Origin of the sequence: Flavobacterium sp., from assembly GCF_004295795.1 — a bacterium.
In the GTDB taxonomy this organism is placed as follows: domain Bacteria; phylum Bacteroidota; class Bacteroidia; order Flavobacteriales; family Flavobacteriaceae; genus Flavobacterium.
The window spans coordinates 57,672-115,342 of the sequence record NZ_SEBR01000008.1; the positions used below are offsets into that span (position 1 = coordinate 57,672).

Here is a 57,671-nt window from a genome sequence, read left to right on the forward strand (position 1 = left end):
GCGCTTGCATGTTCCGCTACGCTCAGCGACAACAATAGCAGTGCCGCCCTACGCAATGAAAAGTTTTTCATACTTTGGTAAGGTTAAATGAAACGTTTGTTTTGTTTTTCGCTTGGCTCTCTATCTGTTTTGGACGACGTGGTAGAGGGCTTTTTTTTCACTCACGCGCAATGATTTTTGGTCACGAAATCGATTGCGAACAGTAAATAGTTTTTAGTTTTTGGTCATAGGCATTTCCAGTTTAATTGGGTTAGTGCAATTAAATGAGCCTACGCGGTGTGGTATTAAAAAGGCGTGGGACTCAGCTTATCGCATCAGTGGCACTGGTATACCCGCACGCAAATAAGTGAGCCCACGCCCGGGTCGTGAGCAGGTCACTTATCCTCTTGCGTGCATAAAAATTACCAGTTTTCTGATGCAAGATTCAAAGCGAATGCTTCAATTTTTAGTATGAAGAATCGCAAAAATATTTAATTCGGTGCAAAGTCAACGACCTAACGCATTCGAATTGTGCGAATATAGCAAATCAAATTGTTTTGTTATAAGTTCTTATAACATTTTTTTCTTCAATTTTTACGCTTTTTGTTTTATGGTCAAACCAAAAGACATAAGGCTAATTCAATTTGGTGCTCACGTCAGAAGCATCCGAAAAGGTTTGAATTTAAGTCAAGATGAGGTTGCTGCCAGAACTAACTTAACAAAGAGCAATTTGAGTGAAATTGAACGGGGGAATAGAAATCTTGCGTTTACGACGCTTTTGGAAATTGCAAAAGGTTTAGATGTAGAACCGAAAAAGTTGTTAGATTTTAAAATCGATCTAGGAATGGATTAGTAAGATGCTGAGAGGCATCTTTTTTGTTTTATAAAACTTTTATAACGCTCATATTTTTGGGGTTATGGTTTCCCGTAATTGTTCATGTCTTTTTATAATAAATTTGAATCGTTACATATTAATAATAAATATCATGGCACTTAAACCAGGACCTAAAAGAATCGCAGACTCATCCGGTAAACCAGACAGAAGGCAACGATAACAAGTCAACACCAGGCAATACTCCCCCCTAGAAGCCGCCTGTACGTATGAAAAAATGAAATATTAAAAAAAAGATGTTGAAAGGCATCTTTTCATTTAGAAAATTATTGTTTCAGTCAAATCAAATTGCCTTTTAAAATTTGAATGCCAAATTGACAGTTCCTAAATATTACAAATGTTTTATTAAAAAATGTTAGGAAATTATGGCAGTTTCATTTTAAAGGCACAGATTATGTCATTATCGCAAACGTTAGCTTAAATTTCTGTGCATTTCTCGAAGGCGACAATTATAAAACTATTTTTTTTAGCAAACATAACAATATATGGAAAGTAAATTACTTCAGCCATTCCTTCAAGCTGGTCTGTTGGATATTGGTGACAATGACGAGAGACTGGAACATATTACCAAATCGATCGAGAATTTGCGTGCAAAATTGATTGCAGACAAAAAAGTTCTTATTTCGTATACCTTAGTCGCCCTGGATCCGCAAATTACAGATACCGAACAAGTTTTGGTCGACACAGAAACAGTGGTATCAAACCATTGGAAAGCGCTCCGCTCAAAATTTACCGAGAGACCTATACCGTTGCTCCGCGCAGTCATTCTCAACGCTCTTTATGATATTGCTGCAGAAGACCCCAAAATTGCAAGGATTATTTATTTAACAGCCACGAACTTTTATCCGTTTGCCAAATTGGGAAGGGAGAAAGCAATCGTCGAGCAAATTTTGTATGAACTTGGAGAAACTGCTGAAAAAGATGCCGTCAAAGAGTGGTCGCTTGAATCGGCACAACCTGAATTGAAAATACCTACCCTGAAGGTTAGCGGTTTGAAATTTGAAAAAACTAAAGTAGATTCCAAAAGGTTGACATCAGCCCTTTTAGTTGCTGCGCAAAATGACCCATCTGGTCATGGGCCAGAACACGGAGGAAGATCGAGTTGGTCTCAACACTTTTCAGAAAAGGCAAGTGAGGCCATACGAATTGCTGTAGAACATTCATTTGATGAATTTAGCAAATCGCTTACGCCAATTTCTCTTGAAACGCCTATAAATAAGTTTTTTACAGATTTTAAGGCTTCGCTTGATAATACACTTAAAGCATCCTTTACATCTATTGAAGCCGTCGAGCGGAGAAGCAAATTATTGTGGTGGAAGGAAACTATGTATTCGACATCTCTGGGAAATAGCTACCGAACCACTAATAAATTCATCCAGCCATTTGTTATGGCTCATGATTTATATCAGCAATTACCAGCCATTGTGCCGGTAAGTGTTGATTTTTTGCTCCGAGACACATTCTTGGCCGTGGAAAAATCAGCGGATGAAAAGATGACTTTTAAGGAACTTTTAAAGTCCTTGGATATAAAAGACAACAAATCCCAGTTGGCTCACCATCTTGATGATGCCGAGCCTTCCGAAAACCGCATTTCAATTACCAATTATTTGCGTTTAGTTGTTCACGGCAAGGCAACTACCAAGATGTTAAAACAGTATACGGGTATTGATGAATCCGAAACAATTTCTCTGAACGACATCGCCGTTATGTTGCTACATGATTTAATGGCAGAGTACTTAACAACACGATAAGATGGCTGGAAATTGTAGCAGGGAAGATTGCTATCCCGAAGAAACGGGATGTAACCACGAAGGATGCGATATTCTTTCAGAGTGTAAATTTTATAAAAAGACGGGCGAGGCCAATTCTGATCAAACCCAAAGCGAAACAGATGCTGAATCGTACTTGCGAGTACCTTGGACTGGCAACTCAGTTGGATTACAGGATTTGAACTTTTTGTCGGCAACATCTAAAATTACTATCATAGGTATAACAGGTGTCGCCAGCGCAGGAAAGACAACTTATTTGGCCACACTCTATTGCTTGTTGCGAAACGGGCGTACGATCGGCGACTACCATTTTGCGGGGTCCCTTACATTGAGTGGCTGGGAAAATCTATCTTGGTATCTGAGCTGGAAAGAGAAAAATAGCATTCAATTCCCACCACACACAAGTAGTAATTCTGGTCGAATCCCAGGGCTATTGCATCTATCGTTGCGAAATGGTGCAGGAGAAAAAAAGGAATTGATATTTACGGATGCTCCCGGCGAATGGTTCGACAGTTGGGCCTTTAACCAGAATGATCCAAATGCCGCTGGAGCTGTATGGATCCATAAAAATGCCGATGGTTTCCTTTTATTTTCTGACTGCGAATTACTCTCTGGTGAAGAATTGGGAAAATCGCGAAAGCAAATTAAAATGGTAGCCGATAGAATTAAGCAAAATTTGAGCGAACGCCCGTTTGGATTAATTTGGTCAAAATCTGACATTCCCCTCGACGACGAGATAGTCGAACAGATTTCAGGATATATACGCAATTCTCCAATTTCGAACTACCTGGAATTTAAGACGAGTGTCCGCGAAGGTGACGACTCCATTTTCCATAATAATATTCTTAAAAGCATTTCATGGATTTTAGAAGTGCTTTCGAAGGAATCTAACATTATGCCACCAGTTGGCCACCACAACCCATCGGATATGTTCCTTTCAAAGCGATAAATATGTCAGAAAATAAAAATAATATTTTGATTATTGGAGGTCCAAATGTGGGTAAAACGCATTTTGGAGGTCAGCTTTACGGCAGATTACAAGCCCGGTCAGACTTTTACAAAATTGTGTCACCTCCTGAAAACTTAAGTATCTTCAAGGAGGTTTTGGAAGCCTTAAACGACGGAAGGGCTGCAGATCACACCAACGTAAATTTAAATGAAATTCTTGAATTAGAGGTCGAAGATACAACTGGGGAAAAAATCTCTTTCAACTTCCCGGATTACGGGGGTGAACAAATTAAGGCCATGGTGAGTGATCGCCGTGTTGGCAAGTCATGGAAAGACCAGATTGAAAAGAGTGACTCGTGGATGCTCTTTATTCGGTTAGATGAGATTGTCCCCTTAGAAGACATAATAAATCGTGGGATTCCCGACGTGAAAGTGCTCGCTGAAAGAAATAAAACCGCAACTGCAATCCTTGAACTTTCCGACGCTGCTCACTATGCCGAACTGATGCAAATTCTGTTGTATGCAAAAAAAGTGCCTACCCGCCAGAAAATTGTAGTTCCTAAATTAACGGTTGTCTTGTCTTGCTATGATTTAATGGAGGAGCAGGCAAAAGGAAAGTTGCCAAAACAATTGCTTGAAGAAAAACTGCCATTATTTTGGAACTATTTATCACATGTTTGGCAACCTGATGCATTAGCCGTGATTGGTTTATCAGCAACCGAAAAAACGCTTGACAAAAAAAATATAGATAAAGATTTTGTTAAACGTGGGCCCGAAAAATTTGGTTATATCATAACGAACGACGGCAAAAAAGAATCCGATTTAACGCTTGCCATAGCATCATTCCTTCAATAATATGCAGATACGTGTTGAGCAAGCCTTTTATGGCGACGTAGGAAAATCGCATGCTTGCATAGTCTCGACGATCAGTGAGCCTTCTTTAAACTCATTTTTAACAGCCTTTACGGACCGACCTGGTGCACTGTCGGCAGGAATTGTACTCGAACCATATTTATCGGCTGCAGCATCACACGGAAAATATATTCTAACCAAAACGTATCCCGATTTGAATGCCGCCCGCGGCGGCATGGTTTTCACACATGCGCTGATTATCGATTTAGATGACTTGGTTAACATTAAAAACTTAACAGACTTGTTGAGTTTTCTGGCTCCCGAGATTTCGAATAGCCGGAAGCTGGAGGCATTGTTACTTGAGCCTTCTGCAACCTCAAAAAAGGATATCGATACAAGCTTTCCTCGTTATGCCCAAGATACATTACAGAAAATATTAGAAGGTGAGCATCCAGTCATCTTCGCCGGAAATCTCTCTTCATTCGAAGATATGCTAACAACAATTTGGGCCGGATTGCCGACAGGCCTAAAAAAGAACTTTTCTTTTACTACTGGGTTTTCCACAACGGCTATAGATAGATCAAAGACAATCATTTACTTCCAGGAAAATTTAAGATCCTTACTTAAAAATGTGGATCACGTCGACGACCAAAACAAAGAAAAAATTCAAATTATCTCAGAAATTGAGCGATTCATTCTGTTTAAGAATGACGAAAATGCTTTTGAAGAATTTGTCAAAGAGCTAAACGTGGATTTTAAGGATTGGTCAATCGTTGCACCTACTGTAAAAGCCTTCCAACTTTATCAAAGTATTGATTCAGGTTTACAACAAGATGAATTGAGATTGCTGCTGCGAAATGTGGCAAAAATATCTCCGAAAAGCGATACTGGTATTCGCATAAAAAAGGCAATTCTTGATAATCTCGCCGGATCAATCTCAAATAATGATAAAAGTAACATCAAAAGTCTCAAAAACCTACCGCTTGAATCCTTCACAAATGGCTCGGTAACCTTAGATTCTGCAATTCAAAAGTATCTTGCGACAAACTTTAATAGCGAAGTGAATTTTGACGCAGGATCGGCAGCAGATCTAGTCGTCCTTAGTAAAGGCGATACCGGTACTTGGTGGACAACCTCGGTAAAAAGTGGACTTTCGACGGTACTTAAAACAATGACTTCGGGTTGCTCAAACAATGTATGGCAGCTCCTAGAGAACTTCGATATTTGCAGGATTGAATTGCTTTCTTATATACCTTCAACAAGAAATAACGAACAAATCCTATTCGATGCGATACCGAGTACGATTAATATTGCTGCAGCAGAAAAGGTGGCAAATGGCATTAAAGGAAAAAAGTGGTATTCGCTTTACGCCAGGTTGTTATTAAGGTATTTGCCAATCGAACAAGCTTTAAAAAAGCAATTGGCATATGAACGAAGCACCGGTGAAAATTGCTTCGAAGGGACTTTGTCGGTATGTGAGAAATTCGATGATACGAAACTACTAACAGCGGCATTGGAAGATCAAGGCGACTTGTTGTGCGGCGTCTATGCAGACCGTTCGGTCAAAAAACCATCGTTATTAAATTCCTTGGATACCACCAATCCGATTTGGCTTAATATATGGTCACTGAGCTTGAAGCAAACTTCAAATCTACCGCACGGAATAGACAATCTTAAATCTGCAGTCGAAGACGTTATCGGTTTCATTGCCAAAGGACAAGCAATTCCACAAAATATTTTATCCCTGATCTCAGACAGCCAATTTTCGGATTTATCCGATTTTCCAAATCGCGGAAATCTCTGGAAAAACATGCCTGATTTATACATCGAAAAATTTATGCGGTCAACGGTCAATGGCTGCATGGACAAGATGCTTTTAGGCAATTTAGCTGTATCTAATTTAGAAATCGAAATTCTGGAAGTATTAAGAAGCGAACTATACGTTACCGAATTTTTAAGTAATAATAGATCAAATATAGGCGCTGTTCTTACTTTGTATTCCAACATAAACGGTTTAAAAGACTCGTTTCTATCGGATTTTATCAACTATTATGGTGGTGAGATAAGTGATTTACAGTCGTCCGCACTGGGCGATCTTATACTTACTAGACAATTTAAAAGCGCAGCATGGCAGGTTTTTGAAAAGGCAAAGCGCTATTCTTCGTTTAAAATTGCCTTGAACAAATGCAAATCCATAGTAAGGTTAGACTTTTATGATACTTTAATGCACGGACATCTTATAGGCGAAAAAGTGTCAGTGGAGTCGTTATATTCAGAAATGCTGTCTAAAGCATTATCCCTATATCCTGAAGGACCTGACCACAGTGATATTTGGAAACGAGCCGGAGGTGATTCTGGGAAGTTCACCAATCATAAATCTCGAGAAGATAATTGGCGTTTTGGAATAACGCTTCTTAAAAATGGCGGCGGCGGTGACGTAACCGTTGGGTCATTATTAGAAGTGATGATCGCTGATTATCCACAAAATACGGAACTTAATGAACTAAAAAAATACATCAAATGACAAAAATATTGATTATGACGGCATTGAGTCTAGAATTCGATGCCGTAAAAAAATATCTTATAGACCTGGAGCCAGTCGTTCACCCTTCGACTGGATCAATGTACAATTCCGGGTATTATATATTTGATAATGAGTCATATCCCATCTTGCTGGTAGAGGCAGGAGCTGGAAACGTCCGTGCAGCGGATGAAACTGGTAGGGCGATTGAGTACTTTAAACCTGACTATACTTTTTTTGTAGGGGTAGCAGGGGGAATCAAGGATGTCAAGCTTGGGGACGTGGTCGCGTCATCAAAAGTAATTGGGTTTGAATTCGGAAAAGATGATATCGAATTTAAACCTCGATTCGATACGGTGCCGTCTTCTTACGTTTTAGAACAAATTTCAAAGCATGTAAAGCGGGAAAATGTTTGGACGCAAAATATAGACGGAGAATCAAAACCCAATGCCTTTGTTCAGCCAATCGCCGCTGGTGAGAAAGTTGTTTCATCAATACGGGCTACATCGTTCACGAATATAAAAAAATACTGTAGCGAGGCTGTTGCAGTAGATATGGAAGGAAATGGCTTTTTGATAGCCGCAAGACCATACACAGCTCAAGGAATCGAAATTCGCGGAATTTCTGATTTAATTGAAAATAAAGAAGAATCTGATGCAAATGGCTCACAGCCCGCGGCGGCGGCAAATGCTGCGGCATTCACATTCGAAATGATTAATACTCTTAAATTACATAGGTCACTTGAAACAGAGACAGAATCTGAGAGTTTTAAGAAGAAGCTAGTGGATGAGTTAGTCAAATTTTACCCACAAGGTCCTGAACAAGATAACGTATGGTCTAGAGCAGGAGGCGATGTCTCGATTTTCGTTAATTCTTCTAATAGAAGATCCCAATGGTATACTGGAGTCGAAAAGCTTACTTTAGGCGGAGGGGGAAGATTCATTACTTTAACTTCTCTAATAAATGAAGTTAAAAGCGACTACCCAAATGTAATTGATGATATCTTTAGTTGAAAGTTGTCGAACGCGGAAACTGGCTTATTTGTAAGAGGTAACTCGTCGAACATTTACTCTAGCAGCATAATCTTTATGTACAATCAAACTCTATTTTCAAAATTTGATAGACTTTTGTCCAATTTTTTTTCGGCATGGTATACAATAAGCAAACTTTTGATCTCTCTGGAGGTCGAGTGTACGTACAAAGAAGAACATTATTCAGTTCGTGACAACGGCTCAGTATTCAGATATCAGCGAGGATCTAGATTTCGACCATTAGATAATCAATAGACTTTCGGAAAATTTAATGAGAAATCAAGCTACCTAGAAATTGCTTCTGTACCTGTACATAGAATTGTAACATCAGCATATCACGGTGGGGCGCCTACGAGGGAACATGTCGTAGACCATATAGATACAATAGACAAAATAACAGGCCTTCCAATCTTAGATGGCTTGAGTGGAGTGGCGGGGATTCAATTGACGATTATTGCTAATCGACACATGGTCCTTTTTTTGAAAAGAAACAATTTTGAACAATGAACAAAGCTCAAATCAAAAGGAAGAAAATTTTCGATGCATATTCAGGGCAGTTACACAATCTTGTGGAAGCAGGATTGTACAATGTTAAGTTGATTTATGATCAAACTTATATTTGCCCAATTTGTTTTAATCAATTTTCGGAGAAAGGTTTAGATACATCTGAGAAAATATTTCTGACGCTCGAAGATGCACCTCCAAAATCTCTTGGGGGCAAATCGAACACATTAACTTGCAGCAAATGTAATAATGAGGCCGGTCACGCGATAGATTTTCACTTGGTTGAACGACTGAGCGATATGGACGTCACATCCTTTTTGCCAAATACAGGATCACGAGCTACAGTGACACATAAAGGCATTACAGTAAATGGGATAGTAAATGTAGGCGACAATGGGATAATCACAATAACTCATTTAGAGACTACTAACAATCCAGTTAATTTAAAAGACTACATCAATACTACAGGGAAAGATGATCTTCCATATTTGGAGTTCCCTACTTCACGAGTCGATTTTCGTAAGTTTGAGATTGCGCTACTCAAAACAGCATACATACTTGCGTTCGAAAAATTTGGCTATTCCTTGATACTAAGCAACGCTTTTGACATTGTAAGAGAACAAATACAGAATCCGTCTGAGCAAATTTATCCGGAAGGATTTTGGACTAGGCAATCAATATTTAACCGCTCAAACGAAGGAGTTTACTTCATTACGACTAAGGAATTTGAAGGCTTTCAAGCAATTTTTATATTAGATACAGGAGTTCAGGAATCAGGGTATGGCGTTTATCTACCGGTATCATTAAAAACAACTCTGGAGGTCATTGAAAAATTGAAAATCCAAGAACCGGGATTTGCGCTGAGCCTTGTATCATATAATCACTTAGATTATTTAACCGACGAGAAAAGCCAAAAACAATGTGCGGACTTTATGAAAATGAAAAATAGTTACAATACTACTTTATAACTTTCTAAGTTTTTAAAAAGTCAATGACTTTATTATGGGTTTTTAGAAGCGTTCGTTTACTATTATGCTCAATGCGATATTGCTCCTCATCATAGAAGTTGTAAAGTTCTGCTTGAGTTGGAAAAAGAATAAAGGCAGCCCATTCGCCTAGACATTTGATAATGAATTATTTCCTAAGACATATATTCACTCGTGTTCCTTACCTTAGCAAAATGGATGATTTTTCGAAAGCAATTACCGAGAAGCAGTTAGCGCTTATCAGGGAACAAATGCGCCTTGGCGTCGCCTCCATGTACATTTGGACAGATCCAGAAACCCGACAGACAAGATATGTCACCGGATATTATCATGAGATAACCAAACACTTCGACGACCTTTCTTTTTATTGGCTGGCACTTGGTGCCAAGTATAGAGGCGTAAGCTACCAAAAGGATGTCACGCTTGCTCCATCGCTACATGTACCCGAACTTTGTTTTTTCAAGTTTGTTTTATCTCCCGAACATCTATTTGATGGTTTGACGGTCGAGGCTGATCCTGTTGCAACCTTCTTCGACTATTCTCTTGACGTTAGTTCTGAGTTGCTTGTGGTTTGTGTTCATTTTACTGATGAGCATAACTGGCCGGGGAGTTTTAGGAATTAAAATGTATTTTAGAGTGTTGGAGCTTGGATGTTGGTAATAGCATTATAATTGCAGAATACTTTGCTTACATTTAAGTTACCTGCGATGCTTAAAAAAACACACCCTATAAAAGAAACATTATGAGCCTGAAAATTTTATTAGAAGATCAAATCCAAAAGTTGTTTAAAGATAATCCTGAACTTAATCTTGTAAAGAAAAATCAATTTGAGGTTGCTGTTTCCTCTTTCGTAAATGTACGGCACTTGCACGGTCTGGAATACGATGATTTAATTGATGGAATAATGGGTGAAGGCGGTGACGAAGGGATTGATTTATGCTACGTATTTTGCAATGGAAGTCTTGTCAAAGACGAAGAGCATCCAATTAACAAGGAAAGCATTGTGAAAGTTAAATTTTTTCAAGTGAAAAAAGAAGACGGCTTTTCCACTGACGGTTTCAGGAAATTTAAAGAAGGAATAGAAGAAATTTTCAATTTGGATATTGAATTAGAAAAACTTCAAAAAATCGGTGCGAATCAAGACATCGTCGATATGGCGGAGTTGATTAGAAAAGTGTTTAGAAAAGCGAGAACGGAACGAGCGAAATTTTCATGCGAAGTATTTTATATAACCGTTTCGACTGATTCAAACGTTTCTGAGAAAATAAAGCATTTGGAAGATGAATTGTCTAAAAATAGTCTTGCAATCCCTTTTGAATTTAATTATTGGGGCGCGCAAAAACTATTAGATTTAAATAATCAAACTGACGAATTAATTGAAATCAAATTTGATTCTCAACCACTTAATATCTCTGAAAAAGATGTTGACACTGCTGGATTTGCTGGATTTGTAAATGGTAACGATTTACTCGCGACGTTAATTGATAAAGAAGATAATTTCAAAACTCATCTAACCGACGGTAATGTTAGGTTTTTTCTTGGAGAAGATAAAAAAATTAATTCATCCATTATCGATACAGCTTTGGATGAAAGCAAATCTTCGACGTTTTGGGCAATGAACAATGGTTTAACAATTATTGGAGACTCAATTTCTCCACTAGAATCCAAAAGCTATAGTGTAAAAAATCCACAAATCGTCAATGGTTGTCAGACTGTTCACTGTCTTTATTACGCTTTTTCAAAAGATGGTAAAAATTTACTACCAGCTTCTTTGAAAGTTTTTGTAAAATTGGTGAAGACAGAAAATCCAGATATTCAATCAGATATTATCAGTGCTACTAATTCACAAAATCCCGTAAAAGCGGCGAGTTTAAAGGCTAATGATAACATCCAGCGTAATATTGAAAAACATCTTATAGAGGCCGGAATTTATTACGAGCGTCGCGATAATTTTTATAAGCGTCAGGGCATAACGGGAAACAAAGTAATCGGGCTTCTAAAAATGGCTCAGATTACTCATACTGTCGTTAATAAGGAATCTGTAGTTGCTGTTAATGATACTACAACGTTATTTGACACCGAAACAAAATACAATTCCATTTTTAACGACAAGGCAGATTATGATCTGTATAAATTTTCTACAATTCTCTATCAAAAAATTTGGTCTATAAAAAATTCAGATATGAGGGTAAATGATTATCCCAACGAAACAAAAGACTTAATTTCAAAAGGAGGATTTGTATTTTTACATTTGATGAGCTCAATTCTATTGAGTGAGGCTGTATATAAAGATAACGCAGGAGAAAAAGCTTCAACTCTCGTTAAGCCATTTGTAATTGAAACACCGGCAAGAAAAAATGAATTCACTAAAAGGAAAACTTCTCTTTTCAAGGATTTAGTAGACGACAGTGTATTGGAGGAGTACTATAAATTAGCCAAAGAAATATTCTTCCTCTCAGCAGAAGAATACGCAAAAAATAGTGGGAAAACTAAAAATAGCTTGTTTAAATTCAGAAATTTTGACAAAGACTACCTTCGCCCGCAAATCGAAAAGTATTATTCATCCAAACGTGAAGTAAAGGTATAACACTGCAGGTAACCGCCGCTAACCGCCCTTGCTGGGTTTCAGGTAAAATGAAACGCTTTCTTGTAAAGCAATAAACTAAGAATTTTCTGCTTTTTCAAGCCGGAAATATTAATTATTTTACTTTCGTCCGCATCCGGCAGAGATTACTTTCTTCTAATACCAGCAACGCTCGGTTAGCGGCCAAACGTTATTTGCAATTCCTAAAAAGAATTGAGTTCAAGAATTTATTACATTTACAAAAAAACACTCCGCAATGTTACAACAACTTGGCTTAGAATTTACTGACGAAAATATCCAAAAACTGTTTGGTTTTGAAGACGCTGAAAGCGAATCCATAGAACGTCTACGAGAATACTATTTCAAAAATGAAACTTTTAAAAGAGTTGCAGCGGACTTGCCTATTAGAGTGTTAGTTGGACACAAAGGAATCGGAAAATCTGCCTTGTTTAAAGTCTCAATGGCAGAAGATTCTGAAAAGGGCAACCTTCCAATTTTGATAAAACCAGATGATATTGCTGAAATTGGAATAAAAGATGAAAATTTTCTTTTGAGAATTAGACAATGGAAATACGGTCTAACCAAAATTATTGGTTCGAAAGTTTTTGCAGAGTTTGGGATTACTGATAATAAAGTTATAAACAAGCTCTCGAATTTCAGTCTTAAGCTTATAAATTATGTCACTGAATCAGTTACCGTTGCTAATGAGAATGTAAACTTATCGCCCACACAAAAGTTATTGATGGAGAACTATCTCAAATCCAAAAAAATCATAGTTTATATTGATGACTTAGATCGAGGCTGGGAAGGTAAGAAGGACGATATAAGCAGACTCTCGGCTCTATTGAATTCAGTCCGAGATCTTGCAAGCGATAATCCCGGTTTAAGCTTTAAAATTTCTCTACGCTCCGATGTTTATTTTTTGGTTAGAACATCGGACGAGTCGACCGATAAAATCGAAGGAAATGTTGTATGGTATAGTTGGGATAACCATGAAATTTTGATAATGCTGATTATCAGAATACTCACATTTTTTAACAAACCATATTCAGAGGCTAATCTTAGACAAACTCCACAATATCATCTTGGCTTTTTGCTGGATGATATTATGGAAGCAAAATTTCAGGGATATGGAAAATGGGAAAACAAACCGATGTATAAAATTTTAATGTCTTTGATTAGAAAGCGACCGCGAGATCTAGTCAAGTTGTGTACATTAGCAGCTCGGGAAGCTTTTAAATCAAATTCAAATTTTATAAAAACTGAACATTTTCAAAGTATTTTTGAAGAGTATTCGCAGGGCCGTATTCAAGATACTATTAATGAATACAGAACTGAACTTCCATTGATTGAAAAGCTAATTTTTGGAATGAAGCCAACAAAAAAAGCTAACAGTACGTTTTCTGACAGTTTTATTTTTACAACTTCAGAGTTACGCCAAAAACTTACAAATATCATTCAGCAAAATCGGTTCATTTTCGCTAATGGCAAGGTCGCGACAGCACCTGATTTGGCACATTTTTTATATAAAATCAATTTTCTTACGGCGCGAAAGGTATTAGAAGAAGGTGAAATTGATAGAAAATATTTTGAAGAAAACAGGTATTTATCTAGCGCTACAGCAGATTTCGGCTATGACTGGGAGATTCACCCTGCTTACCGTTGGGCGCTACAACCCGATACAATCGAAGATATTTTTAATAGACTTTCATTGAGTTCGGATAAATAGAACAGCACATAACCGCAGTTGATCGCCATTACTGGGTTTTGGGAGAAATCAATTGCTTCTAACCCAAGCCGCAAAACTATGAATTTTTCAAACTTTCCAAGTTACAAAAATTTAAAAGTTTTGTTACCCTCGCAGTAACGGCGAGCACAATCTTCGTAAGCTAGTAGCGATCGGTTAGCAGCCCTACGCTCTAACTACATTGACATGCTAAACACAAAACTCAGTGATTGCGATGCGATCAAAAATTAACCGCTATATCGTCTTCTATACCTTTTTTGTATATTTTCTGGTAATCATTCTTCTACCAATTAAATATAACGGCATTCCATTTGGTGCCCATCCGATCATCGCATTATCGATTTACGGCTTGATAATCCTGCTACCAATTTCTTTACTACTAATAGTTGCATCAGACATAATCGACAAGCGTTATAAAATACTAGCAAAAAACGTAGTGATCGTCTTTCTACTATTTTTATTGGCGCTCGGGATAAAAAAATATTTTCTTGATCCCTACGTTTATGCAAAATCGGAAACGTCGAAAGAAACCGAAGCTGCACGCCCGCGGGAAACCCAAAACTAAAAATCTTACAGCCTACCACAGCGCATCTTCAGCTATCGCGGGTTACTTTGCTAATACTCGGCATAGCGTATCATCTCCGAAAAGCCGTAACAGACATAATGCGCGAAGCGTTACAAAAACGCACAAAAGTAAATCTCGTACGAAAATCATCTTTTTGATCCTGGCAACATATAGTCGTTTTATGCGTTTAAATCGGTCTTAAAGCCAACAGGGACTCAGCCGACATAAAATCTTTTTATGAACATCAAGTAATAAACACCGATGAAAAAATTCCTAATAACCCTGATTATTTTAGCAACGGTTTCCACCTTTGGACAAACAGATCCTGCATTAACCGGGAAGTGGAAAACCATTGAAGCAAGCGACAGTACTTTCCATGTCCGGAATGACACCATCACGTTTCCCAAGTCTTACAAACCTTACAGCGGCGCAGCTTTACAAGACAAGCGTGCCGGCATCCTTATGGATTATGCCAAAAACATTTTTGTTTTCACACCCGACAACGGATTTCAACTTTTCTTAACGGAAGACCCACGAACGCTAAATATTAATGGCAAATACAAGATCTCCGAAAAAGGAAAACTGCTCTTGAAGGTGACCTATAATCCAAAAATGGAAATAGAGAAACGCGCAGAATATTTTTTCAAAGATGGCAAATTGCACTTGAAAATGCATGCCGAGCGACAGGAAGGAGTCGATTATGTGCTGGAGAAGATTTAATGAGGAAATGCGACAATTTAGGTAATGTGCGAACATCGTTTAGCGCTGTTCGTATTAACGAGAAACTAGAACTTAAATCGATAACGGATCGATGCAGGCGATTTTTTACTGCCTTTGAAAAATCTTATTCGAAAACCGCAATGTCCAACTCATCGACAGTAGCCAATAGTAGTACTAAAATGAAAACGGACTATAACCTGGCATTGAATTGACATATCTATTCGATGTAAAACGGATCCCATATTTTCCCGATGAAATCAAAATACGGCAAAATATAGTCATTTTCGTAAAGGCTGGCCGTTTTGTTTGTACAAACGACAGTCACAGGCTTGTCATTTTTTAGCGCTGCAAACTCATAATAATTCTGTTTTGAGATGTAGGTGTTTTCTATGGTTCGGATGTCCTTATATCCATGCTTGACCAATCGCGCCACGAGTTTTGCCTCGTCCTTTCCTTGCTTGCTTTTGTCGTACTTGGGGTTGTTGTATTCCGAAAAGGCGATATGCCAGCCTGCATACCGTTCATACAACTCGCGAAACGTCAATTTCTTGAAGTCGATTGCGAGAAAGCACCACGTGATCGGGCCTGTAAACCCAATATAGTAGTCGTCCCCAAAAGTAAACTCGACGAGATAACACGTCTCGATATGTTGCGTGATCCAGAACAACTCCTTTTGGTCGAGTAATCTAACCGTGTCCGGAGCGCGCCCAAATTCCAGCGGATGACTGACCCAGTCGACCATTTGCTGCACTGCATCCATATTAGCCCTGCAATATTTTTTCTGCTTTTTTCTTGTATCGCCCGTTTGGATATAATTTGAGGTAACCTTCGATCGCGGCAATATCCTTGTTTTGGTTATACTGCGCTTCAGAGGCTTCCCAGATATTGTCGTCCATCATTCCGGCCGTGTCGCCGTCCATCGCCATAGTGTAGCATTTGATCGCCTCGCCGTAATTGCCCAGGAAAAACCAACCGGCACCGGCCTGGCCCAGATAGAGACTTTTTTTGGCCGGATAGTCATCGGCCAAAGATTGATACATTTTGATCGATTCCGCATAGTTTTGGCTCGTCAACGCTTTCGATGCATCGCGCATGCGCTGGTTCTCATTGTCTTTCGCAGTGCTGCCCGCGATGACCTTGTCGTTGACGGCATCTGCATCGGCCAACGTCATTTTTTTCTTTCCGAAGAGTCCAAATAATCCCATTTCTTCTAAAATTTAAGTTGTTTTTTCTGTTTGGTGTCCGCCGCTAATATACATTTTCTTATGAAAGAAAATCATCTGCAAAATCCAGAACAAGGGATTCGGGAAAATCAAGTTGCCACTTGCAAATCAAAACTTTTTGTAATTTGACCCCCGAAGATAATACGATCTACGACGAGTTGATCCAGCCGATTATCGAGCAAACCAGTAGTAGAGGAAGCGCATGGAATAAACCCAAGATGCTGCCAGAAAAAAGTTGAGCTCTTACAAACTGAAACAAACATGATACACGAAAGTTTTATACAACGATTGGGAAGCCCGGAAACAGTCCGCAAGATAGATACCGCTGTTTTAAAAGAAAGATACGCCGCGCTCTTAGACTACTTTGAAGACAGTGATGTGCTTTTGGAATATTTAGACCACTATGGTGAAGCTGTTTTTAAAGACGGATTGTTATCGCTAACAAATCCCGAGGACTATGAGGCGTTATTGAAAAATTTCCCGAAGTTGAGTAGTCACCCCATCTTGCCTTTTGCCAGAACGGCCATGGGCAACTTTTACCTGATAGGTGAAATAGACGATGAGACTTGCATTGCCTTTTATAATATCCATACCGAAAGTTATCTGTATGTAAATGACGACTTCTCATTTTTCTTCAAGCGTCTGGCAGGCAATAAACCGAACATGGAAGACGAAGCCTACGGACTCATGGAGTTTCCCGCTCTCGAGAAATACGGACCGATAGGAATTGACGAATGCCTTACTTTCTTGCCGGCACTCCTTCACGGTGGCGCGGAAACTTTGGAAAATATCCAGAAAGTAAACCTCAAAGAAAATTTAGAAATACTCGCCAAACCACTTACGGATGCCGACGTAGAAACGAGACGCAAAAACGGGCATGGCATGAAATTGCTTATACAGGATGATGCAAAACACAACCTTCACCAAACCAGCTTTGGCGGATATCCCGTTCGCGAAGTCGGAGCTCCTTTTGAGTGGCCCAAGTGTGATTGCGGTGCCGAACTCCAGTATCAGGGCAAAATCAAGACCGACATCGGATACGAGCAGATCTTTATGTACAATTGTGAAGACTGGGGAGATCCGGAAATTCTCATCGTCGGTTCCGAAAACATAGAATTCGTCACCCCCGAAGATCCCATCGTTGCTTTAAGACAAACCGAAACCGGTGTGCAGGTAAACGAGGCAGATACCAACGATTATGAGTCGGCGCGCCTTCAACAATCGGCCAACCATAAAAGCGTACTAGGCCAGCAAAACGGACGCCCACACTGGATCCAAGGCGATGACACGCCCAAATGCGACTGCTGCAACAAAAAAATGCGCTTCGTTGCCCAACTCGAGGACGACCGGGATTCGGCCATGAATTTTGGAGGTGGTTGTGGCTATTTATTCGATTGCAAAGAGGGTAAAACGGCCAAGCTTATATCGCAAAACTAATCTGGTTTAGCGTCACTGGCCGAATTCTTGGTTTTAAAGGATTATGATTCCTCATCTGGAAATAAAAAATAGCTTCAAAGCATATTTGAATTCATATCGGGCAATGAGAGTAGATATACCGAAAGGGCATTTTCGCAGTCAGGGATCGAGTCAGAATTCCTGCGTTGGCGAGAGGCATTGTATTTTCTAAGGTTGACAGATGCGACCGGGAGAATCTTCCAGTCAAAATGCGTAGTAAAAAATTAGTCTATTACCGAAACTGTCTTCTAAAAGTTGATTTTACGGATAAAGTAACACTAAGTTTTGAACATGCTAGCCGAATCCCGGATTCGAAAAGCCTTAAACTTTTGGAGAAATAGGTAAGAAAGTTCTCACCCACTTCTCGAAATTTTTACAAAAAAGCACGGTGATCAGCCGGGCTTTTAAAATCTCAATTTTACTGTTTGGTGAGAACCATGGTCGTAGTGCCAAAGTCATCATCCTGCTCCGTGCGAGACAATGTATTTCCAGATCGCGTCAGTACCGTTGTCTCCCCTTGTACTACAACGCTGACCAAGTCACCGTTAACGGCGTACACACCATTTGCTGCCGGTGACGAGGTACACGTTGTTTGCCCCGTGGTCTGGTCAAATCCAAACTCTTCGGCATCCAACACGACAGTGCTGGAGTTTCCGAAAACCAAGGTGGTGTTGCCGTAGCAACCCGTTTCTGCGATAAGGTTAGTGCTAGCGGTTCCATCGCCGTTAAGGTCAATTGGCGTTGAAGTTGTAAGCGATGTCACCTTCCAGGTTCCTTGAAGTTTAGCACCAGATTTTGAATCGTCGTCGTTACAACTAACTGCCATGAGGGCCAAGCCCGCTACTAGAAAAACTTTTTTCATGATGATTGATGATTTAAATTCGAATGTGAGATGTGCACATACAAGTTTTGTTACACGAAAAAAGCGATAAGTATCTATGCTGTACATCTATAATTTCCATATGGTCATACTGGGTAAAATACATGAGGCTTGATGCTATATTTTTACCCAACTCCTAAATAGTAAGTCAAATCCCGAACGATAATCTAATTTATCGTAATATTGCAATATAAGAATCAAATATGGGCGCAAGTAAAACGGATCACTTTACGGAAAAGCAAAATCAGATCGCAACAATGATGAAAGCGCTGGGACATCCGGCAAGAATCGCGATAATGGAGTTCTTAATGACTGTTGACACATGCATATGTGGTGATATCGTCAATGTGCTGCCTCTCGCCCAGCCTACTGTTTCGCAACATCTTAAGGAACTGAAAAACGCGGGTTTGATAAAAGGTAGTATCGATGGAACTGCGATTTGCTACTGCATAGATGAAAAATCACTCGAAATTCTTCAGGAATATTTTAAAGGTATTTCTACTCACCTTCAAAGTGGAATAAAAAACTGTTGCTAAATCTTATGAAATGAAAGTATCACAAGTAAAGGCTGTATTGCCTGACATGGAAAATGTCCGCTTCAAACTTGAAGACGGTTCATTCGTTCCCGAGCATTTCCATGTGACAGAGGTAGGTATCATCACAAAAACGTTCATCGATTGCGGCGGCAAAATCCGCCGTGAGAAAACCGCAAATTTCCAGCTTTGGAACGCTGATGATTATGAGCATCGATTGAAGCCAAACAAACTCCTCGCAATCATTTCCCTTTCAGAAAAAATTCTCGAAATGGATGACTTGGAAATTGAGGTAGAATATCAATTAGCTACAATTGGAAAATACGATTTGCGATTCGACGGAGAAAACTTTCTGTTAGCGTCCAAGCAAACCGCATGTTTGGCCGTCGAGAACTGTGGCACATCTGTTTCTGAAGTGGAAATTCGTCGTCCGGAGAACGATAGCAATTGCTGTGCGCCTGATGGAACCTGCTGCTAAAAGGAATTTCTGGTTGAGACACAAGAAACCGATAGTGATTACTTCATCGGTCATAGTACTGCAATTCATTTTCGGGTGGGATCCTAAGTTTTTTATAATCAATATAATTTGGCTATTCGTATGAAAAAAATACTTGTCCTATGCACTGGAAATAGTTGCCGCAGTCAAATCGCGGAGGGTTATCTACGACATTTTGCGAACGGGAATGCCGAAATTTACAGCGCGGGTATTGAAACCCATGGCGTGAATCCTCGGGCAATCCAGGTTATGCAGTTCGATGGGATCGACATATCGTCACATACTTCAAATAACATAAATGAATATGTAAATCTTGAGTTTGACTATATCATTACAGTGTGCGACAATGCCAACGAAAATTGTCCGTTTTTTCCGGGCAAGGCAAAAAGATTCCATCAAAATTTTCCTGATCCAGCAAAAGCCCATGGAAGTGAATTGGAAATAAGAAAGGAATTTATCGCCGTAAGAGATATGATCAAGAATTTCTCAAGAGAATTTGTGAAGCAAAATTTGCAATGATCTGTAATCTAGCCGGCGCGAAAATTCTAGTGTAATCGTTATCCGCACGTCGCCAAATTGCATCAACTTTTCCATACCTTCGTTTGCGCTTGGCAGAAAAATTCTTTTTTGACTAGCTGGAAGGCAGTGGTAGGTTTGATATGCTTTTGGCCACCCCTGACCAATTACTTATCAACCTTCATCATTAATTTGTATTGGATTTGGAACTTAGATCAATTAGAACGTTTATTGGAGCTAAAGACTTTAAAACATCCCAATCTTTCTATAAGGACTTGGGTTTTACGGAAAATTTCATTTCCGAAAAAATGTCTTTGTTTACTTTCAATCACCTAAGCTTTTATCTTCAGGATTATTTCGTTCAGGACTGGCTTGACAACTCCATGGTGCTCGCTGAAGTGGATAGTGTCGAAGAGCAATGGATTTTCTTGAAAAAATTGGAACTAGACACCAAATATGCCGGCGTTCAATTGATTCCTATCCAACAAAACGATTGGGGAAAAGAATGTCTATTGATAGACCCATCTGGCGTACTTTGGCATTTCGCGGAATTCCAATGACTGTCCAGGCCATTTACCAAGTCAACAATGGTCGCTGCAAACGCGCACTTACCTCCCGATAAATCATCTTAAGTTCAAGGTTATATGATAGCAAGGCAAATTCTCGGAAATTAATGTTCGCAGAGTTTGCCCAACAGTTATTTCCGGATAGGTATCAGTGTCACCTTATCTAGATCAATCTCCTCCCTTTCTTCAAACAAAAAAGTGAATTGCTGTTTGGCCTTATAATAAACGTTTACTTTGTTTATGCCGTTGCGCAATGGTAGTCGAGGCGAACTGTCGAATAGTTTTTCCTCATCTGCCGCACGTTGTGCAATGCGATCTGAGACTACGGAATCCAATGTGACTGTTTGTTCGATATTCTTCTTGGCATAAATAGAAAGTATCAATTCGCGCATGCTGATATCTTCGTCGTTCGCAATATCGCCCTGCCCCCAAGCGTAGCACATCCGTGTGAATACACCGTGTGGAACAATTAGGACATTATCGTCTTCCTCTACATTTAGATAGTTGTATGACCTCAAAAGTTTCCATTTTCCCAAATCAATTTCAGAATCGTCAAACACAAAATTTAAATTTCCCACGGTTTCCTGTGTGGTAATAATGTGCACGAATCCTTTCAAAATCAGTTCTGACAGACCCTCAGGGTAATCGTAATTGAATTCCTTCTCACCATAGTATTTCTTGCACTTTGTCATATTGGCAAAAATCAGCACACCTTAGGTATTAAATCTTTCAATTGTCATCATCAGTAACGAATAAATAATAAGACGTTCCTATTAAAAAAAGCACAACAGTACATGCCGCGATTGGCATACCTCTAAGAATTTGTATGCAATGATAATAAATTTTGCATCACTAAGATTGATTCGGCGCTGACGTTTCTAAGTCAATGATTTTGCCCGCGCAACGCCTCAGACAACGTTATTTGACGAGCCCAAACAACTCATGAATCTTTTTTAAGCACTGAAACATCCGGGTATACCGAACATTGAAGAATCTTTAAACACAAAAGTGTTTTTTTGAGGCAAAAAGCCGTTCCAATCCTTTTCAATAGCAAATCGCACCGATTCTTTGAAAAGATTATAGTCTGAACTTTTGGGAATATAAAATGTGGCGCCCGACGACATGCTTTTTTCTATATGCTCTATCATTGTCGAAGTCGTGAACATAAAAACAGGAATATGGTCCCAGAGCTTCTCGGCGCGAATCATTTCTAAGATTTGAAGCCCATTATATAAGGGCATATTGATGTCGAGAAAAACAAAATCTGGATTGGCGGGTCGCCTTTTAAGATTTTCGATCAAGGCAAGGCCATTGTCGAACGTCATAACTTCTACATCGAGATCGGCTGCTATTTCCTGAAAAAATTCTAGGTCGTCTGCGTCGTCGTCTGCGTAAAATATCATAGGGTCAAGTAGTTTGCGCGTTGATTTATTGAGGATAGTCGCCAAAATTGCCATCGTCTGAAAAAGTCATTGATAAAAGAAGCCGTGACAAGTGGAGGTCACGGCTTGTTCAATTTGTAAGAACGTTGTTATTGTTTATCGAAAATAAGATTTTTCCCTCAAACTTCCAAGTGCGTTAATTAACAAATCCCGTAGGTTGTTTTGTCTACCTTGTAACCGTTATACCATATAACAAACACAGTTTTTGAAAGAAAAGTCCAAGCGTCATGTCTTGGGCTTTTTTATTTCTCCAATTTAGATGTTAGAAATTCGCGCTCTGCCGCTAGACATTCCCTTTTCAGATAAAGCTTTATCAAGGTGGTTTCATGATCGTTGGACGCGTACGATTTAAATTGGGAGGCAAAAGCTCGCATTTGTGCTGGGGAACTCTCTTGCCTGTTAGTTGACTCCGCTTCAAAATGCAAGGAAAGAGCCGCCCGTTTACTAACCTTATCACTCTTTCTTTCCATCGCTCCAATTTTTCTCTCAAGCAAAGCGCGTTGGTACTCGTTCTCGCGTAATAGTCCACCTACCGTAGTTTGATAAAGCTCGCCACTTATATCTTGGTTTCTTTGCCCTCGTGTTTGGGTTGCAAGTTTGGTTAATAAATCTGCCAAAAGCACCTTTGCATGCGCCGGAAGATCGCGTTTACCCAGTTCATACAATGAAAAATGCGAGCGGCTCACTTTTAACATCGCGGCCATTTCGCTTTGTGTAATGCCGAGCATAGATCGAGCTGAAGTTTGTTGCTGCCTCATAACATTAAGTTTGTAGCAATTTTAGAAATCGAAAACTTTTGCTCCAACTTTTGAAGCAAAAATTTTCGCGAGTAAAGATTGCTACACCTTTTTGATGGGAGGTACTTGCAAAGGTATCGATATGCAGCTTGCCTTGCCGAAGTTGCAGAAATTACTTTGACTTTTCTATCTTTCCCTCAATCAACTTTTTACGTCTCGGATCTCTTTGCGCAATACTTGGAACATCCCTTTTACGGTTTCAACGCTTAGGTCGTCCCGCTCGAACTCTTCGGTCTCGATGCTACAAACAAACTCCCAGACTTCGAGTATTTCAGAAAACTTTATCTCATAGTCCCCGTAGAGCAGATTGTTTGATTGCGCCAAAAATTTCGATTTGCCGATTTTTTCCAATCGCTTGTAGACAATTCCCTCACTTTTGGTAACGAGCACATACGTTTTTCCATCTTTTACCTCGGCAAGATTTTCCACATACCGCCCAACGATCAAGGACGAATCCTTGTGCGGCGGCATCGAGTCGCCACTTCCCGGAAATGCCCTGAATTTTCCCGACCGCAAAAACGGCAGCGATATGGTTTGCAACCCATCGATGAACTCGGGATCTGCGTAGCCACTCGCGTAACCCATGCGGGCTTTATGCGGAACAACCTCAATCAAATTTTCGCCGCTTTGGTCTGTCTTTATGGGTAACAAGAGCCTGTTGTCTTCGAGTTTTAGCAACTCGTCCAATTCGATTTTCCTTATATCGGCAGACAGCAGCAGGTCTATGCTCACATTGAAAAATCTTGAAATTCCTTTCAGTATATCGTAAGGTGCTTCTGACCGGCCGTCCTCGTACTTGGAATACCGTGCGCGCGAAATGCCGAGCCCTTCTGCCAATTTTTCTTGAGAGAGTTTCTTTTTGAGCCTCAAGCTCCTGATGTTGTCTGAAAATAAAGACATTGCGATATTGCTACAATTTGTATCAGCAAATATAAAAGTTTTTGCGACAACCTGTCCTAATTTTGCCTTGTACAAAAATGAATGAAGATGCAACGATCGATAGTACACATGGACTTGGACGCTTTTTTCGTATCCTGCGAGGTGCAGAGAGACAATAGATTATCAGGAATTCCGCTTATCATTGGTGGCGGTTCAGACCGCGGTGTGGTGGCTTCTTGCTCTTACGAAGCCCGAAAATTCGGGGTGCATTCGGCCATGCCGATGCGTCAGGCACTCTTTAGATGCCCGGACGCGAAAATCATCAAGGGTGATATGGATTTTTATTCGAAGATGTCAAACACAGTCACCGAAATAATCGAAGGTCAGGCACCGGTAATCGAAAAAGCGAGCATTGATGAATTTTATCTAGACGTGAGTGGGATGGATAAATTTTTCGGATGCTACAAATGGACGAATGAACTGGTAAAGACGATAACCCGGGAAACCGGATTACCGATGAGTTTTGCTCTTTCGGTCAACAAGACGGTTTCGAAAATCGGTACGGGAGAAAGCAAGCCAAAAGGACATATGGAAATCCCTTCGTCTTGCGTGAAGTCATTTTTGAATCCACTGCCAGTGTACAAAATACCAGGCGTGGGCGAGAAAACTTCCAACCTACTTTCGAGAACAGGCATACGAACGATTCACACATTGTCTGAAGTTCCTGTAGAAATGCTGCACCGCATGTTCGGCCAAAATGGAATTGAACTTTGGAAAAAGGCAAACGGCATCGACAACACGCCCGTGCAGCCTTATCGCGAGCAAAAATCCATATCGACCGAAAGAACTTTCGAACAAGATACAATTGACATCCGCATGGTGAAAGACATACTTACCGGAATGGTCGAGCGCCTTTGTTTCCAGTTGCGTTCGGAAGATTGGTTGGTGACCACCGTAACGATTCGGATACGCTATGCAAATTTCGATACCGAGACCAAACAGTGTAAAGTGCAAAGCACCTCTTGCGACCACGCGTTAATCAGGACTGTGATGCTGCTTTTTGATAAGCATTATAACCGTCGTATGCGGATACGTCTTGTGGGAGTGCGCTTTTCAGGACTGGTGCGTGGAAAATACCAAATCAACATTTTCGAGGATACAGCCGAAAAGATTTCCTTGTATCAGGCTATCGACAAGATCAAAAGAAGGTTCGGTTCTGACGCCGTAGGCCTTTGCAATGCTATGATAAACTAGATTATGTATCTCAATTGCCACTCTTATCACAGTCTGCGCCACGGTACGATCCCGATTGAAGGGCTCGTCGAGATGGCCCTTAAATACGACATTCCTGCTTTGGCATTAACCGATATAAACACGGTGACAGGCATCTACGACTTCGTAAAACTTTGCGAAAAAGCTGGCATAAAACCACTTGTCGGAATCGAGTTTCGTGTAGGCGGGAAATTGCTTTTCATCGGCCTTGCCAAAAACGCGAATGGCATTGCGGAAATGAACCGCCACTTGTCCCAGCACAATCTAGAGAAAGTTCCCGTTCCCGAACACGCGCCTGAATTTCAGGATACCGTAATCATCTACCCTGTCCAAAATGTTCCCAAAAATCTGCGCGAGTTCGAATATATTGGGATACGTGCCAATCAACTATCTCTTCTTTATTCTTGGAAATGGAAAAAAGTAAGGGACAAAATGGTGGCGCTGAACCCCGTGACTATTCGCTCAAAGCAGGAATACAATCTGCATCGCATTCTTCGGGCTATAGACAGCAATGTGATTCTTACGAAAATGGGAAAAGACGATTTGGCCGACGAATCAGAAAAAATGGTTTCCTATGATCAGATTTGCGACGCTTTTTCCGAACACCGCGATATCGTCTCAAGAACTTTATCTATCATTGACCAATGCGACTACGCCTTTAACTTTACATCTCCCAAGAACAAGAAGCACTTCACTCAAAACCAGCAGACCGATCTTGAATTACTAACGCGCCTGGCATTCGAAGGCAAGCAAAGACGGTACGGTGTTGATAATGCAGATGCGATCACACGCGTGAATAAGGAGCTTAAAGTGATAGACGATCTCGGGTTCAGCGGTTATTTTCTTATTACGTGGGATATTATCGAATACAGCAAAAGCAGAGGATTCATGCATGTTGGCCGTGGGTCTGGCGCTAATAGCATCGTGAGCTATTGCCTTGGCATCACCGATATTTGTCCCATAGAACTTGACTTGTATTTCGAGCGCTTTTTGAACTCGAGCCGTAAAAGCCCGCCTGACTTTGACATAGACTGGTCGTGGCAGGAGCGCGATTTCATACTTGAGTATATTTTCACCAAATATGGTCGTGACCACGTGGCTTTTTGCGGGACGAATGTCGAATTCAAATATCGGTCAATCTTTCGCGAACTTGGCAAAGTGTTTGGCTTGCCCAAAGAGGAAATTGACAAGCTGGCCAAATCACCCATATCAAAACATGACGACAGTGAACTCGTCAAGCTCATACATAAGTACGGCCAGCTGCTTGAAAAATTTCCCAACCAACGCAGCATGCACTCCTGTGGTATCCTGATTTCGGAAGAGCCTATTACCAACTATACCGCTCTTGAAATGCCTCCGAAAGGTTTTCCTATCGTGCAATTTGATATGCACGTAGCCGAAGATATAGGATTTGAGAAATTCGACATCCTTAGCCAGCGCGGATTGGGCACGATAAACGACACGGTAAAACTAATTGAAAAGAACAGAGGCATCAAAGTCGACATCTCCGATGTTGCCCTTTTCAAGAACGAACCCACCGCCAATGAATGGCTAAGCCGTGGTAAGACAATTGGTTGCTTTTACATTGAAAGTCCGGCCATGCGCGGATTGCTTCGTCGTCTCAAATGCGAAAATTACAAAGTCTTGGTAGCAGCCTCCTCCATTATCCGGCCAGGCGTGGCCATGAGCGGCATGATGCGGGAATATATCATAAGGCATAACCATCCCAACGAGTTCGAATATTTCCATCCCGTTTTTGAGCAGCAGTTAGGCGAAACCTATGGCGTAATGGTCTATCAGGAAGACGTGATAAAAATCGCGTTGCACTACGCAGGCCTCGAGCCCGCTTACGGTGATATCCTACGCCGCGCAATCAGTGGCAAGCAACGCTCGATGAAGGAACTCCAAATCGTGAAAGGACGGTTTTTCGAGTGCTGTGCAGAACGCGGACATCCTTTGCAGCTGAGCCAGGAAGTTTATCGACAAATTGAATCCTTTGCAGGCTATTCGTTTTGCAAAGCGCATTCGGCGTCTTATGCTGTAGAAAGCTACCAAAGCCTGTATTTGAAAGTTTACTATGGGATCGAATTCATGACGGCGGCTATTAACAATGGCGGCGGTTTCTATCGCACCGAAGTTTACATACACGAGGCGAGAATGTCAGGAGCCGAGGTGAAAATTCCATGTGTAAACCGCAGTTTGGTTCAGACCACGGTTTACGGAAGGGTAATTTATCTAGGGTTTATGCACCTAAAGAGCCTTGACGCCAAGACCGCCAATGTGATCGTGTGCGAGCGTGAAAGCAATGGCGACTTCGCATCGTTGGAGGATTTCGTGAAGCGCGTTCCCATTGGGATCGAGACACTACAGCTGCTGATATTCATCGGGGCTTTCAACTTTACCAAAAATAGCAAGAACGAACTTGCTTTGACGGCACGCTTGCTTTTAGGAACTGAACCGCCCACATCAAAATCGCTGACACTCCTCGAAGAGCCTGTCAAGGAATTCAACCTACCACAGCTTTCTCGATCAAAATTTGAGGACGCCTTTGATGAGATTGAGTTGCTCGATTTTCCTGTGTCCTGTTCCCCATTCGATATCCTGAAAACGAAATATCGCGGTGATGTAATGACAAAAGACCTATTACTTCATCATAAAAAACAAGTCAAGATGCTGGCCTATCTCATATCGAGAAAACAAGTTCCTACCGCCAGGGGCGATATGTACTTTGGTACTTGGATCGATGTTGAGGGGGAATATTTCGATACGGCCCATTTTGCCGACTGCCTTCAAAAATTTCCTTTTCAAGGCGGCGGCTGTTATTTACTGTTGGGGATGGTAGAAGTCGATTTCCATTTTCCAACCATCACAGTGACAAAGATGGCTAAAATGCCGTTCATAGCAGACCCACGTTACACTCATGATCACAAATTACAATACAAAACGCAATCCCAGATTCGGGAAGACCTGAGCTTAACTGAGCGAGCACCTTATCCGCAGGAGCATCAAATTGGTTTGCCTAGATATAGAATGCAACCCAACAACAGCGCTCAAAAAACTTAACAGTTCGATAAGAAAATTCGGAACGGTATTAGCATAATGCCGCTCACCATAAATACTTGAAAATATGTGCTATTACGTGGACAGAAGCAGTTCGATGGAAGATATTGAAACACGATACGGCGTCAAATATTACCAACCCCAATATTATGACAATAAACCACCTATGCCTTCAAAATTCATTCACGGTTTTGAACACCCGGGAATGCTCATCATAACCAATAAACGGCCTGATTTGGTGACGGTCGCCGAATGGGGACTTGTTCCGCACTGGGCAAAAGATCCGGAAGCTTTCCGTGAGAAAGCCAACACACTGAATGCCATGATTGAAACGATTGACGACAAGCCCTCGTTTCGCGATGCCGTAAATAACAGATGTCTTGTTGTTGTCGACAGTTTCTACGAGTACAAATGGCTCGATCCTAAAGGTAAAGAAAAGGAACCATACAAAATTCAGCTTGAGGGCGGTATGATGTTTTCATTGGCGGGAATCTTTTCGAGATTTACTGATCCCACTACCGGTCAACCGGTTGGGAGTGTTTCTCTTGTTACAACGAAAGCCAATCCTTTGATGGAAATAATACATAATTCAAAGAAAAGGATGCCATTGGTGCTTCGTCACGAAGAGGAACAAAGTTGGCTGTCAGGCGACCCGATGAAAAAATTTGAAAACCGTAATGAGATAAGTCTCTTGGCGGAACCAACCCAAAATTATTTAAGAACATTAAAACAAGCTAGTTAATGCTATTGGAAGGAAATACACTTGAGGAAAAAGCGAAGTGGCTATTTAAGATCACTGAAAATCTTGAAGATGCCCTCAACGATTATCAGGATCAGCATGAAGAATTTCCGCATATTTTCAAACCAGTCTGTGATATGCTATTCAAACACTGGAAGTTATTGGATCGCAATACTACTGACGGCCCTGCTGACGATTCGGCGTATCAGGAAGCAATCAATGATCTGATGGCGATTTACGTTCCCATGTACAACATATTTTTAAGCGAGCGCTACGGGTTTGTAGAAATTTCGAAGAAAACGGAGAGTGAAAACTGATGATGCTATTTAATGATACCGATCTTTTCACGGCTGGCACACGAGGGAAAATAAACTTTGACCTACCTGATGCCGAGGTGCGATTGGTCGACGGCTTTATCCCTAAAGACTTTGCCGATGAGATTTATGCCGAACTCCTGAACAATACGCCGTGGCGGGAATATCAGATGGAAATTTACGACAAAACCGTCACGGCACCAAGAATGATTGCTTGGTATGAAGATAAGCACAATCCCGGAGCTGATCAAGACGGACTTGATTGGACGCCTACGCTACTTCAGATTAAAGCAAGAGTTGAGCAGGAAACAAGTTTAAATTTCAACAGTGTTTTGTTGAACTTGTACCGCGACGGGAGGGATGGTGTTTCCTGGCACAGCGACCGCGAACATACGATTGGCCAAAATCCAACGATAGCTTCGGTCACTTTCGGCGAAACACGTTTGTTTCGATTACGTCACAAATCAAAAAAAGACCAAAAACAAATTGAGATTCCATTACACCACGGATCTTTTCTGTTGATGGTGGGCACCACAAATACGTTTTGGCAACATGAAGTGCCCAAGACCGCGAGGCAGGTGCTTCCGAGGATAAATCTTACGTTCCGGATTGCTCGGCGGGCGTAACTTTCATTGCATGAACTAAAGCCTAATGAAAGCAGCATAACACTTAGGTGTTTTCTAACAAGTATAAAACATATTAAAATAAGCAGTTTAACTAGTCAATTTGGAAATTGAATAGCACACTATTTGGAAATGTGACGTAGCGCAAATAGATTTGGTCGAACCAAACCAAACATCATGAAGCGTTTTTCCCAATCTTTAGAGCAGGAGATGGACGACCTTCTGCGTTCGATCCATTCAAACAAACACGAACCAATTGCCTTTTGCGTTCCGGCCATCACGGGCATGGCAGCACTTATCGATAGGCTCAAGACATTTGTGATCGATTATGAGTTCAAGGATTCGGCCGAGGAAATATTTCTTTTCAGGAATATCAAGCCGCTCTTTACCTCTCGCCTTATCTATTACCGCGAAGTTTATAAAGTGGAGCTTTCGATGCCTGTTGGTGATCGGGAAACCGAGCGTTCACACTACAAAAACGAGATGGACAAGTTAAAATCCTTTTTTGCACAGAATTTCGATTTTTACCGCTATTATCGAAGTGGTGCGACCGATATGGACGAAAAATATTTTCGGCGAGGTAAGGTAGATTTTCGGTTGGCACCAGATGTGGCGAGTATTCAGGCTGATTCCAGATTCAGTACTTCGCATGACTATGTACTTTCCCACCTATTGGCTAATGAGGATATCTGCCGCTATCTCGAAGGTCGGCTTTCAGCATTGGCAGACGGTAGCGAAAAATCGTCAAAAGCCTTGCGAGTCGTTACTTGGACGGGGTCTAAGGTCGCCTTGGTGGAGTTGCTTTATGCACTTCACGCCGAAGGTGTCCTTAACGGTGGTAACATAAATCTAAAAGATTTTGTGGATATATTTGAAGGGATGTTCAACATAAACCTTGGACAATACCATAAGACGTTCCTCGAAATACGCGAAAGGAAATCAGAAAGAGCGAAATTCCTGCAATCGTTGCGGGAAACATTCGTACAACGCATGGAAAGTACAGACGAACTTTAAATAGAAAAAGGCCGCCCCGGGCTAAAGGGACGACCTCTCTCGTTCAAAGGGTTATTGTTATCAGTTTTGGCCGGCAACCCCTGTAGCAAGCGCACGCGATGTAGCAACACAAACGTCGAATTCAGAGCCGGCCGCGCCCGCAGTGACGTGAGTCGTGATCAAATCCCATTCCGGGTCTTCTTTCTTCTTCGGCTTTTTGCGTTGACGGTATGTTGAATATCTTGTTATTGAAGATGTTGTCAGGATCACCTTCTTGTCAGTAAACGTCAAGATTGCATCAGCTAATGTTGCTGACTCGAACGTAATAATGTAATCGTAAACGGTTTGGTACTCCGTGGCTGACGCACAAAGAGGGACGACCGTATTAATAAAGTCTGCCAAAGTTGATTTTGCTTTTACACTTAGGTTCGCAGCGTTAGTAAAGGCCTCGACACATCCAATTGAGTTTGCCAGTGACGCATTTACTTCGGCAGTTGTCGTAGGTGTGTACGCGACGGTCTTCAAAGTCAAGAACTGTGAGTTCGATTCTGCAACAGCATTGACACGGGCGACAATATGAGCTGTCGAGGTGGGAAGAGAACTCGAGGCGTAATAATCTGTAAACAGGTTATCAAACAGCTGGCCGGAGTAATCGTACGGATTCAAGGTATTGCTAGCCGGGTGCAACTCAGTTTTTTGCATGGCTTCTTGGGTGAGAGAAAGATTGTTTTGTGGCGAAATATCAAAGCTTTCGTTATCGGACGAACAAGAGCAAATTAAAATCATAAATAGAATGAAGCTATTAAATTTCATGGTGATGGTTTTAGAAATACTGATTAGAAAATCAGTTCATTTCTCCCGGGGTAATCTGAACAAGTTTTGGGTTTGCAGTCCCTTTGAATTCAGGGCAAACGTACTGCCGCCCTAATAGCCTCGCAAACGTTAGCCTAGGCCATTTGCAAATTGACGATGGTCAATTTGCAAATTGACTATCAAGCAATTTGTAGTAAATTGCGTACAGATACCTTGTTCGTAGCTCTGTATCGACCCTTAAGACATCATGCCATAACTAACCGCCTTGCCAACCAAACAAACTAAAAATCCAATGCCTTCTTTTGGGCTATGGATTGCATCGTTACCTACAATGAAATACATTTTCATAATTTTTTCCGTGCTCTCGATCTACACATCGCGGGCCCAGGATAATTCTCGCTACACGCGATTTATCAACCAGTTTGACACAGCTTCAGGCCGCGAACAGAAACTTAGGTATGCCAGACTGTGGCGCGATCAGGCACGTCTTGATAGTAACAGGCTACAAGAAGTAGCTGCGCTGCGTGAGATTATGTATAACGACCGGCGCGAATTCCTCACGCAGTATTCCGATACGCTGCTTTTCGCGGCACTTCAGACAAAAAATAAAGCTATAATCGGACAGGCATACCTCACTAAGGGAATCGCGCATTATAGCAGGAATCAACATAATGACGCTCTTAATGCTTACCTCAAAGCAGATGAATACCTGTCGGATTCCGGTGCGAGGTATGACATTTACAAGCTCAAATATGGTATTGGGAACACAAAGTACTACCTCGGTTATTATCACGAAGCTATTGCATTATACAAACAGTGTCTCGAGCATTATCGTGATAAGGACGAACGCGGCTACCTCAATGCGATCTATTCGCTTAGCTTGAGCTATAACAGGTTGGGCGATTTCGAGCAATCGCGTGAGCTGAGTACCTTTGGTCTTAAGGAAGAGATACGACTGGGCTGCAGCAAGATGCATTGGTACTTAATATACTCAAATGGCGTAAACGATTTTTTTCTTGGCAAATACAAGACGTCAGTCGACCAATTGGAACAGTCAGCCCAATACTTAAAGGCAGCAGGCGACTATTCCAATCTGGCCGTGATTTGGTTTTATCTCGGAAAGTCGAATCTCGCCCTTAAAAACCAGGAAAAAGCCCTCGTCTATTTCAAAAAAGTAGATAGCTCGTTCCACGACACCCAATATATAAGGCCAGATCTTCGCCAAACTTATGACATCCTGATCGCGCATTACATCAGGAACAAGGATTTCAAAAGCGAAAACTACTATACGCGCCGTTCGAGAATTGTCGACAGTGTCCTAAACAGCGACTTCAAATATCTTGTGCCGAAAGTTGTCAAGGAGTACGACAATCGCGAATTAAACCGAAATTACCGGGATGCGCTTGAATCACAGGCCGTAAAAACGTACGCAATCATTGGGTTTTCCGTTCTGCTTATATACTTTTTTGTAAAGAATCGAAGACTTCGCGCCTATCGCAGGAATTACAGGAAATTGATGGATCAGCCGTTGGATACGTCCGTCCACGCGCCAAAATGCGATGACGCCGAAACAGTCATTTTAAAAAGCACTAAGTTAGTAGACAAGGAAATTTCGATTCAGGATATGCCGAAAATCGAAAAGGAGATCAGACCAGATGTCGTAGCAAAGGCACTCGTAAAATTGTCCTTATTCGAGTCGACCGAAAAATTCAGGGATAGTGGTCTTATGGCCAAAGACTTGGCTGACTTCATGGAAACCAATCTTACCTATGCGCAGCAAATCATCCAACAGCATCGAGGAATGAACAGCAAAGAGTATGTCCGGGATCTGAGGCTTCGGTATATCGTAAAAAAACTGCGAACGGAAAATCGTTATCGCAAATACACCGATGAAGCCTTGGCGGGTGAATGCGGATTTGGCTCAACCCAAAATTTTGCCCGTGCTTTCAAAGCCAAATATGAAATGCCTCCGCGGTTTTTCATAAGCCAACTTAAGAAGGATTTGGGCGAGGATTAGCAGGAGTTTACACAACTTCCGGTTTTCTGCCCAAAAGCAATTAAACCAAACCCAAAAATCGCCGTCCTAAAAAGAACCTCTTACAAACAGAATTAATGGAAAACCGAAACCCCGAATTTTCGCGCCGAAAATTTGTCAAAATCCTGGGTTCGTCAGGTGCGATGCTTGTGCTTAACCCCTATTTTTCGTGGACTTTGAACGAACAGGAAATCGATCCGAGAGTAATTGAGATCGTCAAGCGGACAATCGGTATCGACACTCATAACCACGTCGACGTTCCGCTCGTCACTTCACAACTTCCGGGGCCAAAAGTCGATTTGGCGGGCGAAATGAAAAAATCGGGATTGTCGGCCATCGCGATGACTTTTGCCGTCGATTACCAGAAACTCACCAAAGAAGGCGAGGCTTACGAACGTTTCCTCAACGGACTTTCGGCTGTGGACGCGATTCTCAAAGCCAACGGAATGAAGCGCGCACTGAATTTGCGAGACATCGAGAAAGCACACAAATCCCAAAAACCGACTGTAATCCAATCTGTCGAAGGCGGACATTTCCTGGAAGGCAAAATCGAACGGCTGCAAGTCGCATATGACCGCGGATTGCGCCATTTGGGTTTGTTGCACGACAACGACGCATCGGTGGTTTTGGGCGATATCTACACGAATCCCGTCAAACGCGAGGGCTTGACCCAGTTCGGATCGGACGTCATCCGCGAAAGCGAGAAACTCGGGATTCTCATCGATTTGGCGCATTGTGATGACGATACGGTAAATGCCGCGCTCAAAGTCGCCAAAAATCCTGTCCTGATCTCACACACCGGCTTGGACACGCGTCTTGGCCAGAACGAGAATTTCGCCAAGATGATGAAACCGCGTCTCATCGCGAAAGAACAGGCGAAGATCGTCGCGGACAAAGGCGGAGTGATTGGCGTGTGGACACATTTGGCCGAAAACCCGACCGTATTCGCAGACAATGTCCGCGCGATGGTAGATGTCGTTGGCGTCGAACACGTCTCGATTGGCACAGATACCAAAATGACGCCGGCCTATCACGCGCCAGACAGCAATTTCAAAAATCAGGGCGAAAGAGCCGGCGAGCGCACGAATTCGGCTTGGGAGAAAAGCAACGGCGGCTTTTACTACACGGTCGTCGAGGCGTTGCTCAAAGCTGGTTTCAACGAACCCGAAATCGCCAAAATAGGCGGTGGCAACTATTGCCGACTTTTCGATGCGGCCACAAAATAGTATCTTCGGGTCATGCAAATACGTCCCGCTAAACCAACTGAAGTAAATGCCGTTCTAGAAGTAATTGAGCAAGCGCGACAAATCATGCGCGAATCGGGCAATTTGACGCAGTGGAGCAACGGTTATCCGTCGGCGGAAATCATTTTGAACGACATCAATTCGGGAACAGGTTTTGTCTGCGAAAGCGAAAATAGGCTCGTCGGTTATTTTTGTTTCATGAAAGGCGAAAATCCAGATGCGAATTACGACGTGATCGAGAACGGAAGTTGGCTCAACGACAAACCATATGGCGTAATCCATCGTCTGGCATCGGCGAGAACCGTGAGCGGAATCGCCAAGGCTGCGTTTGAATTCGCGTTCGGCCAAATCCCGAACATCCGCGTCGACACACATCACGAGAACGTTCCGATGCAGAATTTCCTTCGCAAGAACGGCTTCGACCATTGCGGTGTGATTTACGTGAGTGACGGCACGCCAAGGGACGCTTTCCAAAAGATCGTCCAATGAAAGACATGCTCGAAATCCTGTCACAAAAAGATCCGATCCTTAAATCGGTGATCGAAAAGTATGGAAATCCCGTCGTCCAGGTGCGCGAACAAGGATTTGCCGCGATGGTCCACATCATTCTCGAGCAACAGGTTTCGATCGCATCCGCGAAAGCGACTTATGTGAAAATGGCAGCATATTTCACCGAAATCACACCCGAAAAAATGTTGGCCGCAACCGATGAGGAATTTCGTGCCTTGGGCGTTTCCCGACAAAAGACGTCCTATATAAAAGACATGACGAGCCGCGTCGTTTCCAAGATTTTGGATTTTGAATCGCTTTCGGGAAAATCGGCAGAAGAAGTCACTCAGGAATTGCTGGCCATAAAAGGTGTCGGCGTTTGGACAGTCGAGGTTTACTTGATGTTTTGCCTGCAATTTCCAGATGTGATTCCGTTTGGCGACATTGCCATCAGGAAGGCGATCCAGGAATTGTACGACGTCCATGAAATCGAAAAAATGGCCGAACTTGCCCGGAACTGGGCGCCTTTTCGCTCGCTCGCGTCGTTTATTTTATGGCAACATTACCTCGGAAAGCGAAATCGTTTGCAGTAAGTATATTAAATTGAAATCTTGTTAGTTATAAAATGGCGTTTTGTCGCTTGAGGTTTTAAAAAATCCTTATTTTAGACGCCGTTAAAAAAAGTATAAATAAACAAGAATATGACAGAATTTGTGATTTACGTGCCTATAGCGATGGCCTTGCTTGGGCTTTTGTTCATGTCGGCCAAACGCGCCTGGGTTTTGAAACAAGACGCCGGCGACGGGAAGATGAAAGAGATTTCAGATTTCATTTACGAGGGCGCACTTGCCTTCCTCAAAGCAGAATATCGCCTTTTGGCATTTTTCGTAGTCGGAGCCAGCGTCGCGCTCGCGGGAATTTCCTATATCGTTCCGACCACGCATATTTTGATTGTCGTCGCCTTTGTTTTCGGGGCGATTTTTTCGGCTCTTGCCGGAAATATGGGAATGAAGATTGCCACAAAAACCAATGTGAGAACGACTCAGGCCGCGCGCACGAGTTTGCCACAAGCGCTGAAGGTCTCTTTTGGAGGCGGGACAGTAATGGGATTGGGCGTTGCAGGTCTTGCCGTTCTTGGCTTGACGGGCTTTTTCATCTTTTTCTTCCACTTTTTCATGGACGGCGTCTGGGAATCGAAAGTCATCGACGGAATCACCAAAACACCATCTGAATTGATGACGATCGTTCTCGAAACGTTGGCCGGATTCTCTCTCGGAGCCGAATCGATTGCCTTGTTCGCACGCGTAGGAGGTGGAATTTACACCAAAGCTGCCGACGTCGGAGCCGATCTTGTAGGTAAAGTCGAAGCCGGAATTCCGGAAGACGATCCGCGCAACCCGGCGACAATCGCTGATAACGTGGGCGATAACGTAGGTGACGTAGCCGGAATGGGTGCCGATTTGTTCGGATCTTATGTCGCAACGGTACTTGCCGCGATGGTTTTGGGTAACTACGTGATCAAGGATATGGACGGGAAAATCAACGACGCCTTCGGAGGAATCGGACCAATTTTGCTTCCTATGACGATCGCAGGTTTCGGAATCCTTTTCTCGATCATCGGAACGATGTTGGTAAAAATCAAAGACAACAACGCCAAGGAAAAACAAGTTCAGGGCGCGCTCAACGTAGGAAACTGGGTTTCTATCGTGTTGACTGCGATCTGTTGTTTCTTCCTCGTAAAATACATGTTGCCCGAAAATATGAAAATGACATTCTTTGGGGAAGGTTTGCAAACCATTTCCTCGATGCGCGTTTTCTATGCGACACTTGTTGGACTTTTCGTGGGCGGAGCCATTTCATCGGTAACCGAATATTATACAGGTTTGGGAACGAAGCCGGTTTTGGCGATCGTGCAGAAATCGTCAACCGGAGCCGGAACCAACGTGATCGCTGGTTTGGCAACGGGAATGATCTCGACTTTCCCGACGGTTTTGCTTTTCGCGGCCGCAATTTGGGGATCGTACGCTTTGGCTGGTTTCTACGGAGTTGCGCTTGCCGCTTCGGCAATGATGGCAACCACGGCGATGCAATTGGCGATCGACGCGTTCGGACCGATTTCTGACAACGCCGGTGGAATCGCCGAAATGAGTGAGCTTCCGAAAGAAGTGCGCACAAGGACGGATATTTTGGACTCTGTCGGAAACACGACTGCCGCGACCGGAAAAGGTTTCGCGATCGCGTCGGCAGCATTGACTTCATTGGCACTTTTCGCGGCTTATGTAACATTCACGGGAATCGACGGAATCAACATTTTCAAGGCTCCGGTCTTGGCGATGTTGTTCGTGGGTGGCATGATTCCGGTGGTTTTCTCGGCTTTGGCGATGAATTCCGTAGGAAAAGCGGCGATGGACATGGTTTACGAAGTGCGCCGTCAGTTCAAGGAAATTCCGGGAATCATGGAAGGAACGGGAAAACCGGAATACGGAAAATGCGTTGAAATCTCAACAAAAGCGGCTTTGCGCGAAATGATGTTGCCGGGCGTTTTGACTATCGGTTTCCCAATCGCGATCGTGATTATCGGGAAATTGGTTTACGGAGAAAACAATCAGCTTATTGCCGAAATGCTTGGTGGCTACATGGCCGGAGTTACGGTTTCAGGCGTGCTTTGGGCCGTTTTCCAAAACAATGCCGGAGGCGCTTGGGACAACGCGAAGAAGTCGTTCGAGGCTGGCGTGATGATCAACGGCGAAATGACTTACAAAGGTTCTGACGCCCATAAGGCGGCGGTTACGGGAGATACTGTCGGTGATCCCTTCAAAGATACTTCTGGTCCGTCGATGAACATCTTGATCAAATTGACTTGCCTTGTCGGATTGGTTATTGCCCCGATTTTGGGCGGCCACAGCGGCGCGACCGAAATCACTGCTGAAGAAGCGGCGTCGATCGAAGTGATCGCTCCGTCATCGGACACATCGGCATCGACCAACAAAGAAGTGTCCATCGAAAAAACAAAAGCGGTAGACGGCACAGTTACGGCCATCGTCAAGATGTCGAGCACATCGGGAGACGAAACTCCGGTGACTTCCGAAACGACTTTTAAAGGAACCGAGGCCGAAGTTCAGGCCAAAATCGATTCCATCACAAGGTAAAATCACGACTATCTGATAAACAAAGACGTCCGGATTGGGCGTCTTTTTTATTTGGAACAAGTCCACGGCTTTATGTAAGCCAATCACTATATTTGAGTAGAAAAAAACTTTAACAACACTACTTTAATGAAAAGAATTCTATCCATTCTGCTTTTGTCGGGATGCGTGTTTTCGGGTATTGCCCAAACCGAGAAATCGTGGAAGGCAAGTACGAACCGAAACGTGAAAACGCAAAAAGCTGTCGCCCGACAGTCGTTCCCAAAAGATTTCCAGCTATTTGAACTCAACGATGTGGCCTTGCGCCAAGCGTTGCAAACCGCCCCGCAACGCGATTTTTCCAAGAAAGTCGCAGGTGTCGTGATCTCGCTTCCAAATGCCGATGGAAATCTCGAGCGTTTCGAAGTGCTTGAAGCCTCGAATTTCGAACCGGCTTTGCAGGCACAGTTTCCGCAAATCCGCGCTTATGTCGGGAAAGGTCTTGACGACAAATCGGCCGTGCTTCGCATGAGTTCCGATACGAAAGGATTCAGTACGATGGTTTTCCGCACCGGACAAAAAACCGAATTCATGGAACCGTATTCCGAGGATGCAAAAACGTATGCCGTATTCCGCTCGTCTCGCGAGAAAGGCGCACTTCCGTGGAATTGCTCTACAGAAGATGTGGCGATCGCATCGGACGCAAGCCGACAGCTGCAACTGCCGAATGCCCCGAATTCAAACACAGGGGAATTGTTGACTTTCAGGCTTGCGATGTCCTGCAACGCAGAATATACGACTTTCCACGGCGGAACAGTTCCATTGGCACTTGCGGCAATCAACAACTCCATCACTCGTGTGAACGGTGTTTTCGAGACTGATTTCGCGATCCACATGTCGATCATAGCCAATACGACTGCCGTGATTTACACCAACGCGGCAACCGATCCTTACACGACGATGGCCAACTGGAACAACCAATTGCAGACGACACTTACCAACAATATCGGTGAAGCCAATTACGATGTCGGACACATGTTCGGAGCATCCGGAGGTGGCGGAAATGCAGGTTGTATCGGATGCGTCTGCCTTACCGGAAAAGGGCGCGGTATCACGTCTCCGGCCGATGGCATTCCGCAAGGCGACAATTTCGACATCGATTATGTCGCGCATGAACTCGGTCACCAATTCGGAGCCAACCACACGTTCTCGATGAGCGTCGAAGGAACAGGTGTGAACGTAGAACCAGGTTCGGGTTCAACCATCATGGGTTACGCCGGAATCACGGGCCAGGATCTGCAAGCGCATTCTGACGATTATTTCGTCTACGCAAGCATCAAGCAAGTGCAGGACAACATGGTCACCAAGACTTGTCCGGTTCGCACGACTTTGTCAAACAACGCTCCGGTAGTCAACGCCGGACTCGATTACGCGATTCCGAAAAGCACGCCATTCATCCTTACGGGATCGGCTACAGATGCGAACGGTGACGTTTTGAGCTATTGTTGGGAACAGAACGATTCGGCCACTTCACAAACAGGTGGTGCAAGTTTGGCTTCTCCTACAAAAACGGCCGGTCCGAACTTCCGATCTTTCGATCCTGTGGCGACTCCGGTTCGATACATGCCGCGTTTGAACACGGTTTTGGCCAACACACTTACCACAAGTCTCAACGGATTCAATCAGGAAGCCGCGAGTTCTGTCGCAAGAACGCTAAATTTCGTACTGACGGCTCGCGATGTGGCCACAGGCGTAGGACAAACAGGTTCTGACGCAACTACAATTACGGTAAACGCAACTGCCGGACCGTTTTTGGTAACGTCTCCAAACACAGCGGTTTCACTCATCGCAGGATCCAACCAGATCGTGACTTGGGATGTTGCGGGAACGACGGCCAATAATGTGAACACAGCTTTTGTAGACATTTTCCTTTCTACCGACGGAGGTTTGACCTATCCGATCCAAATCGCATCCCAAGTGCCAAACGACGGATCGGAAACGGTAACAATCCCAAATAATCCGGGAACGACGAACCGCATCATGGTAAAAGGATACAACCACATTTTCTACGACATTTCGAACATGAACTTTACGATTACGGCCGCGCCTTCGACTTTATCGGTTGCCTATTCACCGGCTTCCGGCGGACAAAACAAATCGGCTTGTTCGGGCTCGGACGCGACTTACACGATTTCTTACGCCGCTTTGGGCGGATTCTCGGCAACGACGACTTTCACCGCAACAGGTTTGCCTGCCGGAGCGACTGCCACGTTTTCGCCAACTGCTGTTTCGGCTAGCGGAGATGTGACTTTGACAATCGGAAACACCGCGGCTGCAACGCCCGGTACTTACCCGATTGTCGTTACGGCCACTTCCGGTGCGACGACCAAAACCGTTCCGCTTTACCTGCAATTGTTCAGCGCCGGATTCTCTGGCGCGACTTTGACGGCTCCGGCCAATAATGCAACGGCTCAAAACACAACCGTGAGCCTGACTTGGGGCGCAGATGCGAACGCGACTTCCTATGATATAGAAGTGGCGACAGATGCGGCTTTCACAACGGTAGTAATTTCGGCGACAGTAACAGGAACGACTTATTCGGCAACGGGATTGTTGGAAGGCACGAACTATTTTTGGAGAGTGCGTCCCAAAAACCCATCATGTTCTGGCGTTTTCGGATCAGCATTCGCGTTCCAGACCGGGCAAATTATCTGCAATACGGCCGCTTCGACGAACGTTCCGCTTACAATCGCTGCAACCGGTGCGCCAACCGTCAATTCGACCTTGGCAATCGCCAGCGGCGTGACGATTTCAGACGTGAACGTATCAGTAAATATCACGCACACTTACGTAGGCGATTTGACGCTGACCTTGATCAGTCCGACCGGCGTTCAAGTACCTTTGGCCGTGGGACAATGCGGTGAAGGACAGAACATCAACGTGACTTTCGACGATTCAGGAGCGAATTTCATTTGTGGCGCTTCACCCGCAATTTCGGGAACTCTGAAACCTTCGAGCCCGCTTTCGGTCTTGAACGGATCCAATTCTGCCGGAACCTGGACATTGCGCGTGGCCGACGGATTCAACCTCGACGGAGGCACCTTGAACTCGTGGAGCCTGAACGTATGTTCGGTTCAAGCTTTGGGCGTGGCCGACCGCGATCTATCCGATTTTGCCATCTATCCGAATCCGAACAACGGTACTTTCAACATCAGATTTACACCTAATGCTTCTTCGGACATCCAAATCGACGTTCACGACATCCGCGGACGCCAAATCTTGAAAAAGAACTACCAAAACAATGGATTGTTTGACGAAAACCTTCAGCTTGACGGTGCGTCGGCAGGAATTTACCTCGTGACCGTACAAAACGGAAGCGCGAAAGAAACCCGCAAGATCGTCGTCCGATAAACGAAAATGAAAAGAAAGGAAGCCCTGCACCCGCGGGGCTTTTTTTATTGCCGAAATCTTGGTTTTGATGTTTACATTTGTGGAAATACACTTGTCAAAATGCTCAGATATTTCCTCTTCGGACTTTTGTTTTCACAGACTGTTTTTGCCCAGGATTTGCCTTTGATCCCAAAACCGCAGCATCTCGAACCTTTGCCCGGAACGACCCAAATGAAGTTCGAAACCAAAAATCTGTTCGCGGATCTCGACGGACTGAACCGCTTTTTCGAGAACAAGGCCATGAATGTCTACACTTTGGGAAACAACGGCGTTCTCGAAATCGCAAAAGACAAACAGCTCAAGTCGCAGGCCTATCACCTCAGGATTTCACAAAACAATCCTATAAAAATCGAGGCTTCAGACGCCGCCGGAGCGTTTTATGCGTTGCAGACTTTGTATCAGATCGGAGAAAGTTCCAAAGATAAAGTCCTTCCGAACCTCGACATCACGGACGAGCCGAAATTCGCCTGGCGCGGCATGCACCTGGATTGTTCGCGTCACTTTTGGTCGGTGGCATTCGTCAAGAAATACATCGATTTTCTGGCAATGTACAAGATGAACAAATTCCATTGGCATCTCACCGATGACCAAGGCTGGAGAATCGAGATCAGGAAATATCCAAAACTGACCGAAATCGGATCCAAGCGCAAAGGCACGATGGCCGGCCATTACAACGAACAGCGCTGGGACGAGATTCCATACGGCGGATTTTACACACAAGAGCAAATCAAGGAAGTCGTCGCTTATGCCAAGGCGCGTCACATCACGATCGTCCCGGAGATCGAAATGCCGGGTCACGCGGTCGCGGCCTTGTCGGCTTATCCTGAATTGGCCTGCACTTCCGGACCGTTTGAGGTCGAGCGCACTTGGGGCGTTTTCGACGATGTCTTTTGTCCAAAGGAAAACACATTCCAATTTCTCGAAGACGTTTTAACCGAAGTCATGGCGTTGTTTCCGTCGGAATACATCCACATCGGCGGTGACGAATGTCCCAAAACGCGTTGGAAAACCTGCGGGCATTGCCAAAACCTGATCAAGCAAAAAGGACTGAAAGACGAACACGAACTCCAGAGTTATTTCATCCAACGCATTGAAAAATTCGTGAATTCCAAGGGTCGAAAAATCATCGGTTGGGACGAAATCCTCGAAGGCGGACTGGCTCCGAATGCGGCCGTAATGAGCTGGCGAGGCACAGAAGGCGGAGTTGCCGCGGCCAAACAAAAGCATTACGTCGTAATGACGCCCGAATCGAATCTGTATTTCGACCGTTACCAAGGCGATCCCAAAAACGAACCTCTGGGCTTCGGCGGAAACGTGACTATCGAAAAAGTCTACGGTTTCAACCCGATCCCAGATGCGCTTACGCCCGAAGAATCCAAGTACATTTTGGGCGCACAAGCCAATTTGTGGACGGAATACATCGCCACCGAAGACCACGCGGAATACATGGTTTTCCCAAGAATCGCGGCTTTGAGCGAAGTCGATTGGGGAACTTCCGACGCGGGCAATTTCGGCCAGTTCCAAAAGCGATTGGTTTCGCACCTGAAATTGCTCGACAAACTCGGGATCAACTACAGCCGCTCTATGTTCGGGCTTTCGGCCAAAGCTTCGCCTTTCGGCAGGAATCGCGTCATGCTCGAGTTCGCTTCCGCGGATAAAAATCCAGAGATCCACTATACGACTGATGGATCGGAACCGACCGAAGATTCGCGAATGTTTCCCGGAAAAATCATCGTTCCCGAAACGCAGACCGTCAAAGCGGCAAGATTCGAGAAAGGCAAAAAAGTGAGTGCGACGACGGTTCAGGATTTCCGATTCGCCAAATCCACAGGACAAAAAGTGACGCTGCTCACAAGCCCGAACGCGAAATATTCGGGAGACGGCGCCTTTACTTTGGTGAACGGGATTTTGGGCGACAAAACCAGATTCGGACGCGATTGGCTCGGATTTTCGGGCGATGACCTCGAAGCCGTGATCGATTTGTCCGACAGACAAAAAATCGAGTCCGTAACGGCGAGCTTCATGCAAAGCGCCGGAAGCTGGATCTATTATCCGACGGAAGTTGAAATCCTGGTTTCCAAAGACAACAAAGAATTCAAACCTGTGGCGAAAGTTTCGGCTGCCGACCTTGAAAAATCAGGCGGAACGATTGCGATTCCATTCAAGAACCAAAAGGCGCAATTCGTGAAAATCGTGGCCAAAAACACCAAAAAAATCCCCGATGGAAAACCCGGTTCCGGAAACGCGGCCTGGCTTTTCGCCGACGAAATCCTCGTAAACTGATGAGCGCAAGAAGAGATTTCCTAAAGAATGCAGCTTTGGCTTCGGCGGCTTTTGCAGTCAAGCCATTGCTCGACATCGACTTTCCGACTTCGGGAAAAACCCAAAAACCGATTGTGCTTTCGACTTGGAATTTCGGTCTCAAAGCGAACGAAGCCGCGTGGCAGGTGCTGAAATCGGGAGGACGCGCGCTCGACGCCGTAGAATCCGGAGTGAAAATAACCGAAGCCGATCCCGAGGAAAGAAGCGTCGGTTATGGCGGAAGACCGGATCGCGACGGCCGCGTGACTTTGGACGCTTGCATCATGGACAACTTTTCGAACATCGGTTCCGTGGCTTGTCTGGAACACATCATGCACCCGATTTCAGTCGCGAGAGCCGTCATGGAGAAAACGCCGCACGTGATGTTGGTTGGCCAAGGCGCGCTCACTTTCGCTTTGTCCCAAGGTTTCAAAAAGGAAAATCTGTTGACCGAACCATCGGAAAAAGAGTGGAAAGATTGGCTGAAAACGTCTGAATACAAGCCAAAAGTCAATATTGAAAACCACGATACCATCGGCATGATCGCTTTGGATGCGAACGGAAATTTATCGGGCGCTTGCACCACGAGCGGAATGGCCTACAAAATGCACGGACGCGTTGGAGATTCGCCAATCATTGGCGCCGGACTATATGTCGACAACGAAATTGGCGCGGCAACGGCTACAGGTCATGGCGAAGAAGTGATAAGAATCGCCGGAAGCCATCTTGTCGTAGAATTGATGCGACAGGGAAGATCGCCCGAGAAAGCGTGCAAGGAAGCTGTGATGCGAATCGTGGAAATCTCAAAAAAGCGCAACAAAAGTCTCAAGGATATTCAGGTAGGATTTATCGCTTTGAACAAAAAAGGCGAATTCGGCAGTTATTGCGTGCAAGGCGGATTCAGTTATGCAGTTCACGACGCGTCCGGAAATCGCATGGAAACGCCTCAATTCTACCTCAAATGAGTTTTCATATCGAAATAGCTTGCTTTAATGTGGCATCGGTTCGCGTCGCCCAAGAATCGGGCGCGGACAGAATCGAGTTTTGTCAGGGTTACGATTTGGGTGGAATCACGCCGGATTTCGAAAGTCTGAAAGCGATCAAACCCGAACTTCATATTCCGATTTTCGTGATGATTCGCCCACGTGGCGGTGATTTCGTTTATTCGGATGCCGAATTCGAGCAGATGAAACACGATCTCAAAAAGTTCAGGGAAATCGCCGACGGTTTTGTGTTCGGCATGCTGACTTCCGATTCGAAATTGGACATTGCACGCAATTCGGAATTGGTGAAACTGACGACGCTTCCGTGTACCTTACATCGCGCATTTGACGAAATTTCAGATTCCGAAGCCGCTTTGGAAGATGCGATTGCGTGCGGTTTCCAAAATATCCTGACATCTGGCGGAAAAGGAAATGCGATCGACAATCTCGAAAACCTCACCGAACTCGTCCGAAAGGCAAGCGGAAGAATCACGATCATGCCCGGCGGCGGCGTACGTTCATCAAATATCGAAAAACTTTCGCATACGACTGCTTTGTGGTTTCACTCGGCGGCGGTTACCGATGCGAGTCAAGACGCCAATCCCGACGAAATCGAAAAAATCAAGACGGCAAATTGAATCTTTATCTAAAATCTCTCAAAAAAGTAGTAATGAAGCGACTCGCTCTTGTTTTGATGTTGGGATTAGTTGCGCTCGGTTGCAAAAGCGGTCCGTGGTTTTTACGGCCGAAAATTTACAAAACCTACGCGATGCCAATTTATCAGGATAATTCGACAACTCGGTTAAGGACTGACGGCTATTATCTTCAACAAGGCGAACTTCATCCGAATCATTCGTTTCGGGCGTATCTGATCTTTACCGACAAAGGATATGTAATTTCGGGAAATATAATCGATGATAATATAGAGCAACGAATTAAAGAGGAATTTGCGGATCGCGAAACGTACAAAACCTCACACGATTGGTATAGGGTTGAAAAAGATTCGCTTTTTATAGAATTTTTCGGGAATGCCGCGACAGACATGGTTTCGTCAGTATTCTACAAGACGGGAAAAATAAAATCTGCCGAAGAACTCGAAATCCGTTTTGATGACGCTCATGATTTGTTATACAACTACAAATTCGTCAAAAGCGACAAACTTCCAAACGTAAAAAACACAGCGTCGTATCTAGATAAAAAGTGGTACAACGAAAAATTACATCTTGAAAGGAAGTAAACTAAAAAAGCCCGTTCAACTCGGCATCGATGCGATTGTAAACCATTCCCAGATCTTCAGGATTGTTCACGAAATCAATGTTGTCGACGTCGATCACCACAAGTTTTCCTTTGGTGTAAGTAGAAATCCACGCTTCATAACGCTCGTTGAGTCGGCTTAGGTAATCGATCGAGATCGAGTTTTCGTAATCGCGTCCTCGCTTGTGGATCTGGGCGACGAGATTCGGGATCGAACTTCTCAGGTAAATCAGCACGTCAGGCGGAGCGACCAAAGATTCCATCAATTCGAACAAAGAGGTGTAATTGTTGAAATCGCGGTTTGTCATCAAACCCATCGCGTGCAAATTGGGTGCGAAAATGTGTGCGTCCTCGTAGATCGTTCGGTCCTGGATGATCTTTTTGCCGCTTTCGCGGATCTGCAAAATCTGTCGGAATCTCGAATTGAGGAAATAAATCTGCAAATTGAACGACCAACGCTCCATCTGATGGTAAAAATCGTCGAGGTAAGGATTGTCGACCACGTCCTCGAAATGAGGTTCCCATTTGAAATGTTTGGCCAAGAGGCGCGTCAACGTTGTTTTTCCGGCTCCGATATTTCCTGCGACGGCTATGTGCATTAGCGTAGATTTAGTTTGTGGTTGCTGATTAAGGCGGGTGTAAAAATAGCCAAATTTTGGGCGTTATACCAGAAGCCTAAAGGTGATTTTTTGCCTAAATCGACAACTTGCCCGTTATTATCGGCCAACGTGAAAAAGTACAGATTCCCGTTTTTGAGATACAGCATCGATTTGTCCGAGACGAATTGGGAATTGGGTTCGATCGGCCATTTCCCGAGGCTGGAAATCTTTCCGAAAAGATCGCACGAATAGCGGTTTCCCGAATCGTCAAGCCAATGGAAATAGTTGAAATCAGATTCGTAGTGCACGATATTTCCCTTTAGCGGTTGTGCGATATAGCGAACGGAATTCTTGAGGTAATCGTAAAGCCCGATCTGTTGGTTGATGTTGTTGTAGATCCAAAGCCTGTTTTGTGATGCATTTCCTATCGCCGTGACAGTCATCGGTTCGACAAAATCGGAAAAATTGATGCGCCTGATCTCGTTGAGTTGGTTGTCCAAAAACACGACTGCGTTGAAATCCTTATAAAACAACACGAGATTCATCGGATTGATCAGATCGGCTTTCTCGATTTTCCCAAACGAAATGTTTTTGTATTGCAGGATTTTGCCCTCTTTTTCCTTATAGAAAGTATTGTCCTTGACGTAATAGTTCGATCCGAGGTTGTCGAAACCCAGAAACCTATCGGCCGCGACGGCAATCTCAGAAGTGGAAACCGCTGCAAGTTGCGAAAAACCAGCATATTGAAACAGCAAAAAAAGTATCGGCAGGAATTTTTTCATGAGAAAACCAAGATACGATTAAACTTTCGTCCGCACCAAACGTCTAAATGATATCGGACGAATTTGCGGAATCGTCGACGAAATCGGGTTGTCTGTCGGAATATGCGCAACAGCTTGATCCTGACGACTACTTTTGTTCAAAGTTTAACAGATTCTTGGTAACAAAAAGTTCGGCAATCCGTCATCTTTGTCACTGTCAATCAAAAACTACACCATGAAAAAATTCATTTTCAGTATTGCTTCTTTCCTTGTCGGAATGTTCGCCCAAGCCCAGGATTTTCAAGGCATGGCGGTTTATGAATCCAAAACGAGCACGGCCGAATTCCAGGCCAGGATGGGTGAAAACAGAGACATTTCGCCCGAGATGAAAAAACGTATGGAAGAAGGCATGAAAGCCATGTTCGAGAAAACGTTCATCCTGAATTTCGACAAATCGGCCTCGATCTATAAAGAGGAAGAAAAACTCGAATCGCCGGGCGGACCTCAAGGCGGATTCAGCATGCGAATGGCCTCGTCAATGATGGGCGGAGGCGGAACGTATTATAAAGACGTGAAAACCAAAATGTACACGGTCGACAAAGATTTCATGGGAAAGGAATTCCTCGTGAAGGATTCGCTTCCGAAGCTGAACTGGAAAATGGAGAGTGAGACCAAGAAAATCGGCGAGTACACTTGTTATAAAGCTACGGCTGTTGTTCCGGCGAGCAAGTCGGATTTCAGGAATTTCCGTCCGAAAAGACGCGATGAGGAAAAGAAAGACGACAAAGCCAAAACCGACAAAAAGGACGAAACCCAAAAGAAAACCAACTTCATGGACGAAGTCGAAATGCCCAAAGACGTAACTGTAACCGCTTGGTATACGCCAGATATTCCGGTGAACCAAGGTCCGGAAAGTTATTGGGGTTTGCCTGGATTGATTCTCGAGATAAACGATGGAAAAACGGTAGTGCTTTGCTCGAAAGTGGTTTTGAACCCAAAGGACAAAGTGGCGATCAAGCCGGCCACGAAAGGCGATAAAGTCACCCAGAAACAATACGATGAGATCGTCGTGAAAAAAATGGAGGAATTCCGTGAAATGCGCGGTCAAGGCGGTCCGGGCCAACGCGGCGGAACGATCAGAATGAACTAAGAAACAGGCTGCCATCAATCTGAACTTTCGATTTGGGTTGATGGTTTTTTTTTATCCAGACAACAAACATGAGGAACTTTATTTTCTTCCTTTTCGGATTGGTTTCGCTTTCCGGATTTTCCCAAAACGTCCGCTTTGACGGAAACATCGTCGACAACGACGGAAAACCGCTCGAAATGGCGAACATCATGGCCGTCAACAACGCCACGAAAGCCATCGACGCTTATGCGATCACGAACGACAAAGGCAAATTCGTGCTCAACCTGAACGCAAATTCCGATTATACCGTCAAGGCGAGTTACCTAGGAATGGCGGCCAAGGAATTCAACCTCAAGACCTTGAACGAGAATATTTCCCAACAAGTCAAAATGGAAGCCGGCGGAATCGAGTTGAACGCGGTAGAGATCGTCAAGGAAATGCCGGTTTCCATCAACGGCGACACGATTTCCTATAACGCCGATTCGTTCAAGACCGGAACAGAGCGCAAACTCGAGGACGTGTTGAAAAAACTTCCGGGCGTAGAAGTCAACGCCGACGGAGAAATCGAGGTCGAAGGCAAAAAAGTCCAGAAACTCATGGTCGAAGGCAAGGATTTCTTTGATGGCGATACCAAATTGGGCGTGAAAAACATTCCGGCAGACGCGATCGACAAAGTTCAGGTCTTGCGCAACTACAACGAGGTCAGTCAACTGAAAGGCCTTGAGAACAACGAGGAAAGCGTGGCGATGAACATCAAGCTAAAATCGGGCAAAAAGAATTTCTGGTTTGGCGACATGACCGCCGGAACCGGCGTCGGACACGAGGAAAACCGCTTTTTGCTGAATCCGAAGTTGTTCTATTACAGCCCGAAATACAGCATAAACGTGATCGGAAACTTCAACAACATAGGCGAATTGCCGCTCACGATACAGGATTATTTCAAGATGACAGGCGGATTCAGGTCAATGATGAGACGCAGCGGCGCAAACTTCAACGTGTCGTCCAACGACTTGGGAATCGCAATGCTGAGAAACAACCGCGCCAAGGAAATCGACACAGATTTCGGAGCTGCGAACTTCTCGTACAATCCGACAAAATCCTGGACAATAAGTGGTTTCGGAATCCTTTCGCGTTCCAAAACCCAAATGGAAACCGATTCCCAAACCGAATACGTCGAAGAAGACATCCAGGAAAACCGCGAGGACAGATCGCGTCAAACCTCGAGTTTCGGATTGTTCAAACTGAGTTCGTCCTACAAACCGAGCACGAAATTCCAGTTCGATTACGATGCGTTGCTCAAGACTTCCAAACAGGATGAAAACGCGAGTTTGCTTCGCGAGTCTATCGTGAACGGCGTTTCGACCCTGGAAAATATCTACACGGAAAAAGAACAGGACCCGATTTCGTTCAACCAAAACCTGAGTCTATATTACACGCTAAACGAAAAGAACGTGTTCTCGTTCGAGGCGCAGCAGTTGTACCAAAACGAAGATCCTTTCTACAACGCGAATCTGGCTACGCAGCCGTTCAGTTTCGCCGACTACATTTCTGGACAATTGCGAAACGACATCAACCAACAGCGCTTCGTCAAGACCAATAAGTTCGATGCCAAAGCCGACTATTATTATATGTTGACTCCGAAATCGAACATCAATGTAACGCTCGGAAATACGTATTCTTACCAAAATTTCGATTCGCGGATCTATCAGGTTCTCGACAACGAGCAAGTCAACGACCTCGATTCTCCCGAAAACCGCAACGACGTGAATTATGCGTTCAACGATGCATTCGTCGGCGTTCATTACAAATTGCTTTTTGGGCAATTCACGTTCAATCCGGGATTTTCGGTTCACACTTTTTCGATGACGAACCAACAGAACGGAACGACTTTTTCACGGGATTTCCAGAAATTCCTGCCCGATTTTTACGTGATGTGGCAAATTAGAAAGTCTGAAACCTTGACTTACACTTACCAATTGAGCAACGATTTCACCGACATCAACCAGTTGGCCGAAGGTTACGTTTTTTCGAACTACAACAGTTTGTTTAGAGGCAACCGATACTTGGAGAACGCGACTTCGCAAGTGCACTCGTTGCGTTACTTCCGATACAATATGTTCAATTTCGAGAATATCTTCGGAAACCTTTCTTACACCAAAAGAACCGATGCGGTCAAAAACCAGGCCTTTTTCGACGGAGTGAACCAAACCAACACGCCGTTCAATTCGCGTTTCGCCGACGAAACCGCCTCGGGAATGGGAAGCTACGGACGTTCGTTCCTAAAATATTACAAAGCCCAGATAAGCGCGGCCTTGAACTGGTCGAAATTCAACAACCTCGTTCTGGTTCCGAATCCCGGCACGGGCGAACTCGATTCCCAACGCCGCACGACCGAAAGTTTCACGCAAAATTACCGCTTGAGCGCCTCGACGAATTTCCGAAAAATACCGAACCTCGAAATCGGATACAGTTTTACCGTCAACGAATTCACGGGGCAAACGTTCTACACCGACCAACCTTTCGCCAAACTCGACTATTATTTCCTGAACGCGTTTTCGTTCGTCGCCGATTACCAATTTTATCACTACTACAACAAATCAGGTACGAACGCCGTCGACAACCAATACGATTTCCTCAACGCCAGCCTGATCTACCAAAAGAAAGACAGCAAATGGGAATACAAAATCGCGGCCACGAATTTGCTGAATACGACATCTTTGAACGACAACAGTTTCGACCAGTTCCGAATCACGAATTCACAGTATTTCGTGCAGCCGCGGTATGTGATTTTGAGTTTTAAGTATAATCTTTAGGGGATGAGAAGAAGTAGATAATAGATAATAGACGGATAGATAATAGACGGATAGATAATAGACGCTTTGCGCAACTTACTCACCTTTCGCAAGTCAGCTTCCAAAAAAAAAATCTCAAAAATCTAATGGATTGTATAAATTGCGCGACAGTAAAAAACCAATTTATCACATTCAGACTTTATGAAACAATTCTTGCTTCGACTTACGTTTTCCATCGCGATTTGCACTTCCCTTTTCTCATGCGGAGAATCGACACCTACAAGACAATTCGTCTTCCTGAATTCAAACGACAAGGAACTGAATCTGGTGGTCGAGAGAGATGGCGAATATGAAGTCGATGCAAAAGTGCCGGCACACTCGAAAATCTTCGAGAACCTGAAAGCGGGAAAGGTGAAAATCATGACTTTTGACGGCGATAAGTGCATCAACTTATTTGAGAATTACGTCATAAAAAAAGACAGCGCAAACGAATATACTTGCATCGATCTCGACGGAGAAATCCAATACGCGCTCGTCAAAACGTCTTATCTGTATGACGGTACAAACAGTTTATCGCAGGCTATTTCAGATGCAAAAGGAGTAAATACAATCGAGTTTTTAGGTCCGCTTAGAAATTCAGACAAAGAATTCATAGTCGATTTCGCCCCAAAATGGCCTTTCGAGAAACTTCCGAAAAAAATCGGCGCAATGGAAGAAAGCTGGGCATTGGTTCCAATTTACTCCGCAACTGAAAACAAAGAAGAACTAAACAAGTACGTCGATTCTTATTTGCGAGGTTTAGGATCCGAATAAATCGGACGTAACCACGAGAAACATAATCAATCCGTAACTGTAAAAATCTCCTGAATACCGAATCAGAACGCATGAAAAAAAGAATTGTTTTTTGTGTAGGCGTTGCTGTATTCGGCATTTTTACCGTTGTAGTATACAACTCAAAAAGAGAGTTTTACGAAGAAAAAAGCAATTTCTACGACCTCGATTTTAACGGCCAGATCACTAAGATTACTGACGGAAGAGCAACTAAAATACATTATAATACCGAAGATTTTTTCTACACAGATTTCCTCGAAAATGGTGTCGCGGCAGAAGAAACGATCAAAATTGGAGATGTCGTCAAAAAACAAGATTCAGTACTGGAAGTTTTCCGCAATGATAAAACGATACTTTCTTTAACAGTCGAAAAGCCAGAGGAAAGCTACTTTTCATTTTTCTTCGATTGATGTTGGCGTCCGTATTTCCGATGGCTCAATTCAGACACAAACCGAAATGAGAACAACTTGCTTCAGCGGGATTTGATTCTGAAAAAACGGCGCTCGCAACACAATACCGAATTCCAAAATATCCAACTTAGTAAGATCGCCCAGTCCGATCGAAAAATTTTCCGAATCGGCCAAAAACCCAACAATTTTCCATTTGAAATCTACGGTAAACGGCACCATCCGATTCTTGATCTGCCAAATCAGCCGGAATATACGTCAAATCACATTTCGGAAAATCCCTCGAACATTGCTACCGACAAGCCTTGCAACGCGCTTGGATCGAAGTCTAAAATCTCCATCTCAATCGATTCAAGTTATAGTTGGTTCCAAAACCAGTAGTGAAAAATATTTTGCATAAGCGACTAACGATGAGCAAAATAAAATATTATATTACACAAAATTCACATTTATTTAACAACAACACAACAAAAACCGAATGACGAAAACTTTACTCACGCTTTTGCTGTCGACGTTGGCTTTTACCGCCAAGGCACAAATCGCGAAAAATCCGCAAAAGGAGACGACCACCCATACGATGGCGCTCCACACTGTCGCCGAGGAATTAGTGCAGCAACGCACCAAATATTCTCGCACTTTCAGAAACACGAACACAACCAAGACGACTGTGCAATCTTCCGTTCCGCTTCACTATTTGGGAACTGACGGAAGTTGGCACAGCATCGACTACAGTGCGAAAAAATCCGGCACGTCAATACTTTATCCCGCTCAGGAAGCTTTCGTTTCAGTAGATTCCAAAAACGGAGCGATAAAATTCAGCCAGCAAAATATCGTACTGCAAGGCGAAACTTCGTTCACATTTGTTACTTCGGATGGAAGACCAGCCCAAACGATTGATACCAAAAAATGGGAAACTTCCAATTTGACCGGAAACGAATTAAGATTCCAGAACGCATCACAACCGCTTTCAAAATCGGTGAATTTTTACGAGCAAGCTTTGAAATATGGCTACTCGATCGCCAATCAGTCGGCCTTTTCGGGTCAATTCGACAAAATGCTCGTTTCGGAAATCGTTTCGCTGCCACGCGGATTCAGCCTGCAAAACGACAGCGCTACCAATAGGATTTCAGTTTTGGACGCCAACGGAAATGAAATACTGGTTTTTCAGCAACCGATTATTTCCGACGCAAAAGTCCTGCCTCGAAGCCAGCGCAATCTGTCAATCGAAGGCCGATATAAAGTCACCAAAATCGACGAAACGCACCACAGAATCGAGATCGGGATCGACGGATCTTGGCTGCAATCGCCTAAACGCGTCTTCCCGATAACGATCGATCCGGTCGTAACGGTGAACAATTTGAATTCTATCAATTCCTGTTTTTTCCCGTCGTATCAACAGGCACCGCTTTCAGTTGCCGTTCCCGCTGGCGAAACCGTGCTTTCCTCAAATATCAGTTACGATTTCATAGCAGTCGCCGGATCTGGCGCCTGGATGAGCGATCAGCGCAGTTTCGTTTCGGGTCCGAATGGGCAAACTGCTGTTCAGATTGGGGTTGGAGACACGGCCGGAACTTACACGTACAACATCAACGACGCCACGATCGGGAATGTCGTTTCTACCGGACAAATCCAGTACACGTTCAACTTTGCGCGCGATTATGGCGGAAGCGGCTGCAACGCAACCTACGATTTCGTGAACAGACGGACCGTTTCGGTTACTTATGGCGCGATCGAATTTGGGAACGGTCCGCTTGTCATCAACGAATATTCGGCTGCGAACCGCAATTTCAACGATGGTTTCAACCGAAACGAAGATTGGGTGGAACTTTACAATTCCAGCCCGACCAGTTATTTCAACCTCGCGGGCTATTATCTGAGCAACAACGTAAATAATCCCACCAAGTGGCAAATCCAGGACGGAATCATTCCGCCCAACAGCCGTGTGCTGATTTTTTGTTCGAACCGCGGCATTTCCTCGGGCACGGTGCTACACGCAAGTTTCGATTTGACGCAAACCGATCCGGACGAGATCGTACTTTCCGATCCAAGCGGAACAATTCTCGAAAGCATCGTGATGACCGCTACGCAAACCAACCATTCCTACGGAAGAACAACAGATGGAGCAGCGACTTGGAGTGTTTTTTCGATACCGACGCCAGGCCAAAGCAACACCAACGGATTCGCCAACTACTCCACCAAACCGACGATCAGCGTTCCGGCGGGAAAATATGCGAGTTCGATCAGCGTCACTTTGGCTACCACGGGCCAAAACGAGCAAATCCGCTATACTTTGAACGGCGCCACTCCTACCGCAACCTCCGCACTTTACGCCGGCCCGATTACCATTTCGCAGTCGAGTGTTTTGCGAGCGCGGACTTTCAGCACCTCGCCTGCCATTTTGCCCGGATTTATCGAGACGAATACTTATCTGATAAACGAAACCTCGACACTTCCGACGGTTTCGGTTTCGGGAGACGCGAATTTGCTGACATTGCTTAATGGAACACAAATCGAGCCGACCGGATATTTCGAATATTTTGAGTCCGACGGCACTTTCGTGGACGAGACTATGGGCGATTTCGACAAGCACGGAAACGACTCGTGGGCCTACAACCAACGCGGAATCGACTTCATAGCGCGGGACGACCACGGCTACAAAAGACGTTTGGAACACCAATTTTTCAACACGAGCGACCGCACGAACTACAGACGTCTTATCCTCAAAGCGGCCGGAAGCGATAACTTTCCATTCCAAAGCGGAGGCGCGCACATGCGGGATGTTTTCGTCCAGAAAATATCGGAAACAGCGGGACTGGATCTCGACGAGAGACGCAGCAGCTTCGTTTCGTTGTTCGTGAACGGCCAATATTGGGGCGTTTACGATCTGCGCGAGAAAGTCGACGACAACCAATACACCGATTATTATTACGGACAGGATTACATTTTCCGCGACAGCGACCAATATATCCAATACATCAAGACTTGGGGCGCGACGAATCCTGAATTCGGAAACCAGCCGGCAATCGCTGCTTGGGACAATCTGATGACTTTTGTGCAAAGCAACGATATGGCGGTCGAAGCCAATTACGATTATGTCGATTCGCAGCTCAACATCAACAGCCTCATCGATTATTTCGTGCTGAATTCCTACATGGTCAACAAGGATTGGCTCAACTGGAATACGTCCTGGTGGCGCGGTTTGAATCCTTCGGGAGGCGCTTTGAAATGGCGTTATTCGCTTTGGGATTGCGATGGCGTCCTTGGCCATTACATCAATTACACGGGAATTCCTGACATTACCGCTGATGCCGATCCTTGTAATGCCGAGGCTTTGGACGTTGGCGTCGGTCACGCGCAGACCATCGAAAAACTCATAACGGAAAGCCCGATCGTAAGACAGCGCTACATCACGCGATATGCAGATCTGCTCAACACGCATCTGTCGTGCGAACAAGTGACACAGGTTTTCGACAGCATTGTCTCCGTCCTGACTCCGGAAATGCCAAAACAAATCCAGCGCTGGGGCGGCAATATGGCCACGTGGCAAGCCAACGTTCAGGAAGCGCGCACGTTTTTGTTGGCCAGATGTTCCCAAACCATAAACACCGGAATGGTGGAATGTTACAATGTGACCGGACCTTTCGAGACCGTTTTCGAAGTCCAGCCGGCGAATTCCGGAACGATCAAGATGAATTCCGAATGGCTGGCGCAGTACCCGTACACGGCGAACATCTTCGGAAACATTGAAACTTTGCTCAAAGCCCAAGCCAATACGGGCTACGAATTCAGCCATTGGACAGTCGATGGAACGACGATTTCGCCAAACGACACTTCGATTGACATAGTACTCGAAATTTCTCAGGCGACATCGGTCACGGCTCATTTTGTCGAGCAGACGAATGCCGAACAAGCGCTCTACTACTGGCATTTCAACAACCTCGTAACTCCGGTCGACGTCACGACGATTCCGGCCGATTACAACCAAGTTTCTGGCGCGAATCCCATGATGACTTATACCGGAAGCGGTCCGCGCGACATCGATGCGAACAATACCGGATCGATCCTCAACACACATTTCGACGAACTGTCGGGCAAATGTGCGCGCGTGAGGAATCCGTCCCAAGGCAGAACGATCCAGTTCGACTTGCCGACGACAGGATTCGAGCAGATCAAATTCGCCTACGCGATCCAACGCACGAACGAAGGCCAGCTCATGAACCACATCTCTTACAGTCTCGACGGCACGACGTTCCTCCAAACCGGATTGACGCAATCGACGTTCAACATCGGAACAGATTTCAGCCTCGTCAACCTCGATCTTTCGGCCATAAACGCAGCGAACAACAACGCCAATTTCAAGATCCGGATCGCGTTCGAGGGCAACACCACGGGCGATAACGGCAACAACAGGTTCGACAACGTCACGCTAAAAGGCACACAACAACTTTCTGTACCGCAGGCCGATGCCGCCGTGTTTAGCCTTTACCCCAATCCGTTTACCGACAAAGTGCACGTCGTTGGAAACCAACCCATAAACGAAATGTACGTATATGACGTTTTGGGCAAGAACAT

The 57,671-nt window shown here is 44.0% G+C and carries 47 protein-coding genes (1 of these 47 only partly in view); 37 read left to right on the forward strand and 10 right to left on the reverse strand.

Annotation, left to right across the window (positions count from 1 at the left end):
* Positions 1-589: 589 nt before the first annotated feature.
* The 11 genes from EOO49_RS08705 (at position 590) to EOO49_RS08755 (ending at position 15,098) form a co-directional block, all read left to right on the forward strand.
* Entirely contained in the window at positions 590-832 is a 243-nt protein-coding gene (locus tag EOO49_RS08705; protein WP_290844715.1) for a helix-turn-helix transcriptional regulator, read from the forward strand.
* 524 nt (positions 833-1,356) lie between these two features.
* Entirely contained in the window at positions 1,357-2,622 is a 1,266-nt protein-coding gene (locus EOO49_RS08710; RefSeq protein WP_290844716.1) for a GTPase-associated system all-helical protein GASH, read from the forward strand.
* Between the two features lies 1 nt (position 2,623).
* Positions 2,624-3,589: a hypothetical protein gene (locus EOO49_RS08715; protein WP_290844718.1), complete on the forward strand. Its 966-nt coding sequence runs from the start codon at positions 2,624-2,626 to the stop codon at positions 3,587-3,589.
* Positions 3,590-3,591: 2 nt separating this feature from the next.
* Positions 3,592-4,443: a hypothetical protein gene (locus tag EOO49_RS08720; protein WP_290844720.1), complete on the forward strand. Its 852-nt coding sequence runs from the start codon at positions 3,592-3,594 to the stop codon at positions 4,441-4,443.
* Between the two features lies 1 nt (position 4,444).
* Entirely contained in the window at positions 4,445-6,964 is a 2,520-nt protein-coding gene (locus tag EOO49_RS08725; protein ID WP_290844722.1) for a hypothetical protein, read from the forward strand.
* Positions 6,961-7,974 carry a hypothetical protein gene (locus tag EOO49_RS08730; protein ID WP_290844724.1) on the forward strand — a complete coding sequence of 338 codons (1,014 nt, stop codon included), beginning with the start codon at positions 6,961-6,963 and terminating at the stop codon, positions 7,972-7,974. The genes EOO49_RS08725 and EOO49_RS08730 overlap by 4 nt, the downstream gene beginning before the upstream one ends.
* Positions 7,975-8,495: 521 nt before the next feature.
* Positions 8,496-9,464: a hypothetical protein gene (locus EOO49_RS08735; protein ID WP_290844726.1), complete on the forward strand. Its 969-nt coding sequence runs from the start codon at positions 8,496-8,498 to the stop codon at positions 9,462-9,464.
* Positions 9,465-9,676: 212 nt separating this feature from the next.
* Complete coding sequence (locus EOO49_RS08740; protein WP_290844728.1) at positions 9,677-10,105, forward strand: hypothetical protein; 429 nt, start codon at positions 9,677-9,679, stop codon at positions 10,103-10,105.
* A 119-nt stretch (positions 10,106-10,224) separates the two neighbouring features.
* Complete coding sequence (locus EOO49_RS08745) at positions 10,225-12,069, forward strand: AIPR family protein (RefSeq protein WP_290844730.1); 1,845 nt, start codon at positions 10,225-10,227, stop codon at positions 12,067-12,069.
* Between the two features lie 253 nt (positions 12,070-12,322).
* Entirely contained in the window at positions 12,323-13,795 is a 1,473-nt protein-coding gene (locus tag EOO49_RS08750; RefSeq protein ID WP_290844732.1) for a hypothetical protein, read from the forward strand.
* A gap of 844 nt (positions 13,796-14,639) precedes the next feature.
* The gene (locus EOO49_RS08755; protein ID WP_290844735.1) at positions 14,640-15,098 is read left to right on the forward strand and encodes a hypothetical protein; all 459 of its coding nucleotides are present in this window, start codon (positions 14,640-14,642) and stop codon (positions 15,096-15,098) included.
* Between the two features lie 217 nt (positions 15,099-15,315).
* Here the strand turns inward: EOO49_RS08755 and EOO49_RS08760 are convergent, their stop codons facing one another.
* Entirely contained in the window at positions 15,316-15,858 is a 543-nt protein-coding gene (locus EOO49_RS08760; protein WP_290844737.1) for a hypothetical protein, read from the reverse strand.
* A 1-nt stretch (position 15,859) separates the two neighbouring features.
* Positions 15,860-16,303 carry a hypothetical protein gene (locus EOO49_RS08765; RefSeq protein WP_290844738.1) on the reverse strand — a complete coding sequence of 148 codons (444 nt, stop codon included), beginning with the start codon at positions 16,301-16,303 and terminating at the stop codon, positions 15,860-15,862.
* Positions 16,304-16,582: 279 nt separating this feature from the next.
* On the opposite strand from EOO49_RS08765, the gene EOO49_RS08770 reads away from it, so the two are divergent.
* Complete coding sequence (locus EOO49_RS08770) at positions 16,583-17,758, forward strand: T6SS immunity protein Tdi1 domain-containing protein (protein WP_290844740.1); 1,176 nt, start codon at positions 16,583-16,585, stop codon at positions 17,756-17,758.
* A gap of 436 nt (positions 17,759-18,194) precedes the next feature.
* On the opposite strand, the gene EOO49_RS08775 is transcribed toward EOO49_RS08770, so the two are convergent.
* A complete protein-coding gene (locus EOO49_RS08775; protein ID WP_290844742.1) occupies positions 18,195-18,725 on the reverse strand; it encodes a lipocalin family protein in 531 nt (176 codons plus the stop codon).
* 134 nt (positions 18,726-18,859) lie between these two features.
* On the opposite strand from EOO49_RS08775, the gene EOO49_RS08780 reads away from it, so the two are divergent.
* From EOO49_RS08780 to EOO49_RS08795, 4 genes are all read left to right on the forward strand, one after another.
* Positions 18,860-19,192 (forward strand): metalloregulator ArsR/SmtB family transcription factor, encoded by a 333-nt coding sequence (locus EOO49_RS08780; RefSeq protein WP_290844744.1) that lies wholly within the window; start codon positions 18,860-18,862, stop codon positions 19,190-19,192.
* 10 nt (positions 19,193-19,202) lie between these two features.
* On the forward strand, positions 19,203-19,667 hold the full coding sequence (locus EOO49_RS08785) for a DUF6428 family protein (protein ID WP_290844746.1): 465 nt from the start codon (positions 19,203-19,205) through the stop codon (positions 19,665-19,667).
* A gap of 120 nt (positions 19,668-19,787) precedes the next feature.
* Positions 19,788-20,204, forward strand: coding sequence for an arsenate reductase ArsC (locus tag EOO49_RS08790; RefSeq protein WP_290844748.1), 417 nt, complete (start codon positions 19,788-19,790; stop codon positions 20,202-20,204).
* Between the two features lie 305 nt (positions 20,205-20,509).
* Positions 20,510-20,761: a hypothetical protein gene (locus EOO49_RS08795; RefSeq protein WP_290844752.1), complete on the forward strand. Its 252-nt coding sequence runs from the start codon at positions 20,510-20,512 to the stop codon at positions 20,759-20,761.
* A 137-nt stretch (positions 20,762-20,898) separates the two neighbouring features.
* Here the strand turns inward: EOO49_RS08795 and EOO49_RS08800 are convergent, their stop codons facing one another.
* The 4 genes from EOO49_RS08800 to EOO49_RS08815 all read right to left on the reverse strand — a co-directional run bounded on the left by EOO49_RS08800 (position 20,899) and on the right by EOO49_RS08815 (position 23,906).
* Entirely contained in the window at positions 20,899-21,477 is a 579-nt protein-coding gene (locus tag EOO49_RS08800) for a hypothetical protein (protein WP_290844754.1), read from the reverse strand.
* A 243-nt stretch (positions 21,478-21,720) separates the two neighbouring features.
* Entirely contained in the window at positions 21,721-22,170 is a 450-nt protein-coding gene (locus EOO49_RS08805) for a response regulator (protein ID WP_290844755.1), read from the reverse strand.
* A 281-nt stretch (positions 22,171-22,451) separates the two neighbouring features.
* Entirely contained in the window at positions 22,452-22,937 is a 486-nt protein-coding gene (locus EOO49_RS08810; protein ID WP_290844757.1) for a helix-turn-helix transcriptional regulator, read from the reverse strand.
* 210 nt (positions 22,938-23,147) lie between these two features.
* On the reverse strand, positions 23,148-23,906 hold the full coding sequence (locus EOO49_RS08815; RefSeq protein ID WP_290844759.1) for a LexA family transcriptional regulator: 759 nt from the start codon (positions 23,904-23,906) through the stop codon (positions 23,148-23,150).
* Positions 23,907-23,993: 87 nt separating this feature from the next.
* Here EOO49_RS08815 and dinB point away from each other — a divergent pair, with 87 nt between their 5' ends.
* The 6 genes from dinB to EOO49_RS08845 all read left to right on the forward strand — a co-directional run bounded on the left by dinB (position 23,994) and on the right by EOO49_RS08845 (position 30,907).
* Complete coding sequence (gene dinB, locus EOO49_RS08820) at positions 23,994-25,139, forward strand: DNA polymerase IV (protein ID WP_290844761.1); 1,146 nt, start codon at positions 23,994-23,996, stop codon at positions 25,137-25,139.
* A gap of 3 nt (positions 25,140-25,142) precedes the next feature.
* Positions 25,143-28,220: a DNA polymerase III subunit alpha gene (gene dnaE, locus EOO49_RS08825; protein WP_290844763.1), complete on the forward strand. Its 3,078-nt coding sequence runs from the start codon at positions 25,143-25,145 to the stop codon at positions 28,218-28,220.
* Positions 28,221-28,284: 64 nt separating this feature from the next.
* Positions 28,285-28,959 (forward strand): SOS response-associated peptidase, encoded by a 675-nt coding sequence (locus tag EOO49_RS08830; RefSeq protein WP_366927237.1) that lies wholly within the window; start codon positions 28,285-28,287, stop codon positions 28,957-28,959.
* Positions 28,959-29,273 (forward strand): hypothetical protein, encoded by a 315-nt coding sequence (locus EOO49_RS08835; RefSeq protein WP_290844767.1) that lies wholly within the window; start codon positions 28,959-28,961, stop codon positions 29,271-29,273. Before EOO49_RS08830 ends, EOO49_RS08835 begins: the two co-directional genes overlap by 1 nt.
* A complete protein-coding gene (locus EOO49_RS08840; RefSeq protein ID WP_290844769.1) occupies positions 29,273-29,896 on the forward strand; it encodes an alpha-ketoglutarate-dependent dioxygenase AlkB in 624 nt (207 codons plus the stop codon). The genes EOO49_RS08835 and EOO49_RS08840 overlap by 1 nt, the downstream gene beginning before the upstream one ends.
* Before the next feature lie 174 nt (positions 29,897-30,070).
* Complete coding sequence (locus EOO49_RS08845) at positions 30,071-30,907, forward strand: RteC domain-containing protein (RefSeq protein ID WP_290844771.1); 837 nt, start codon at positions 30,071-30,073, stop codon at positions 30,905-30,907.
* A gap of 60 nt (positions 30,908-30,967) precedes the next feature.
* Here the strand turns inward: EOO49_RS08845 and EOO49_RS08850 are convergent, their stop codons facing one another.
* Positions 30,968-31,699: a hypothetical protein gene (locus EOO49_RS08850; RefSeq protein WP_290844773.1), complete on the reverse strand. Its 732-nt coding sequence runs from the start codon at positions 31,697-31,699 to the stop codon at positions 30,968-30,970.
* A gap of 265 nt (positions 31,700-31,964) precedes the next feature.
* On the opposite strand from EOO49_RS08850, the gene EOO49_RS08855 reads away from it, so the two are divergent.
* The 10 genes from EOO49_RS08855 (at position 31,965) to EOO49_RS08900 (ending at position 46,563) form a co-directional block, all read left to right on the forward strand.
* The gene (locus EOO49_RS08855) at positions 31,965-33,716 is read left to right on the forward strand and encodes an AraC family transcriptional regulator (RefSeq protein ID WP_290844775.1); all 1,752 of its coding nucleotides are present in this window, start codon (positions 31,965-31,967) and stop codon (positions 33,714-33,716) included.
* 95 nt (positions 33,717-33,811) lie between these two features.
* Entirely contained in the window at positions 33,812-34,960 is a 1,149-nt protein-coding gene (locus tag EOO49_RS08860) for a membrane dipeptidase (RefSeq protein ID WP_290844777.1), read from the forward strand.
* A gap of 12 nt (positions 34,961-34,972) precedes the next feature.
* Positions 34,973-35,467 (forward strand): GNAT family N-acetyltransferase, encoded by a 495-nt coding sequence (locus tag EOO49_RS08865; RefSeq protein ID WP_290844779.1) that lies wholly within the window; start codon positions 34,973-34,975, stop codon positions 35,465-35,467.
* Positions 35,464-36,060 (forward strand): DNA-3-methyladenine glycosylase 2 family protein, encoded by a 597-nt coding sequence (locus EOO49_RS08870; RefSeq protein ID WP_290844781.1) that lies wholly within the window; start codon positions 35,464-35,466, stop codon positions 36,058-36,060. The genes EOO49_RS08865 and EOO49_RS08870 overlap by 4 nt, the downstream gene beginning before the upstream one ends.
* A 108-nt stretch (positions 36,061-36,168) precedes the next feature.
* Positions 36,169-38,616: a sodium-translocating pyrophosphatase gene (locus tag EOO49_RS08875; RefSeq protein WP_290844783.1), complete on the forward strand. Its 2,448-nt coding sequence runs from the start codon at positions 36,169-36,171 to the stop codon at positions 38,614-38,616.
* A 126-nt stretch (positions 38,617-38,742) separates the two neighbouring features.
* Positions 38,743-42,003 carry a reprolysin-like metallopeptidase gene (locus EOO49_RS08880; RefSeq protein WP_290844785.1) on the forward strand — a complete coding sequence of 1,087 codons (3,261 nt, stop codon included), beginning with the start codon at positions 38,743-38,745 and terminating at the stop codon, positions 42,001-42,003.
* A gap of 99 nt (positions 42,004-42,102) precedes the next feature.
* On the forward strand, positions 42,103-44,325 hold the full coding sequence (locus EOO49_RS08885) for a family 20 glycosylhydrolase (RefSeq protein ID WP_290844787.1): 2,223 nt from the start codon (positions 42,103-42,105) through the stop codon (positions 44,323-44,325).
* Positions 44,325-45,308 (forward strand): isoaspartyl peptidase/L-asparaginase family protein, encoded by a 984-nt coding sequence (locus EOO49_RS08890; RefSeq protein WP_290844789.1) that lies wholly within the window; start codon positions 44,325-44,327, stop codon positions 45,306-45,308. The genes EOO49_RS08885 and EOO49_RS08890 overlap by 1 nt, the downstream gene beginning before the upstream one ends.
* On the forward strand, positions 45,305-45,964 hold the full coding sequence (locus EOO49_RS08895) for a copper homeostasis protein CutC (RefSeq protein ID WP_290844790.1): 660 nt from the start codon (positions 45,305-45,307) through the stop codon (positions 45,962-45,964). Before EOO49_RS08890 ends, EOO49_RS08895 begins: the two co-directional genes overlap by 4 nt.
* Before the next feature lie 32 nt (positions 45,965-45,996).
* Positions 45,997-46,563 (forward strand): hypothetical protein, encoded by a 567-nt coding sequence (locus EOO49_RS08900; protein WP_290844792.1) that lies wholly within the window; start codon positions 45,997-45,999, stop codon positions 46,561-46,563.
* A 1-nt stretch (position 46,564) separates the two neighbouring features.
* Here EOO49_RS08900 and EOO49_RS08905 read toward each other — a convergent pair whose 3' ends face one another.
* Positions 46,565-47,179, reverse strand: a complete 615-nt coding sequence (locus tag EOO49_RS08905; RefSeq protein ID WP_290844794.1) for a deoxynucleoside kinase — start codon at positions 47,177-47,179, stop codon at positions 46,565-46,567.
* On the reverse strand, positions 47,179-47,961 hold the full coding sequence (locus tag EOO49_RS08910; RefSeq protein ID WP_290844796.1) for a hypothetical protein: 783 nt from the start codon (positions 47,959-47,961) through the stop codon (positions 47,179-47,181). The genes EOO49_RS08905 and EOO49_RS08910 overlap by 1 nt, the downstream gene beginning before the upstream one ends.
* 214 nt (positions 47,962-48,175) lie before the next feature.
* Between EOO49_RS08910 and EOO49_RS08915 the strand changes: the two genes are divergently transcribed.
* The 5 genes from EOO49_RS08915 to EOO49_RS08935 all read left to right on the forward strand — a co-directional run.
* On the forward strand, positions 48,176-49,090 hold the full coding sequence (locus EOO49_RS08915) for a GLPGLI family protein (RefSeq protein ID WP_290844798.1): 915 nt from the start codon (positions 48,176-48,178) through the stop codon (positions 49,088-49,090).
* A gap of 68 nt (positions 49,091-49,158) precedes the next feature.
* Positions 49,159-51,882 carry a carboxypeptidase-like regulatory domain-containing protein gene (locus tag EOO49_RS08920; RefSeq protein WP_290844800.1) on the forward strand — a complete coding sequence of 908 codons (2,724 nt, stop codon included), beginning with the start codon at positions 49,159-49,161 and terminating at the stop codon, positions 51,880-51,882.
* Positions 51,883-52,062: 180 nt separating this feature from the next.
* A complete protein-coding gene (locus EOO49_RS08925; protein ID WP_290844802.1) occupies positions 52,063-52,674 on the forward strand; it encodes a hypothetical protein in 612 nt (203 codons plus the stop codon).
* A gap of 71 nt (positions 52,675-52,745) precedes the next feature.
* Positions 52,746-53,102, forward strand: coding sequence for a hypothetical protein (locus EOO49_RS08930; RefSeq protein WP_290844804.1), 357 nt, complete (start codon positions 52,746-52,748; stop codon positions 53,100-53,102).
* 475 nt (positions 53,103-53,577) lie between these two features.
* Positions 53,578-57,671 carry the 5' portion of a CotH kinase family protein gene (locus tag EOO49_RS08935; protein ID WP_290844805.1) on the forward strand. The gene runs 127 nt beyond the window's last position, so 4,094 of the gene's 4,221 nt are visible here — the first part of the coding sequence; it begins with the start codon at positions 53,578-53,580; its stop codon lies off the right edge, out of view.

Coding starts and splice junctions, on each gene's coding strand:
- EOO49_RS08705 (WP_290844715.1), top strand. CDS start 590: ATGGTCAAACCAAAAGACATAAGGCTAATTCAATTTGGTGCTCACGTC.
- EOO49_RS08710 (WP_290844716.1), top strand. CDS start 1,357: ATGGAAAGTAAATTACTTCAGCCATTCCTTCAAGCTGGTCTGTTGGAT.
- EOO49_RS08715 (WP_290844718.1), top strand. CDS start 2,624: ATGGCTGGAAATTGTAGCAGGGAAGATTGCTATCCCGAAGAAACGGGA.
- EOO49_RS08720 (WP_290844720.1), top strand. CDS start 3,592: ATGTCAGAAAATAAAAATAATATTTTGATTATTGGAGGTCCAAATGTG.
- EOO49_RS08725 (WP_290844722.1), top strand. CDS start 4,445: ATGCAGATACGTGTTGAGCAAGCCTTTTATGGCGACGTAGGAAAATCG.
- EOO49_RS08730 (WP_290844724.1), top strand. CDS start 6,961: ATGACAAAAATATTGATTATGACGGCATTGAGTCTAGAATTCGATGCC.
- EOO49_RS08735 (WP_290844726.1), top strand. CDS start 8,496: ATGAACAAAGCTCAAATCAAAAGGAAGAAAATTTTCGATGCATATTCA.
- EOO49_RS08740 (WP_290844728.1), top strand. CDS start 9,677: ATGGATGATTTTTCGAAAGCAATTACCGAGAAGCAGTTAGCGCTTATC.
- EOO49_RS08745 (WP_290844730.1), top strand. CDS start 10,225: ATGAGCCTGAAAATTTTATTAGAAGATCAAATCCAAAAGTTGTTTAAA.
- EOO49_RS08750 (WP_290844732.1), top strand. CDS start 12,323: ATGTTACAACAACTTGGCTTAGAATTTACTGACGAAAATATCCAAAAA.
- EOO49_RS08755 (WP_290844735.1), top strand. CDS start 14,640: ATGAAAAAATTCCTAATAACCCTGATTATTTTAGCAACGGTTTCCACC.
- EOO49_RS08760 (WP_290844737.1), bottom strand. CDS start 15,858: ATGGATGCAGTGCAGCAAATGGTCGACTGGGTCAGTCATCCGCTGGAA.
- EOO49_RS08765 (WP_290844738.1), bottom strand. CDS start 16,303: ATGGGATTATTTGGACTCTTCGGAAAGAAAAAAATGACGTTGGCCGAT.
- EOO49_RS08770 (WP_290844740.1), top strand. CDS start 16,583: ATGATACACGAAAGTTTTATACAACGATTGGGAAGCCCGGAAACAGTC.
- EOO49_RS08775 (WP_290844742.1), bottom strand. CDS start 18,725: ATGTACAGCATAGATACTTATCGCTTTTTTCGTGTAACAAAACTTGTA.
- EOO49_RS08780 (WP_290844744.1), top strand. CDS start 18,860: ATGGGCGCAAGTAAAACGGATCACTTTACGGAAAAGCAAAATCAGATC.
- EOO49_RS08785 (WP_290844746.1), top strand. CDS start 19,203: ATGAAAGTATCACAAGTAAAGGCTGTATTGCCTGACATGGAAAATGTC.
- EOO49_RS08790 (WP_290844748.1), top strand. CDS start 19,788: ATGAAAAAAATACTTGTCCTATGCACTGGAAATAGTTGCCGCAGTCAA.
- EOO49_RS08795 (WP_290844752.1), top strand. CDS start 20,510: ATGTCTTTGTTTACTTTCAATCACCTAAGCTTTTATCTTCAGGATTAT.
- EOO49_RS08805 (WP_290844755.1), bottom strand. CDS start 22,170: ATGATATTTTACGCAGACGACGACGCAGACGACCTAGAATTTTTTCAG.
- EOO49_RS08810 (WP_290844757.1), bottom strand. CDS start 22,937: ATGCTCGGCATTACACAAAGCGAAATGGCCGCGATGTTAAAAGTGAGC.
- EOO49_RS08815 (WP_290844759.1), bottom strand. CDS start 23,906: ATGTCTTTATTTTCAGACAACATCAGGAGCTTGAGGCTCAAAAAGAAA.
- dinB (WP_290844761.1), top strand. CDS start 23,994: ATGCAACGATCGATAGTACACATGGACTTGGACGCTTTTTTCGTATCC.
- dnaE (WP_290844763.1), top strand. CDS start 25,143: ATGTATCTCAATTGCCACTCTTATCACAGTCTGCGCCACGGTACGATC.
- EOO49_RS08830 (WP_366927237.1), top strand. CDS start 28,285: ATGTGCTATTACGTGGACAGAAGCAGTTCGATGGAAGATATTGAAACA.
- EOO49_RS08835 (WP_290844767.1), top strand. CDS start 28,959: ATGCTATTGGAAGGAAATACACTTGAGGAAAAAGCGAAGTGGCTATTT.
- EOO49_RS08840 (WP_290844769.1), top strand. CDS start 29,273: ATGATGCTATTTAATGATACCGATCTTTTCACGGCTGGCACACGAGGG.
- EOO49_RS08845 (WP_290844771.1), top strand. CDS start 30,071: ATGAAGCGTTTTTCCCAATCTTTAGAGCAGGAGATGGACGACCTTCTG.
- EOO49_RS08850 (WP_290844773.1), bottom strand. CDS start 31,699: ATGAAATTTAATAGCTTCATTCTATTTATGATTTTAATTTGCTCTTGT.
- EOO49_RS08860 (WP_290844777.1), top strand. CDS start 33,812: ATGGAAAACCGAAACCCCGAATTTTCGCGCCGAAAATTTGTCAAAATC.
- EOO49_RS08865 (WP_290844779.1), top strand. CDS start 34,973: ATGCAAATACGTCCCGCTAAACCAACTGAAGTAAATGCCGTTCTAGAA.
- EOO49_RS08870 (WP_290844781.1), top strand. CDS start 35,464: ATGAAAGACATGCTCGAAATCCTGTCACAAAAAGATCCGATCCTTAAA.
- EOO49_RS08875 (WP_290844783.1), top strand. CDS start 36,169: ATGACAGAATTTGTGATTTACGTGCCTATAGCGATGGCCTTGCTTGGG.
- EOO49_RS08880 (WP_290844785.1), top strand. CDS start 38,743: ATGAAAAGAATTCTATCCATTCTGCTTTTGTCGGGATGCGTGTTTTCG.
- EOO49_RS08885 (WP_290844787.1), top strand. CDS start 42,103: ATGCTCAGATATTTCCTCTTCGGACTTTTGTTTTCACAGACTGTTTTT.
- EOO49_RS08890 (WP_290844789.1), top strand. CDS start 44,325: ATGAGCGCAAGAAGAGATTTCCTAAAGAATGCAGCTTTGGCTTCGGCG.
- EOO49_RS08895 (WP_290844790.1), top strand. CDS start 45,305: ATGAGTTTTCATATCGAAATAGCTTGCTTTAATGTGGCATCGGTTCGC.
- EOO49_RS08900 (WP_290844792.1), top strand. CDS start 45,997: ATGAAGCGACTCGCTCTTGTTTTGATGTTGGGATTAGTTGCGCTCGGT.
- EOO49_RS08905 (WP_290844794.1), bottom strand. CDS start 47,179: ATGCACATAGCCGTCGCAGGAAATATCGGAGCCGGAAAAACAACGTTG.
- EOO49_RS08910 (WP_290844796.1), bottom strand. CDS start 47,961: ATGAAAAAATTCCTGCCGATACTTTTTTTGCTGTTTCAATATGCTGGT.
- EOO49_RS08915 (WP_290844798.1), top strand. CDS start 48,176: ATGAAAAAATTCATTTTCAGTATTGCTTCTTTCCTTGTCGGAATGTTC.
- EOO49_RS08920 (WP_290844800.1), top strand. CDS start 49,159: ATGAGGAACTTTATTTTCTTCCTTTTCGGATTGGTTTCGCTTTCCGGA.
- EOO49_RS08925 (WP_290844802.1), top strand. CDS start 52,063: ATGAAACAATTCTTGCTTCGACTTACGTTTTCCATCGCGATTTGCACT.
- EOO49_RS08930 (WP_290844804.1), top strand. CDS start 52,746: ATGAAAAAAAGAATTGTTTTTTGTGTAGGCGTTGCTGTATTCGGCATT.